Source organism: Sporotomaculum syntrophicum (assembly GCF_009932395.1).
In the GTDB taxonomy this organism is placed as follows: domain Bacteria; phylum Bacillota; class Desulfotomaculia; order Desulfotomaculales; family Desulfallaceae; genus Sporotomaculum; species Sporotomaculum syntrophicum.
Genome location: NZ_LSRS01000007.1, coordinates 21,257 through 78,927, shown reverse-complemented (window position 1 = coordinate 78,927; position 57,671 = coordinate 21,257). Strand labels below are relative to the sequence as shown.

The window sequence follows — 57,671 nt, the reverse complement described above, 5'->3', positions numbered from 1 at the left end:
TTATGTATTTCATGCAATTCTTGCCACCGCTCCTGACTGTTAGTTACAAAAAGGTAACCTCGCTGGCGAAAATAAATTGGGTAATGCATATCAGCGACAAAGCGTAGAAAGTAAGGGTAGCTTATTTGAGTTAATTGAATATTTATCGGGTTAGTAAACTGGTACCGGATACCTCCGGTGCACTGGGCTGTGGAGCCTGCACCGTGAAATTTTTCCTTTTCCAGGATCATGATGCGTAGTTTACTGTGTGCCTTAAGGGTACTATTTTGGCGCGCCAGGTGATAAGCAGTACTTAGGCCAATTACTCCTGCTCCGATAATAATTATATCTGTTTGCATGTTAACTAATCCCCCTGTTTATGCCGCATAAAGGTATAGCGGCTCGGTTTATTGTTTATTGGGCTATATCAAGTCATTAGTTGAATGAAAAAGTAAAAAGGTTTTATCATTAAAAGTGAAGAAGTATTTATTTGCAGGTATTGTACATCTAGTTTTATTGTTATGACAAGGGGGATTTGCCTTGCATATATACTCGACCGATGGAGAACAGATGAAATATATGCTGGTGGGGGCAGTCAACCTGCTGGCTTTAAATAAATCTGCGATTGATGCGCTAAATGTGTTTCCTGTACCTGATGGTGATACTGGCACTAACATGTACCTAACCCTGTTGGCCGGAGTTAAGCAAGCACGGCAGGTGGAGAACGGTAAAATAAGTGATGTTACCGCAGCAGTTGCTCAGGGCTGCTTGATGGGGGCTCGAGGCAATTCCGGGGTAATCTTATCACAGGTTTTCAGTGGTTTTGCTCAGGCACTGGAGGGCTATAGCAGTGCCGGTGCAGCAGATATAGCCAGGGCCTTTGCCTGTGGTGCCGGGAAGGCCTATCGGGCGGTGAGTAAACCAGTGGAAGGGACAATTCTTACGGTATGTCGTGAAACGGCGGTTGGTCTGGAAAAGGCTGCCGTTCGGAGTAAAGACCCGGTTCGGGTGTTCGTGCTGGGTTACCGGGCTGCCAGCCGGGCTCTAGCCCGTACACCTGAGCAGTTGCCGGTGCTGCAGGAGGCCGGGGTGGTTGACGCCGGCGGCAAAGGTTTAGTGGTGATACTGGAGGGTATCATCCAGGCCCTTAAAGATGCGGCATCCCGGCGTAACATTGAACTGTTTGACCTGGCGGCCAGTCAGCAGAAGGAATTTATTGGCAGCCGGGCTTTGGATATCACTGCGGACATTGAATTCACTTACTGCACTGAATTTATCCTGATGGGACATAATATACCGATGGATACCTTGCGTCAGGAACTGACCCCTTATGGTGATTGTCTGCTGGTTGTGGGGGATGACCGGGCTGCTAAAGTTCATATTCACTCTAACCACCCCGGACTGGTGCTGGAATGCGGACTTAAGTACGGTGCAATGCAGTCTGTACAAATCAGTAATATGGAAGAACAAAACCACCATAGCACCGGCATTTCTGAAGTTAAACCGTTGGGAGTAATAGCTGTTGGGGCTGGTGAAGGTATTGCTACAATATTACAAAGCATGGGCGTAGATATAGTTATTGAAGGAGGTCAGACCATGAACCCCTCGGCGGAACAGCTGTTGGCCGGGGTGAATAGTATCGGCGCACAGTCTGTTTTACTGTTGCCGAACAACAAAAACATATTGCTATCTGCCCGGCAGGTAGTGAATTTGACTGATAAAAAAGTACATGTCGTGCCCGCGCTTACTATACCCCAGGCTATTGCGGCGCTGCTTGCTTATAATCCTTATGCATCAGCAGCGGAAAATGTGGCTAAAATGGAGAGTTCTCTGGGAGAAGTTAGGACAGGCGAGGTGACTATGGCTGTGCGGGATGCTGTTATTGAAGGGAAAATTATCACTAAAGGTGATTATATCGGCATGGCGGACGACCGACTGGTAGCGGTTAACCATCGCCTGGATGCTTTGCTGTCTGATTTGTTGCAGGAGATGGTTGATGAAAATACCGGCCTGGTTACCTTTTATTATGGGGCCGGCATGACCGGTGTCGTAGCCCAGGAGGTAACCGGGAGGCTGCAAGAAGAATTTAAAGGGCTTGACTTTGAGCTGCATTATGGTGGTCAGCCCTTATATCAGTTCATTATTTCTGTAGAATAAACTATCAATTAACTATAATATTAAGGAAGGTGTTTTTGTGATGGCTAAAGTCCGCATCGTAACTGACAGTACGGCGGATTTGCCGCAAGAACTGGTTAATAAACATAATATAACGGTAGTGCCTCTGAAGGTATATTTTGGTGTACAGTGTTACATTGATGGTGTTGACCTGTCGGCACCTGAATTTTACAGTCGTTTGGTAGCCAGCAAGGATTTGCCTACCACCTCACAGCCCTCGCCTACTGAATTTGTAACCTATTATCGCCCGTTGGTTGACCAGGGTGAGGATATCGTATCTATTCATATATCCGCAGCGCTGAGCGGTACTCTGCAGTCCGCCCAGCTTGCAAAAACCATGTTAAATTACAGTGGGCTGGAGATTGTTGACTCTCGTGCTGTTAGCGTGGTGTTGGGTATGCTGGTGCTGGCAGCAGCGAGGGCTGCCGAAGCCGGGCGTTCCCGGGCGGAAGTGGTGGCCTTGGTGCAGGATATTATCGCTGCTCACCGGGTATATTTTATGGTGGATACCCTGGAATACCTGCAGCGCGGTGGGCGAATCGGTAAAGCTAAGGCTTTCTTGGGAACGATACTTAATGTCAAGCCGGTATGTACCATTATAGATGGGGTGATCAATCCCTATGAGAAGGTACGGGGCCGCAATAAAGCAGTTAGCCGGTTGGTGCAGTTGCTGGCTGAACAGTACAGAGATACTGGTCCGCTGTTCTGTTTTATGGCCCACGGCAACGATCCCGGGGGGATGCAATTTTTGGATGGCGTAGTGCGGGAAAAGCTTGACTGTCGGGAAATTTTATCCAGTCAGATGGGATCGGTAGTGGGTACTCACGCCGGTCCGGGTATTCTGGGCATAGTGGTTTGCCCATATAAATATATGCATGTGTAAGCAAAGGGGTATGACCAGTGCAAAAAAACCGGTGATTGAGGCGTGTGCATTAGTTAAAAAATATTGAAGCATAACTGCAAGTGACGGGATTAATTTTCAGGTGATCTGAAGAGTACAAAAAAAGCAGGGTCCCTCTTGCTATAAGAGGGACCCTGCTAATCTGGTTGCGGGAGAAGGATTTGAACCTTCGACCTTCGGGTTATGAGCCCGACGAGCTGCCAGCTGCTCCATCCCGCGATAACCTATTAAATATACCACAAATATGAGATTTGTTAAAGGTAAAAGCTAATCACCATTGGTTTTCTTAGTTAACATAAATATTGCTATCTTAAGTTAATTAATTCATTGACCTTGACGCAGCGTTAAGGTGTATGTTTATCTTGTCGGGGGATGATGAATATGGAGTATACCGTGCAAGGATTAGCCAAATTAGCGGGAATTAGCGCCAGGACTTTGAGGTATTATGATGAAATCGGACTTTTAAAACCAGCCAGGATTAATGCATCTGGTTACCGCATTTATGGTCAAAAGGAAATTGAACGTTTACAGCAGATCCTTTTTTATCGAGAGCTTGGCGTTGGTTTGGAGAAAATTAGTAATATTGTTGGCGCTCCAGATTTCAGTCAGGTTAAAGCATTGCGGGAGCATCGTGAACAACTGCTCAAAAAGAGGAAACAATTAAATGTGTTAATTGCTAATGTCGATAAAACACTTGCTTGGGCAGAAGGGAGGATTTCCATGACGGACAAAGAAAAATTCGAGGGCTTTAAACAGCAAATGCTTGATGATAACGAAAAAAAATATGGCCAGGAAATTAGAGCGAAGTATGGTGATGAACAGGTAAATAAATCCTACCAAAAATTAAAAAACATGACTGAGGAGCAGTTTGCTGAGGTGGAAAAACTAGGTTCTAGCGTGCTGGCTGCACTTAAATCAGCATTAGCTACCGGTGACCCGGCTGGTGAGCTTGCCCAGCAAACTGCTGATTTGCATCGGCAGTGGCTGAGTTATTATTGGGATAGTTATACTAAAGAAGCACACGCCGGTGTTGCTCAGATGTATGTGGATGATGAAAGATTTACAGCTTATTATGATAGAATACAGCCAGGTGCAGCAGCATTTTTGAGGGACGCTGTATTTATCTACACCGGGGTGAATAAGTAAAGTGAAAGCCATCAGCGGTGCTAAACTTTTGTGAAAATAGGTAGTCGATTGGCCTGCCTATTTTATATTCATGATGTAACTGGACATCAACCAGAAATGGCTGAAGCTTCCAGCCAAAATAAACACATGAAAAATCTCATGAAAGCCAAACCAGCCTGGGATAATGTTGGGCGGCCACTTGGTACCGTAAAAAATCGCTCCGATAGTGTAAAAAAGTCCACCCAGTGCCAGCCAGGCAATCCCGCCCAGCGAAACAGCTTGAAGTAATGGCCAAAAAGCAAAAACAATGAGCCACCCCATAAAAACGTACAATAATGTTGAGAACCATCGTGGAGCGTCCATCCAGAATATTTTGATTAAAATGCCTGCAACGGCTAGCACCCAAACGCCGGCTAAAAAAGAATAGCCCCAGATCCCCTGCAGGGCGATTAAACAAACAGGTGTATAAGTACCAGCAATTAAAACAAAGATCATCATATGGTCTATGCGCCGCAAAAAGAACACACCCTTTTCAGATAAAGGGAGCAGGTGGTATAAAGCGCTGGTGGTATATAGCAGGACCAAACTGGCACCAAATATAGAAAATGCAACAACATGCGATATATCTCCTTTCAATACCGATTTATAGACTAGTGCCACCAGTGCTACAACTGATAAAATTGCACCTGCTAAATGGGACAAACCACTGAAAGGATCTCTAAATTTAATTATCAACGCCGTCCACCTCGTAGAATATTTTCTAAAGCTTGTTCTTATTGAAGCATAAATATTCTAAAGATTGCCAAGCATATGCCTATTATAGTAAAGATGCCAGCAAGGTGCAATAACAGTAGCTAAGCACACGGAGCATTAGCTAATGATCTGCATGTTTCCTTTAAGCCAAATCATATGGAGTAATTTGACAGGTTGCGTGGTTATTTAAGAAAACGGAAGTTAGATTTAGGCTTTCCGATTTTCAGTACCTGTGATATGCTTTAAGTTGTGCACGGACATGGCAAAGCCCGTAGAGGGATAGACATTTTACTTTCCTGTTATGGTGATGAAACTGATTTGACAGCGGTTTAAAAACCTGATTGGCAGCAAACTGGTGCCAAGACCGCTGTCAATATATAAAGTAGTGTGGCCAATATGATAAATACCTTTGTCGTAAGCAGGCAAAAAGCCCTGGCCTGAAGCAACTATAGCTCCTATGAAGGGTAAGCGTACCTGGCCTCCATGAGTGTGGCCGCATAACACTAGGTCTGCTTTGGAAACGACTGGCGTTTTAATAACAGCCGGTGCATGACTCAGCAGCACAGTAAACTGTTCTGTATCGATATCTTGAGTAGCCCTGTCTAAGTTGGTGTGTTTCTTGCCGGGATAATCGATGCCATAAATATTTATGGCAAGGCGGTCAGTGGACCAGACTACGTGTTCATTTTTTAAAACCCGAACCCCGCGGTTAGTCAGCCCGCTTAATAATTGTGGAGTCCTGCGGTTAGCAATTTCATGGTTGCCAATTACAAAATATGTGTGCGGGTTTATTTGGACAAGTTCCCGGGCTAAGGAAAATACGTTAGCAAAATTAGTGGTTTTTCGGTCGACAAAATCCCCTGTAATAACAATTAGGTCAGGATTTAATTGTTTGATCTGCGCAAGTAATTTTATGTGCTGGTTAGTTGGATGCCAGTTGTGAAAATCCGATATTTGTAAGATGGAGATTTTAGTTTCGGACGGTATTTTTGAGGAGTCTATATCTACCCGTTTAATTTTTGGGCAGTTTACCTGGAAGTAAATGTACGCAAGTAACAAACCGCTGATGATCATGCCGAATGCCGCTAATCTTATTACCCATTCGAACAATGCTTGGACAGACAAAATATTTTCCCTCCAATTTAGTCAACTCTCTATCTGGTGCTGTTTACTACTCAAAGTATATGATAAGTTATGGGAAAAGTTCTTTATCAAGAGGGTAATAATTATGATGGTGCTAATGCAAACTGCGGAATAATTGCCAAATAAAAGCTGGAATAACTTAAAGCTGTCAATGAGTTGTGCATAGATAAATTGTCTGCATCATTTATTAACAAGTTGACTTTGCTAATATTCTGGCTATTTTGCTAGAAGAGTCTTTTCTTCTTGTTTTTAAGTTTAACAAATTATGTAAAGAAATATTTAATATGGCGTGTATTGCAGATTATATTATAATAGATTACGATAAACTATATATATAAGGAATTTATAATGGCATATTTATGTAATTAAATTCTCTTATAAAATCTGGTGGATTATAAGTAGCTTATTCATTGGTGATATAGCTATACATTTTTGTTAGGGCAAAAGAAGGGAGTAGTAGATTTTGCAATTACCAGAGCTAAAAATTGGCCATTTAAGGCCTAAATATCCAATTGTCCAGGGGGGGATGGCGGTACGGGTGTCTACCGCCCCGTTAGCCGCTGCTGTTGCCAACGCCGGCGGTATTGGTGTTATTGCGGCTACCGTAATGAGCACTGATCAGTTGAGGGAGGAAATCAGGCAGGCCCGTCGTTTGTCCTCGGGGATTATAGGAATTAATATCATGTTTGCTGTGCGGGAGTTTGCCACCCAGGTATACACGGCTTTGGAAGAAAAAATAGATGTGGTGTTTACAGGCGCTGGTTTTTCCCGGGATATATTCGGTTGGGGGCGGGAGGCCGGGGTGCCTATAGTTTCTATTGTCTCTTCAGGTAAACTGGCTGCAATTGCCCAAAAGTGCGGCGCAGCAGCGGTGGTAGCTGAAGGCACCGAAGCCGGCGGACACTTGGGCACTCAGCGTTCGATAAGCGATATATTACCGGAGATTAGAAAGGTTGTAAAAATTCCAGTAATTGCCGCGGGCGGTATCGTGGACGGTTTTGGGGCAGCCCGCATGTTTAAGTTGGGTGCCAACGGTGTGCAAATGGCCACCCGGTTTGTGCTCAGTGAGGAATGTACCGTGGCTGATGCCTTTAAGGAAATGTATCTCAAGGCCAGTCCTGAAGATGTAGTGCAAATAGAAAGTCCTGTAGGTATGCCCGGGCGGGCACTGCGTAACAAGTTTGTTGATTTGCTGCTGCAGGATAAACAGCCCAAGCCGGAAAATTGCTACAAATGCCTCAAGGAATGTTCAAAGAAGTACTGCATCATGGATGCTTTGGAGAATTCACGTACAGGGCAGGTAGACAAAGGTGTTGTTTTTTGTGGGAAAAACGTGGCTCAAATCAAAGAAATATTACCGGTACAAGAAATATTTAGGCGCATTTTTGATGAGGTTGCTTCAGTTGATTAAAACTACCATTATATTTGTCTGTAGCGCGTTATATGTGTTGTTTGATCTAGTTTTGTAAAGTAATACTAAAAGGAAACCGCAATAATCTTGGAGGTTATGATATGACTGACATAAATATTATTAGTTATGGGGATAAACTGCCAGTATTGGACCAAACAGTTTTCGTAGCCCCGGGAGCCCGTATTATTGGGCGGGTGGTTATAGGCGCGTATTCTAGTATCTGGTATAATGTGGTAATTCGTGGCGATGCAGATGAGGTGCGCATAGGTAGTGGCACTAATATCCAGGATGGTGCGGTTTTACATGAGGATGGTGGCTCGCCGCTGATTATTGGCGATAATGTTACGGTTGCGCATCACGCTACTTTGCATGGGTGTCACGTTAGGGATGGCGCCATGATTGGTATGGGAGCAATCGTGCTGTCCGGTGCTGTAATCGGTGAACACAGTGTCGTTGGTGCAGGTTCGCTCGTATTAGGGGGCAAAGAGATTCCGCCGCATTCACTGGTGATGGGTTCTCCAGCCAGAGTGGTGCGCGAATTAACTCCGGAAGATATAGATAATTTTGGTAAGATGGCGCGGCGTTATCGTGACCGGGTTAGATATTTCCTGGGAGAAATTGAAAACCCGGATTATTAGCACTGCCCCATGGTTAATTCATAGTTTGAACGTTTACTTGATAACCAGACTATATCTGTAAGGTTTAGCTAACTTTGTAAGGTAAGAAGTCATCAGTTCATTCGGGATCCAGTAAAACGATTGCTCGCCTCCCTCCCTGACCCAGCATCGGTCTTTCTATCAGGCCTATTACCTTCCGCTGTTACATAGTTCGCTCCCAAAGTTGTCACAGAATTTACTTTCTTTTCAGCACGCATTCACCCCCATAAATAACAAAAGTAACGGCTTTAGTATCGGGTCTGATTTTTTCTCAGTTAATCTATCCTATCTTCCACACGGGTAAACAGTATGCCGTTCGTAGCCAGCATACCGTTATAGTTCAGTACAAGGTGTTTAAAGAGGTTCTTGGCCAGGAAAGTCGAGCTTCATCATAAAAACTTTCTTTCTGTAAATACTAGCATAATTAGTATTAACTTTCGCGTATGTTGAAAACGAAAACAGATGTGTCAAATGAAGGAAGGTTTATGATGGCAAGCGACCTACAAAGAGATGAAATAAAATCATGGGTTAATAAAGATTCCCTAGCTCAGGCTTTAGCGATGGGTATGCATGGTGCTCCGGAAATTAAGCGTGATGAAAAGAACCGATATTTAGGCGAATTTAGGGAACGTGTTATACGGTTATTGAGTAAAAAGCAGGTTGCAGAACCGGCAGTATACCCGGAAATATTGGAGTCCTTAAAGGATCCTCGGGCAGCTAAAATGATCATCAGCGGTGATATCAATTACCGCTCAGCGGAAAAGTACCGCGAGTTAGCTGAGCAGGTAGGCAAAATTTGTACTGTTATTCACGACCCGGCTATGACAGGCGATACCGGATTGGTTATAGTAAGTAGCGACACTGTGGATGTAGCCGATATTTTTGTTCCAGACAGAAAAACAAGACTTGAACGGCTGGGAGTACCGGCAGCGTTGGTAAGTGCTGCGGGAAAAAAGGTGTGTGACAAGTGCTATGAAAAGATTACCGGCACAGCTCCCAGCGAAGCCATTAACTACAGTAAGTTGACTTTAGCCGACCGCTTCTGGGGAGACCATTGCGTTGCTTGCGATGGGAAGCACGGGGATGATTAATGCCCCGTGCTTCATTTTTTTATTATACGGATAGGGCTTTGCTCAGTGCGCCAACTAGTAAGGGTTGTTTGGCTGCGTCAGGTAAACATTGTAATATGTAAACGGCGGAACTTGCATCAGCTGGTCATGACTGAACAATATACTATACAATTATAGATAAGCTTGTTTTAGCACTTAAATAATAAGGTTTTATAAAAATAATACCTTATAAATTTATTTAGTTGACCAACGAAATTGGTGCAACTGGAACTGGGGTATTCAGAAGTATGGAATTTATCGAAAAATGAGTGTTGGTGTAAGAAAGTAACTAATAGGAGGATTCTTGCCACGATAGGTGGAAATTTCCTGTTGAAATTTACATGTGGTGGTGGTTTTTATGTTTCAATTGGAGAAGAGGCACCAACTCGCGCTGTTAATTTTGGCATCTGTAATCATGTTTGGCGCGGGGCATAAGTATGCAAGCATGCAAGCTGACGTACCTCTAGTGGCGGATCCGCTGGTGGCCGGCACAACCGAAACTATGAATGACGGTATCATGTCGGGGTCTAAGCAGGGTAATAATCCTACAACTGAGCAAAATATGCAGGTTGTTGTCCATGTGGCCGGAGAGGTGCAGAAACCTGGTGTATATCGCCTGCCAGCAGGTTCTCGGGTGGTGGATGCAGTGAATATGGCTTGCCCTACTGAAAATTCAGCACTGGACTACCTGAATTTAGCGGCTGCGCTGCAGGATGGGACGCAAATTACCATTTACAGCCTGGAACAGATAAGTCGGCAGCAATTGCCCGGCGCGGTACCTGGTGGGATAACTGCCGAAGGGGCTTCAGGGTCTGGTATTAGCGGCGGCGTTTCTGCCGGCGGTATTAATATCAATACCGCATCAATGGCCCAGCTGGAGCAATTGCCTGGGATTGGTCCAGCACTGGCTCAAAGGATTATTGATTACCGCACTCAGAAAGGTCCTTTTTTGCTTATTGAAGACATTCAAAACGTATCCGGCATTGGTGAAAAACGCTTTGAACAACTCAAAAGCTTGATTTGTGTCAATTAAACTATAAGGGCTCTATTCCTCCTATGCTACAATTATTTCCTTGGTATGATCCACAACCAAAATGGGGCGGATTTGAAAGGAAAACGTTATGAATCGACCATTGCTTGTTGTGACGATAAGTTTTACAACCGGAATTCTGTTAAACGCCATCTGGGGCTTTGTTCCCGGGGTACTTATCCTGTCTGCGCTGGCTTGTATTATAGCTGTGCTGACAGGCTATTTTTTTGCACAGTGGGATAACCGCTGGTTTTTTGCAACGCTCTTTATTCTGCTGGGTTGGTTTACCGCCGGTGTTGATGGGATGCAGCACCCGGCTGGACCGGAGCGTTTTGCCGGGCATTTTATCGCTCTTGATGGTCTGGTGACCCGTGAACCCGATGTGCGCAAAGGATATACAGGTTATGTGTTGGCAGCGGAGGCAGTTTGGTTAGGCGATAAGCGAGTGCCCGTCAAGGGGTTGACGCTGGTTAGAGTGTATGAAAGCAAAAGCATTACAGGGTTTAGTTATGGTGACCGCCTGCGGGTAAAGGGTTTGCTTTACCAGCCTGAAGAGCCAGGGAATTTTGGGGCTTTTAATTACCGGGCTTACCTGGCGCGGCGGGGCATTTATTGTTTAATGAAGGTTGCTCAACCGGACCATGTTCAATGTCTTGGGGTAGGAGGTAATGCCGCTGTGCGCCTTGCCCTGGAGAGTAAAGCCAGGCTACTTCAGGTGGCGTCCCAAACATTGGGCGAAAAGCAAACGGAGGTGCTGGCCGGGTTGCTGTTCGGTAATCAAAGCGGTATTGACCAATCGGTTAAAGATGTTTTTGCTCAAACCGGGGTTTCTCATGTGCTTTCCGTTAGCGGCTTGCACATGGCCTATGTGGTTGCCGGGGTATTGCTGCTGGCCGGGTGGCTTGGACTACCGCGCCGGGCTGTGCCTGCACTGACGCTAGTGGTACTGGTGTTTTATACAGTAATGACCGGCATGGGGCCGGCGGTGATACGGTCGGGCATTATGGCTATGCTGGCGCTTATGGCGGTGCAACTAGGTCGGGAAAGGGACTGGCCTAGCGCTCTGGCTCTGGCGGCACTGGTTATTCTGTTGTTTGAGCCTTCCGCTCTGTATGAAATAGGCTTTCAATTGTCCTTTGCCGCCACCTGGGGTATATTGTACCTGATGCCGCTGCTTAATGAGTTGTTGGTGGGGCGCTGGGGATGGCCACGCTGGTTTGGCTTGTCACTCGGAGTGACTATTGCCGCCCAGTTAGCTACTCTGCCCCTGCTGGTTTATTATTTCAACCTGGTTACTCCGATTGCTCCACTGGCTAATTTAGTACTTGTGCCGCTGGTGGGGATGATTATGCTGCTGGGGTTTGTTGGTTCAGTTGCCGGCCTTGTTTTTTTGCCTGCTGCTATGCTCATTAACGCGGGCACGGGGGTATTGATTGACTTATTTATTGGTTTGGCGCACCTGTTAAGTCTTTTGCCCGGTGGGTCGTCTTATATAGCTGCGCCTCCCTGGTATGCAGTGACCATATGGTATGTAGGGCTGGTTGGTCTGGTGGAAATAATTAGCGGTCGGGTAGCCCCGCCACCGGCTATACCCCTGTCTAAATATTTGCTGAACGCTCAAGACCGGTGGAATAGATTGGTTCCTACAGGAATTACAATTTTGTTAATGCTGATTATAATCTGGCCCTGGGGTGGTACGGGCGGTCAATTGCAGGTGCATTTTATTGATGTGGGCCAGGGCGACAGCATACTGGTACGTTTCCCAGGAGGGCGCACCATGCTGGTTGATGCAGGAGGACGCTTGGGGGACCTGGATGAGGGACGGGGAGTAGGAGATGCAATTGTTGTACCTTATTTACATCGTTTAGGTATGGATAAATTGGATGTGCTGGTTGTTACACACCCGCATGGTGACCACGCCGGTGGTGTGCCGCCAGTATTGGAAAAGCTGCGCGTTGGTTCGCTGGTGCTTTCGGGTGTCCCGGGCTATGAAGAACTACTTGAGCTGGTTGAGCCGCTTGATGTACCTGTTTACCGGGTTGGAGCGGGACAGTCTTTGCAAATTGATGAAGCGGTGGAGGTAACCGTGCTGGCCCCCGCTGGAAAAACAGCTGAAAGTGCAGCGGAGAATCTCAATAACGTTTCACTGGTGCTGCGTTTGGATTATGGTCAGGTGTCTTTTTTATTAACCGCAGACATAGAAGAAGAAGCCCAGCAAGCTTTGCTGGGCAGCGGGGCGGAACTGCAGTCTGATATACTTAAAGTGCCGCATCACGGCAGCCGTTTTTTTGAGCCTAAGTTTATTAGTGCGGTAGAGCCGGACTATGCCGTTATTCAGGTGGGTAAAAACAACCGGTTTGGGCACCCGGCCCAGGATACGTTGGAGGCATTATCTAGCACTGATGCTAAAGTTTTGCGCAACGACCGGGACGGGGCGGTGCTGTTTATCACTGATGGCCGGGATATAACGGTACAAACCGCTAGGTAAGCAAGATAATGTTGTCTTATTCAATAACGTGCATAAACACTGTTCGTCGGTGAACAGTGTTTATGGCGGAGTAACAAACGTCTTAATATCCTAATTGCTTAAACTATGGATGGGGGCAGGAATGCGACCGCCCCGCCCTATAAAATTTGCGGAAGAAAAGCGATGCACCGGCATCACCGGAGCCCTGCCCAGTAGACCACCGAATTCAACACTATCGCCTACCTGTTTGCCTGGTGCTGGAATTATGCGCACAGCGGTGGTTTTTTGGTTTATCATGCCAATAGCCATTTCATCTGCGATAATAGCGGAGATGGTTTCTGCTGGCGTATCGCCGGGCACGGCAATCATATCAAGTCCGACAGAGCACACACAGGTCATGGCCTCCAATTTGTCAAGATGTAATGCTCCTTCCTCTACTGCTCGAATCATGCCTGCGTCCTCACTTACCGGTATGAAAGCACCTGATAGCCCGCCCACATACGAAGAGGCCATTGCGCCACCTTTTTTCACTGCATCATTTAAAAGAGCCAGCGCTGCCGTAGTTCCGTGGGTGCCACAGCGCTCCAGTCCCATAGCCTCTAGTATTTCAGCCACGCTGTCGCCAATGGCCGGAGTAGGTGCCAGTGAAATATCTACAATACCAAAGGGCACACCCAAGCGCGCGGCTGCGGTGCGTCCCACCAGCTCGCCCATGCGAGTGATTTTAAAGGCAGATGTTTTCACGGTTGCAGCCAGAGTGCCAAAATCACCGCCCTTAACTCGTTCCACAGCCCGTTTTACCACTCCCGGGCCGCTTACCCCCACATTGATTACTGACTCGGGCTCACCAATGCCGTGAAAGGCCCCGGCCATAAAAGGGTTGTCCTCCGGCACATTAGCGAAAACCACTAGTTTGGCGCAGCCCAGCCCGTCCCGATCGGAAGTACGAAAGGCCACATCTTTGATGACCCTCCCCATCAGAGCTACAGCATCCATATTGATACCCGCCTTGGTGGTAGCCACGTTAACCGAGGCGCATACTCGTTCTGTTATATCCAGGGCGCTTGGGATGGTATCCAGCAGTTTTTGATCACCACTAGTGATGCCCTTATGAACTAAGGCTGAAAAACCGCCGATAAAGTTGACTCCCACCTCTGCCGCAGCCCGGTCCAGGGTTTCGGCATAGAGCAAGTAATCGTCTGTGTGGCTGCTCTCGGCCACCAGTGATATGGGAGTGACCGATATGCGCTTGTTTACTATCGGTATGCCGAATTCCCTGGCGATTTCCTCACCCACTGGTACCAAATTGCCGGCCAGTCGGGTGATTTTATCGTAAATTTTTTGGCAGGAGGCACGGGGGTCGGTATCGGCACAGTCGCGCAGGCTGATGCCCAGAGTGATTGTACGGATGTCCAGGTGTTCCTCTTGGACCATAGTAATGGTTTCAATTATTTCCTGTAAGGTGAGCAACTTAAGACCCCCTTTTTTATAGCCTGTGCATAAATTTAAAAGCGTCCTCATGCTGGACGTCTATCCGTACGCCCAGTTCAGCTCCCTTTGCCGCCAGGCGGTCCTTAAGCATAGACAGGTCGAGGCTGCTGTTTTCACTGTCCACAATTAGCACCATCACTAAAAATTCTTGCATGATGGTCTGGCTGATGTCCAGTATATTAAAGTTATTGGCAGCCAATATGCCAGTAACCCCGGCAATGATGCCTACCCGGTCGGGGCCGATTACGGTAATAATAATGCGCTTGCCCCTGTTTTCATCATTATCTATATATTTCATAGATATCTCTCCTCATCAGTCACAAATTGCTACTGCGCGTATTGGTGCACCATCTGAATCTGCAAATTTTAGTGGCCAACAGCAAAGAGTAAATATTTGTCCCACTAAACCGGCCAGGTTGGTTAAGTTTTCTAAAATTAAAATTTGGTGTTCGAGCAATATCTTATGTATGATAAAGTCGGTGGCACCTGCCGGGTCAATGGATATGGCGTCGGTACCCACTCCCTTAATACCCAAGCCTGCTAAGTAACGGGCTGTTTCCGAAGAAGGTGTCGGGAAGCCGGTAAAAAAAGCGGAAGTTCCCCATTTATGATACCACCCGGTGTAAAAAATAACAAAGTCAATACTGTTCGGCAGAGATAAGTTTATGCAATCTTTGGCTAGATCGGGAATATGAGATACGTCCAGCACTATGGCTTTACCATAAAAATGTTCCGCCGGAAGGGTATCTAGAGTATTGCCATCGGTCAATATATGAGCCGGAGCGTCAATGTGGGTGCCGGTGTGGGAATAAAAGGCCAATGCTTTTTCCCGGTAACCGTCCTTGGCTATGCTGCATGCCTCAGAGAGCTGCGGCGGTGCAGTGCCCGGGTAAACCGGCATATCCGGCTTGATAGTATGAGTTAGGTCGATAAATTGCATTTGTACACCGTCCTAATTTATATTAAAAATAATATATCGATATATTGATCGGGAATTTGTGGTATAATTACCGGAAGTATTTATGGAAGTCTTAATCGCAAAGTAAGAAAACAATGAGATGAGCCATTTAAATATAAATCATGGTGGTTCATCAAGATCGAAAATCCTTGAAGCTGCGACAGTGACTTCAAGGATTTTAGGTACTCCATTATGGTGCAATCTAAACCTTGCTAGATGAGGCAAGCGAGTCATATTGTGAATTTCTTCTATAATGTTAAAAGGCGACAACAGGATTGTCAAGGTTGTAGTTAAAACCGAACACTTGTCTTGGAGGTTATCATGAGAACTGCTTACTTTGATTGTTTTTCCGGGATCAGCGGTGATATGTGTTTGGGCGCACTGGTTGACGCTGGGGTGGATTTCAATCATTTATGCCGGGGTATTGCAGGGCTTGCCATAGATGGTTATGTATTACGAAGGGAGCAGGTGATTCGGGTCGGCATTGCTGCTGAGAATATTGTCGTTGAGGTATCTGCCGCAGAGCAACCAGTCCGCCGTTTGCCTGATATTGAACACATTATAATGACCAGTGATTTGCCAGAAGCAGTGAGGCATAAAAGCCGGCAGGTATTTCAAACACTGGCCCGGGCAGAGTCCAGGGTGCACAGAACCGCTCCTGACCAAGTTCACTTTCATGAAATTGGCGCGGTGGATGCCATAGTCGATGTGGTAGGCACCGTGCTGGGACTACAAATGCTGGGTATCCAAGAAGTATATGTTTCTTCGCTGCCGCTTGGCTCCGGTTTTATTCATTGTCAGCACGGTATCATACCTGCACCTGCCCCGGCTACGCTGGAGATTTTATCGGGGATTAACTTGCCGGTATTTGATGCCGGTGTACAGATGGAAACAGTTACTCCCACAGGGGCTGCACTAATGGCCACGTTATCTGAAGGGCGGGTGGGTTTGCCCAACATGACAATTGAGCGGGTCGGTTATGGCTCGGGTAAACATGAGTATGAACGGCCTAATTTATTAAGGTTAGTGGTCGGGAATATGGTATAGTATAAATGCCCAATGTTAAAATTTGACGAATTAAGTCAATAAGATTACATTTTTCAATGTGCAGCAAGAAACTAGACGAAGCATGGAACTTTTAGTATAATGTATAAAGCAGGTTTTGTGGGAGATGCTCTTTCTGCACAAGCCTATTTTTTTACTTTAATGTGTGCAGGTTACACATCAGGTGTTTGGTTGTTTCAGGCTAATAATTGTTTTGATTAACAGTTTCGAACGTTAGCGGTGCAATTGGACATGCATTGGTTTATGCGTGGTGAATTAATGCACATTTACATTAAGGATATGTTCACAAGCTAGGTATTCCCGAAGAGCAGCATCAAACAATTAATTATACTTCTAGTAACGGAAAGGATTATTTATTTTCCCGCCGGGGGGTGGTTGATACGGCTACCGGACAAGATAACAGTGATAAGGGTGTTCCCTTTAATTTAGGATACAAAATATGGTTGGAAAAAGACGGCGGTATTCAAGGGGATGGATTTTTTCAAATACTTGAGCATATTAAGCAAACCGGCAGCATTGCCGGGGCAGCTACAGCTATGAGTATGTCATACCGTACAGTATGGGGAAAAATTAAAACCGTAGAAAAAAAGTGGGGCATACCGCTGGTAATTACTAAGGTCGGTGGGGAAACAGGCGGTGGTGCAACCCTAACACCGAATGCAGAAAATATGCTGGCAAGTTATTATAACTTTAAGGAACAAGTGGATAAGGAGATACACAGAATTTTTAATAGCGTTTTTAAAGTTTAAATTTTTTATATACGTTATGGTTTATAGAACATATTGGATGTAAACTTCTTAATATAGAGTAGGATTGTTTTTTCAGAAAGGACCGGTAATCCATTATGGAGATGATTTGGGAAGGGTTGACCAAGGCTTTACAGATGCTGTTGTCTGGTGATCCGGTAGTGCTGCAGATAACCTGGTTTACTCTGCGGGTTTCAGGCACGGCAACTTTAATAAGCTTATTAATAGGGATTCCTTTAGGGCTCTTCCTGGCATTCAAAGTCTTTCCCGGCCGCAGCGTCGTAGTAAGTTTTGTGAACATGGGCATGGGACTACCCCCTGTGGTGGTAGGCCTGTGGGTAAGCCTGTTTCTTTGGCGTTCCGGCCCTCTGGGATTTTTGGATCTAATATATACACCTACAGCCATCATAATTGCTCAGGCTGTTATTGCTTCACCTATTGTAACAGGTTTTAGTATGGCAGCCATTGCACAGCTGAATCCTAAAATTAGGTTGCAAATATTAGCTCTGGGGGCATCCCGCTGGCAGCTTTACTGGCTGCTCATCAAGGAGACCCGTTTAGGATTACTGGCGGCAGTTATCGCCGGTTTTGGCGGGGTGGTTTCCGAGGTGGGTGCGGCCATGATGGTGGGCGGCAATATTCTGGGGCAGACCCGAACACTGACTACCGCTACTGTTATGGAGGTCAATAAGGGTAATTTTGATATCGGTATTGCTCTTAGTGTCATCCTCTTAACGCTAGCTTATCTGGTTACGTTTATTTTAACTGTTCTGCAGCAAAGGGGTCGCTATTAGAAGGCGATTTTATAAAATAAAGAAGGTGTAAATATGCAGGATAGATTCCAGCGACATATTAATTATCTAAGGATTTCACTTACCGACCGCTGCAACCTGCGTTGCGCTTATTGTATGCCCCCCGAAGGGATTCAATGGTTACCGCATAATGAGATTTTAACTATAGAAGAAATACTAGCTGTGGTAAAGGCTGGTGTAGAGGTAGGGATTAGAAAAGTACGTCTCACCGGTGGGGAACCGTTGGTTCGTCGTGGTATTGTTGACTTAATCAAAAGATTAAATGATATTCCAGAAATCGACGATATCGCTTTGACTACCAACGGTATGCTGTTAGGCGCTATGGCCAGCGATTTAAAGTCGGCCGGGCTAAAACGGGTGAATGTTAGCCTAGACACTTTAAACCCGATTCGTTTTCAGCGCATTACCCGGTACGGTAATCTGGAAATTGTGATGTGCAGTATAGACACTGCTTTGGAGTATGGTCTTGAGCCAGTCAAAATAAATACCGTGGCGATGCGGGGTTTTAATGATGATGAGTTAGTGGATTTGGCTAGGTTAACCCTGGAAAAACCACTGCACGTCAGGTTTATTGAATTAATGCCAATTGGTACTTCCGATGACTGGTCCCATATAAGGTTTATTTCCTCCCAGGAAATTAGGGAATTAATCAGCAAATCGTTGGGCAATCTGGAGGATGTAAAGAAAGTTACAGGCAGTGGTCCAGCTCGCTATTACCGTATATCTGGTGCCCTGGGTACGATTGGCTTTATTTCTGCAGTGAGCAATCATTTTTGTGCTACTTGTAATCGTATGCGCTTGACGGCCTCAGGCCAATTGCGACCCTGTTTGTTCAGTGGCCGGGAAGTTGACTTGAAACAAGTGCTGAGGTCCGGTGCTGGTCACGACGAACTGGTCTGCATATTCAAAGAGGCGATTATGTCCAAACCGAACAGTCATGATTTGACAGCTAGCTGGGAGAAGGATGACCGGATTATGTCCCAAATCGGAGGTTGATGAATTTATGAGTGATAATGGTTACCAGGGGTTGAATCATTTTGATGCTAGTGGCGCGGCCAGGATGGTGGATATCAGTGATAAAGATGAAACCGTGCGTGTGGCAGTAGCTCAGGGTGAGGTACTTATGCAGCCAGCAACGCTGGATTTAGTGGCCAGGGGCGGGATGGCAAAAGGTGATGTACTGGGTGTGGCCCGGGTGGCCGGTATTATGGCGGCGAAGGAGACGGGGCGATTTATTCCGATGGCTCATCCTATAACCTTGACCGGGGTTAATGTGGATTTTAGAATTGTGCAGCCCGATCGGGTGCTAATTCAGTCCCGGGTACGTACCACCGGTAAGACAGGAGTGGAGATGGAAGCCCTAACAGCAGTAACCGTGGCTGGTTTGACTATTTATGATATGTGTAAAGCGGTTGACCGGGGGATGGTGTTAGGACAGGTAAGATTAGTCCATAAAAGCGGTGGGAAAAGCGGCACATATGAAAGAGATGGTGAACAGATCTGGGGTATTTAGTAACGGTTTGTATCACCCAGAAAGGGGATGTACCAAGAGAATATCGGTAGCTGGTGAGCTACTGGCCGAGTATAGGTTGGCAGGAGCGCTCATGCCAATTGATAGCAACGCCTAAAAAGAAGGTTAGTGGGTTATGTATTTGGGTTATAGAACGGTGGTAATTTTTTATGAAGTATTTTATAGATTTTTTAGCGGAGCTTAAAAAAGGTAATATCTCACCGGTTTACCTGCTTTATGGCCCGGAAAGCTATTTACGGGACCAGGCCATTGAACTTCTTAAGAAATATGTTTTACCTCCGGGAGGAGAACAGATAAATTATGATGTGCTGGACGGCTCGACAATGTCAGGGCTGGAAATCGTTACTATTGCAACCAGCACGTCTTTTTTAGCAGGGCGACGGCTGGTGTTGGTACGCAGCCCGCAAATATTTGAGACGAAAGCAGAAAAAAACGAGCAAGATATTAAGCATATTTTGGGTTATTTAGCTTCTCCTTATGCCGGTACCTGTCTGGTTTTTGAAACCGCTCAAAACGTAGACAAGCGGAAAAAAATTTATAAGGAAATTGCCCGGGTAGGTCGGACTATCGAGTTTACCTTGTTGAAGCCGGCCGATCTTACTAAATGGCTTGCCAAGCGCGCCCGTGAGGAAGGCTGTAATATTGGACGTGAAGCCGTGGGAGAATTGCTAGCACGTTGCGGTCGTGATATGTATACCCTATATCACGAAATGGAGAAACTAGTAAGCTATACGGGGCCAGGGAAAACTATTAGCTTGGAGACCGTACGGCAGATGGTTGCTGCCCGGCTGGAGGATAGTATCTTCGAAGTCGTTGATGCTATTGGGGGAAAAAATTACGTACGGGCGTTGTCCGGTATCCGAAATCTACTAATGCACAAACAGCAACCTCAGCAGATTATTGGTATGGTGGCCAGGCAATTCAGACTGATTTTACAGGTGCAGGGACTAGCCCAGAAAGGTATGTCCCGGGAGCAGATCATTGCCGCCCTTAAATTGCACCCCTTTGTATATACTAAAATTTATGCGCAACGAAAAAACTTTCCGGCGGGGCAGCTGGTTAAGGCCTTAAACCATCTTACCGAGTTGGATTATGCGCTAAAAACCGGCCGGGCTGATTTTTATCCTGCTATTGAAACATTCATTTTGAAAATATGTATTTAAAAATAAATTAACCACCCATGTTTGTTTTAACTGGGTGGTAGTCTTTTAACCAGCGATATTTTTATTGAAAAACTTAGTCAGGCGGGATTTTTGGCGAGCTGCTGTATTTCTGTGCAATACACCTTTGGTAGCCGCCTTGTCTATAATAACGAGTGCCCGGCGTAATTTCATTTGTGCGTCTTCTTTGTTTTCAGAAGCCATTGCCTCATGAAAACGGCGTATCGCAGTGCGAACTGTTGATTTAATATGCCGGTTGCGCTCGGTGCGTTTTTTTGTAATTAGCACTCGCTTGGCAGCAGATTTAATATTAGGCATTTTTTCACCTCCCAACAGCGTCAATTTTACCATGTGCTTAAAAAAAATGCAAGCTCAGCCTGGTATACGGGCGGGTTTTTTGGTTAATCCTAATTATAGTTTTTAAAAAAGGAGGTGAGACATAAATGTCGCAATGGATTGGACTAGCCGTTCGTTTTGTTGTTTCAGCACTTGTATTAATAGTTGTTAGCTGGCTGGCCCCTGGTTTTGTCGTGCGTGGCGGTTTTACGGGTGCTTTAATTGCCGCCGCTGTGATTGCAGTGCTGGGCTATGTTGCTGAAGCACTGCTGGGTGACCGAATTTCACCTCAGAATCGCGGTATCGTGGGATTTCTTACTGCAGCCGTGGTAATCTACCTGGCGCAATTTATTATACCCGATATGCTCAGTGTCAGCCTGGTGGGAGCATTAATTTCAGCTTTCGTGGTTGGGCTGATCGATGCCGTAGTACCTACGGTGTTGCGCTGATTGACCAGGTATTGGTGAAGTATACAGGCTAGAATAATGAACGACCTTACCGGTTTTTCAAGTACACGTTTGTAGCAAGCTAAACCCCGCCGTGAAAAACGGCGGGGTTTAATAGTAAAAGACATGCAACAATAACAAACTAATTTTTTTACATATGTAATAATATCCCCCACTAGGACATAGTTATAGACAAGTCATCAGCTGTATAGTTTTAAGAAGCATGGCTTTTTCCGTATGTTTGAGCTATTGCAGCAATTTTAGTGTAGCAGTCTGCTATGTGAATGGCAGTATGATTGAAGGTATGTCACTGTAAATATCTAGAGCTAAATCATCGCCTAGAAGGATAAGCTGAAGGAGGGGAATAATGTACCCTGTATATAACTATCACTATCGCAGGTATGGGCCACGGGTTAGATTCAAACCAGTTTTATATTTGGTAATATTTGTGATGCTGGCGATAATATTGATTAATTGTTTGGTTGTCTTGTATCCTGTTTTGTCTAAAGTCGGGCATGGATTATTGAATTTATTGCTTGCTTGGAATGATCGCGATCCCCGTGGTGTTATTCGAGTGGCAGTACCGGTGATGGCCTGGTCGGGCAGTAAGGAGGATACCCCTCAGGTGGCCGGGACGGGTGTCTTGACAGCTCAACTAGCGCGGTTATTTAGCCTAGACCAGCAGCGTCAAATGCAAATTTTGGCCTACCAAATGCCTCTGCTGGCTGGGGTTGTGAAGCCTGAAGAACCGACTGCCTTGGTTACGGCACCAAAGCTGGAGCCAGTGCCTGATCCGGAAGCCGCACAGCCTCCACAGTCTCTTTCGGCGCAAAGTCTAGTGGCAATTTATAATACTCATACCGGTGAAACCTATGCCCTTACCGACGGGATGGAGCGGCTTACCGCTAAGCGAGGCGGTGTGGTCAAAGTGGCTGAGGCGCTGGAAGATGAACTAGAAAAAAAATATGGTGTGCGGGTAGCTCGCTCCGATGTTATAAATGATACCAACTATAACAGTGCCTATACAGTTTCCCAGGGAACTTTGCAAAAATTACTTGAAGATAACCCTGCGGTGCAGGTGGTTCTGGATATTCACCGTGACGCGGGTAAACCCAGGAAAGACAGTTTAGTGAGCGTGGATGGACAGCAGGTAGCTCCTGTATTGATCGTTGTTGGTTCCGATGCCCGGTCGCCTTTTCCTACCTGGCGTCAAAACTATAGCTTTGCCCAGGAGTTGGCTGCTGAAATTGATAAACAGTATCCCGGGCTGTGCCTGGGTGTTCGTATTAAAGAGGGACGTTATAACCAGTTTTTGCACCCCCGAGCTGTACTTTTGGAAATGGGCAGCGTTAGTAACTCGACAGAGGAGGCAGTTGCTGCCGCGCGAATGTTGGCCGGGCCTGTGGCGGAGATGGTTAAACGAAATTTAGATAGCTGAATAGCATAGAAAAGCTTTTTTTTGGTAAATATACGTAATAAACTATGTATGCGGTGAAGATATGCAAAAAACAAGCAAATCTATGCTAGTCATGATGGGTATATGCATTGGCATGGTTTTTTTCAACCTTAATATTGCCCTCAATAATTTTAATCGTCTGGTGAGTCCAGAACAACCTTTAACGCTGCTGAATTGGCGTACCGCAGAAGATAAATTGGAAATTAGTTTATTGGGCGAAACCCTGCTCATATCACTGGACAGCAGTACTTGGCTTACTAATGCCTGGTGTCAAAAGGTGGGTGAGCAGGCCGGTGAATTATTTAGTTTTGGCCGGGAGGTAATTACACATCGTCTAGACCCGGTACAGCAAAAAACACGGGAAATTATGGGCTGGCAATAAGTGGGTATAGGTAGGGCGTTGTTCTATTTATTTTTATGGCACCTTTCAAATTTAACAGCTAAATCATAGCGGGTTAGACATGTTATAATAGATTAAAAAACATGCTATTAACTAATTAGAGTAGAATGTAAGAAGGCCTAAATAAACAGTTGGTCTATTTTTGGGCTATAACAATTAGCTATCTCCATTCAAATTGGTTATGATAGAAAGATAATAGAAGCCAAAAGGGGTGTTAATAAAATGTTGGTAATTGATCGATTTGAAGGGGAGTATGCTTTAATCGAGTATAAACGTAGGATATTTCATATACCCAAAGTATTGGTGCCAAAGAGCGCCAGGGTAGGCGATGTAATCAACATTCAAATCACAGTGGACCAGGTAGCGACTCAACAAAGAAAACAACTTATTGTTCAGCTCGCCGAGCAAATTAGGGAAGAAGAATAAAAACACAGTTACTGAAAAACCGAACGATAGGCCTGATTGCTTGGCCGGTATTAATTGAGTCACCAGTTAATAAATACGTTCTTGACTACTCAAACAGAGCAGCTGGGCTATGCCCGGATGGTTTTCTCAGGCCAGCTAACATGCATTAAGGTAGCCAATACCAAACCTGAAGTATAGTTTAAGACTGAGGAAGAAAAAATGCAGTACTTTGATGCCTACTCTATAAGGTTCTTTTAACCTTTACGGGCAAATGCTATAATATTGTGAGCTGACCTTTTAAGGAGAGAGGAATTACCGTTGGATATTAGACAGGATCATATTCGTAATTTTTGTATCATTGCCCATATTGATCATGGCAAATCAACTCTAGCGGACAGGCTGTTGGAATACACTGGTGCTCTGACCCAGCGGGAAATGTCCGAACAGGTACTGGATAACATGGAATTAGAGAGAGAGAGGGGCATAACCATTAAGCTTCGGGCTGTGCGTCTGAATTACCTGGCCAGGGATGGGCAAGAATATGCCCTGAACCTAATTGATACGCCGGGGCATGTTGATTTTACTTATGAAGTGTCCCGTAGCCTGGCTTCCTGTGAGGGGGCTTTGCTGGTGGTGGATGCTGCTCAAGGTATAGAAGCCCAGACGCTGGCTAATGTTTACCTGGCAATTGACCACGATTTGGAAATAATTCCGGTCATTAATAAAATAGATCTGCCGTCGGCTGACCCTGAGAGGGTTAGAAATGAAATTGAAGAGGTTATCGGGCTGAGTGCTCAAGACGCTGTATTAACCTCAGCTAAGACCGGCGAAGGTATCGAGGAGATCTTAGAAGCCATTGTGCAAAGAATTCCCCCACCTCAGGGTGATGAAACAAGCCCGCTGCAGGCATTGATTTTTGATTCCCATTACGACTCCTATAAGGGTGTCATTGCCTATTTCAGGGTGATGGAAGGGCGGCTGGCCAAAGGCATGCCTATTAAAATGATGGCCATCGGCAAGGAGTTTGAGGTTAATGAAGTGGGAGTCTTTAAGCCTGCCCCAACCTTAGTTGATGAATTGCGGGCTGGTGAGGTAGGATTTTTAGCTGCCAGTATTAAAAATGCACGTGATTGTCGGGTAGGGGATACCATCACAAATGCCAACCGGTCCGCTGCTGCCCCGCTGCCGGGCTACCGCCAGGTTAAGCCGATGGTATATTGCGGGCTTTATCCCGTGGAGTCCAACGAATATGGTGCTTTGCGAGATGCGCTGGATAAGCTAAAGCTTAATGATGCTTCCTTGGTTTACGAAGCTGAGACATCTGAAGCGCTGGGTTTTGGTTTCCGCTGTGGCTTTCTGGGGCTTTTACATATGGAGATCATTCAAGAACGGCTGGAGCGGGAATATGGGCTGAGCCTGATTACAACCGCTCCCAGCGTAAGGTACCGGGTAAATACTACAGCCGGAGAAACACAGGAAATTGATAATCCCAGCCTGATGCCTCCCAGCGGCAGTATTGTGTCGGTGGAGGAGCCTTTTGTGGCAGCTACGATTATGGTGCCCCAGGAATTTGTTGGAGCGGTGATGGAGCTTAGTCAGGAACGCCGGGGTGTATACAAGGATATGGTGTACTTGAGCCAGAGCCGGGTGATGATTAAATACGACCTGCCCCTGAGCGAAATTATTTTTGATTTTTTTGACCAGCTAAAATCCCGTACCAAGGGTTACGCCTCTCTGGATTATGAATGGGATGGTTTTCGGCAGTCTAAGCTGGTGAAAATGGATATTTTAGTTAATGAGGAACCACTGGATGCCTTGAGCTTTATTGTGCATCAAGATAAGTCCTACCAGCGGGGCAGAGCTCTGGTAGAAAAGCTGAGGAGTCTGATTCCCCGCCAACTATTTGAAGTGCCAATCCAGGCTGCCATCGGAAGTAAAGTGATTGCCAGGGAAACGGTGCGAGCTCGCCGCAAGGACGTGCTGGCTAAGTGCTACGGGGGCGACATCACACGTAAACGCAAGCTGCTGGAAAAGCAAAAAGAGGGGAAAAAACGGATGAAGCAGGTGGGCAGTGTGGAAATACCCCAGGAAGCGTTTATGGCTGTGCTGAAGATTGGTGAAGATAAGAGATAAGAGGTGGGCAGGATAAGCTGTTAAAATATACGGACAATATCATGGATAAGGCAAGCGACAACATCGCAAGTAAGGAAGTACTTCGTCAAGTGGACCACATAATTCTTGAAATAGTATTTTGGGCAGATAATACCAAGAATCTAAAGGTTTAGCATGTAGTCAAGGAATACTTCAAGCAGGACGTTGTTAAGAAACGGCTTTTCAACTGCTGGCGAAAAATACTGGGGGGCAAGGCGTTGCTTGAAAATGTTGGGCACAGTGCTTTATATATTCACGTCCCCTTTTGTGTGCGCAAGTGCCGGTACTGTGACTTTGTTTCTTATCCGTATAATGAATCTAACGCTCGCCTATATGTAACCGGTTTGCGTCGAGAGATGGAGTTACGGTTAGGGGACAAGCATGAAAAACGGTGGCCTTTGTCCACCGTTTTTATTGGTGGGGGGACTCCTACCTGTTTATCAACAAAGCTGCTTTTGGAAATAATAACTCTCATAAAAGGGTATTATAATTTATCGTCAGATGTTGAATTTACTATTGAAGCTAATCCTGGTACTGTTGATGCCGGTAAGCTGTCCTCTCTGCGCCTGGCCGGGGTCAACCGCCTCAGTTTGGGAGCCCAGGCTTGCAGTGAGGCCACGCTACGCACCCTGGGGCGTATACATACCCATGAGCAAACGGTGTCGGCAGTTTGGCAGGCACGGGAAGCAGGCTTTGATAATATCAACCTGGATCTTATTTTTGAGGTACCCGGGCAAACCCTTACCGAATGGGAGCGCTGCTTGGAACAGGTAATAGATTTAGCGCCGGAACATGTTTCAGCCTATGGCCTTCAGTTGGAAGAGGGCACGCTATTAAAGGAGCAGGTGGATAGCGGACTTTTGCAACCTTGCGAAGAAGAAGATGGTATAAACATGTACCAGGCAGCTATTAATATATTACAGTCTGCTGGCCTGGAGCAATATGAGATATCCAATTTTGCTCGGCTTAATAAACAATGCCGTCATAACCTGGTTTATTGGCAAAATGAAGACTACCTGGGACTGGGACCGGCAGCACACTCTCGCCTAAGGAGAGTTCGCATGTCGAACGAGACTAATTTGACTGACTACACAACCAGGCTAAATGCCGGAATGCTTCCGGTTGCCTGGTCTGAAGACATTACTCAGGAAAATGATATCTTTGAAACTATTTTTTTAGGATTGCGCATGACTGGAGGGCTGGATCTGGAGCGTTTCAAACAACGGTTTGGCCGATCACTTAATGAGATATATCCAGGTCTTGTGGAATCACTGGTAAATAAGGGACAACTAAAGCTTCGGGGTAATCATTTATGCTTAACCCCGGCCGGTATGCTGTTGGCCAATGCGGTGATGTGTGAGTTTGCACCGGTGTGAATATTCTTGACAAATGAAATCACTAGTGCTATGTTTTTATTAGATGTTAGCACTCAATTTGGGAGAGTGCTAACAAGGAGGTGTCGCAAATGACCCTTGACGCCAGGAAAAAGAATGTGCTAATGGCCATAGTGCAGGATTACATTGCCACTGCGGAACCGGTGGGTTCTCGGACCATAGCCAGGAAATATAAATTAGGTGTGAGCTCGGCAACCATCCGCAATGAAATGGCCGACCTGGAGGAGATGGGTTACATTGAACAACCCCACACTTCAGCAGGGCGCGTGCCCTCCGACCAGGGTTACAGGTATTACGTGGATCATCTGATGAAACGTGAGGAGTTTGATTCGAAAGAAGCTAAACTGGTACTTAACAGTTATCTTACCAAGAAGCAGGAAATTGGTCATGTATTGAGAAACGCCGGTCAGCTAATATCGCAGATTACTAACTATACCGGGGTAGTCATGACAACTAGCCTGGGCAGGGGCAGTCTCAAACACATCCAGTTGGTGCATATGGGTATAGGGCAGTCTATGGTTGTAGTGGTAACCGATGCCGGGGCTGTGCACCATCGGATTATTGATATTCCGGAGACCATACAGGCTGCTGATCTGGAAACGATCACTAAAGTTTTAAATCATAAGTTGCAGGGCAAAACAATTGAAAATATTCGCCTGACCTTGATTAAGGAGATTTATTTTGAGTTAGCTAAGCAAAAATATATATTGGATATGGCAATGGATGTTATACAAGAGGGGCTGTCCTTGGAAACCGGGGAAAAAATTTACCTGGGCAGCATCTTTAATATTTTAAATCAGCCTGAATTTCATAACATAGAGAAGGTCAAAGTACTGCTCAGCCTGCTGGAGAATGAACAGGAGTTGGCCAATATCATGTCAGATGTTTTCCAGGAGAGTGGCGTGACGGTGCGTATTGGCGAAGAACTGGAGGACGGTCGCCTAAAAGATTACAGCCTGGTGCTTGGCACGTATCGCATGGAGGGTAAACCGGCAGGGAGTATTGGCCTTCTAGGACCGACCAGGATGGATTACGCCCGGGCATTCGCTGTAGTGGAATATATGACGGACAATATTTCAATGGTGATAGAAAGATTGATGCGCTGGCGTAGTAAATAAACATATTTTATGGTGTAAGTTATTTAACAATTTATATATAAACACGGTGTATTTAATTGTTGGTCAAGGAGTGAAACGCGTGGATAAATTACATGATGCTACGGCCGATGAGCACCTATCGAAGGAAAATTCAAATAAAGCAGAACATCAAGCAATTGACGATGGGGAAGCTATTACCGGTGATGTGGAGGTTCTGCCGGAAGAAGAAGCAATGAACGTGGAGCGGTTACAAGATGAGCTGGCTAAGCAAATAGCTAAAGCCGAAGAATATTATAACCGCCTGCTGCGACTGCAGGCTGATTTTGATAACTACCGCAAGCGTACTGCGAAGGAGAAGGAAGAATTTATAAAATACGCTGCTGCTTCTTTGTGTGAGGAGCTATTGCCTGTTTTGGATAATTTCCAGCTAGCCCTGGCTGCCAAAGAGCAGGACCCCAGCAAAGTAGTTGAGGGGATAACTATGATTATTAGGCAGTTACAGGACATACTGCATAAAGAGGGACTTACACCGGTGACATCCGTGGGTGAACAATTTGACCCCACCCGACACGAAGCAATAATGCAAGAGATAACGGATCAATATCCCGAAAACACTGTCACAGCGGAATTGCGTCAGGGCTATTATCTTAAGGATAAATTACTGCGCCCGGCTTTGGTTAAAGTCGCCAAACCCGGGAATTAACTGCAAAAACTTAGGAGGCGAAAAATATGGCTAAAGTACTGGGTATTGACCTGGGTACCACCAACTCCTGCATGGCCGTTATGGAGGGCGGCGAAGCAGTGGTTATACCTAATGCTGAAGGAGGGCGAACCACCCCTTCAGTAGTGGGATTTTCTAAAACAGGTGAGCGGTTGGTGGGTCAAGTAGCTAAAAACCAGGCGGTTAGCAACCCCGACCGTACGATAAGCTCTATTAAAAGGCATATGGGTTCTGATTATAAAGTAAATATAGATGGTAAGGAGTATACACCCCAGGAAATATCTGCTATGGTTTTGCAAAAAATGAAAACTGATGCGGAAAGCTACCTGGGTGAGAAAGTGACCCAGGCGGTTATTACAGTGCCTGCTTATTTCACCGACGCACAACGCCAGGCAACCAAAGATGCCGGTAAAATAGCAGGCCTGGAGGTATTGCGTATTATTAATGAACCTACCGCAGCAGCGCTGGCTTACGGCCTGGATAAAGGCGATGAACAAACCATTCTGGTGTTTGATCTGGGCGGCGGTACTTTTGATGTGTCCATATTGGAACTCGGTGACGGTGTTTTTGAGGTCAAGGCAACCAGCGGGAATAACCGGCTGGGCGGTGATGATTTTGACCAGCGTGTTGTGGAATACTTGATCAGTGAGTTTAAAAAGGATACCGGTATTGATTTGAAAGGTGACCGGATGGCGCTGCAGAGGCTTAAGGATGCTGCGGAGAAAGCCAAGGTGGAGCTTAGCGGGGTAATGTCGGCTAATATTAACCTGCCCTTTATTACAGCGGACGCCAATGGCCCCAAACACCTGGATATCAACCTTTCCCGGGCTAAGTTTAATGAACTGACGGCAGATTTGGTGGAAAAGACGATGGGTCCCACCAGGCAGGCGATGTCCGATGCTGGATTAAGTCCCCAGGATATTCATAAGGTACTCTTGGTGGGTGGTTCCACCCGTGTCCCGGCGGTGCAGGAAGCCATCAAAAACTTTATTCAAAAAGAGCCTCACAAGGGGATTAATCCGGATGAGTGTGTGGCCATTGGCGCGGCTATACAAGCCGGTGTGCTGGCCGGTGAAGTTAAGGATGTACTGTTGCTTGATGTTACACCGCTTTCTCTGGGTATAGAAACCCTGGGCGGTGTATCCACCAGGTTGATCGAACGTAACACCACCATACCCACCTCGAAGAGCCAGGTTTTCTCTACCGCTGCTGACGGGCAGACTACGGTGGAAATACATGTGCTACAAGGTGAGCGTTCAATGGCGGCCGATAATAAAACGCTAGGGCGGTTCCAATTGTCCGGTATACCGCCGGCACCCCGGGGCGTACCGCAAATTGAAGTAACATTTGATATTGATGCTAACGGTATTGTTAATGTATCGGCAAAGGATAAAGGTACGGGCAAAAGCCAGAGCATTACTATTTCGGGTGGCTCAGGTCTCAGCGATGAGGAAATTGATAAGATGATTAAAGATGCTGAAAAAAATGCTGCAGAGGATGAGCGCCGTAGAGAACTGGTAGAACTGCGTAACCAGGCCGACAGCATGATTTACCAGGCCGAGAAGACAATTAAAGATTTGGCCGATAAAGCCGATAAAGATAAAGTTGATCAGGTCAACCAGGCAGTTGAGAAGCTTAAAGAGGTCGTTAAGGGTGATGATGTGGACAAAATCAAGGCAGCCATTGAAGAATTAACCAAACCGCTGTATGAGCTATCGGCCGTACTGTATCAACAACAGCAGGCTGGAACTGATCAAGGTGGCGGGGCTGAGGCAGGATGCGGCACAGACTGTGCCGGCGGTTGTGGTGCCGCGACCGGAGAAAATAAGGAAAATGTAGTGGATGCCGAGTTTGAAGTTGACGAGGATAAAAAAGATAAGTAAGTATCTTTTCGGGTTTTGTAACAGGAATTTAACTTATTGCGTAGAATGGTATAACGTCTTAGTCTATTAAAATATTTGCCGTTCGGGAGGGCTATTTTAAGCCCTCCCGGTGGTGTTTGAAGTATAAGGTGGTGGATCCCACGTGGCAAAACGGGATTATTATGAGGTGCTGGGTGTTTCCCGGGACGCTTCGCCTGAGGAAATTAAAAAATCTTTTCGCAAACTAGCCCGTCAGTATCACCCTGACGTTAACAAGGAAGATAAAAACGCTGCGGAAAAGTTCAAAGAAGTTAATGAGGCCTATGAGGTATTAAGTAATGCTGAAAAACGGGAGGCTTACGACCGTTTCGGACATGCGGCTACAGATGGCCAGTTTAACGGTGGCTTTGGTGGTTTTGGCGGCGGTGATTTTGGTGGCTTTGGTGACATTTTTGATATGTTTTTCAGTGGCAGCAGCGGGCGGCGGAGGAATGGTCCTGAGCCGGGTGCTGATTTACGGGTGGATATGGAACTGACCTTTGAAGAGTCTGCTTTTGGCCTGGAAAAAGATATTAAGATTCCCCGAACCGAAGAGTGCAGTACATGTGGCGGTAACGGCACGGCACCTGGCACCACAAAGAGGAATTGTGATGTATGTCATGGCACGGGGCAAATTCAATATGCCCAGAACACTCCTTTTGGGCGTATGGTGCAATCACGCACCTGTGACCGCTGTCGCGGCACAGGAGTGATCATTGAAAAACCGTGCCCTACCTGCCGTGGCTCCGGTACGGTGCGGCGCAGCAGGACTTTAAAAGTTAAGATTCCTGCTGGAGTGGATACCGGTTCCCGGTTGCGTTTATCTGGCGAGGGAGAAAAGGGTTTGCGTGGCGGGCCGCCGGGAGATTTGTTCGTGTACATACATGTGAAGCCCCATGCGATCTTTAAACGGGATGGTAACAATGTCCTGGTTGATGCAGACATCAGTTTTGTCCAGGCTGCTTTGGGTGATGAGATCACAGTGCCTACTTTGGATGGTGATGCTAAGCTGAAGGTTCCGGAGGGTATTCAGTCGGGGACAGTATTGCGCATGAAGAGCAAGGGCATTCCTGATGTACGTGGTTATGGTCGTGGAGATCAGCATGTGCGCATCAAAGTAGTTACACCTACCAAGCTGACCGGTAAACAAAGAGATCTACTGCAGGAATTTGCTCGTATTGAAGGTCAAAAGCCCCATAGCGGGGAAAAGGGATTCTTTGGAAAAGTGCGGGATGCATTTTCAGGTTAAATAGCTATCTTGTATTATAATTGGTTTAAGTCAAGTTAGATCCCGGGGGGTATTGTGTTTGGACTGGTTGGAAGTAGCCGTTGCCTCACCTGTGGAGTTGGTTGAAGCGGTGGCTAATGTTTTGAATGAAATTGGTTCGGGCGGGGTTGTTATCGAGGACCCCGCCTTAATTATGAACCTCATTGCTGAAGGTAGTAACGAGACAATTGCCCCTACGCTAAAGCCGCTGCAAGTCGGGCAGGTTGTGGTAAAAGGTTATTTTTGCCATGATATTTCTTTGCAACAGAGATTAGAACACCTGTCTCCCAGACTCTCTGAATTATCTGTGAGCTGGCAAACCAGGGAAGTTAGGGAGCAAGACTGGGCTACCGCCTGGCAGGCATATTACAGACCGACACGGGTAGGTAAGCATATTGTGGTGAAGCCATCCTGGGAGGATTATATTGCCCGGGAAGGTGAAACCGTTATTGAACTGGATCCCGGCATGGCTTTTGGCTGCGGCACGCATGCCACTACGGCCATGTGCCTGGCATTACTTGAAGAGTTAGTTTTGGGCTGCTCAGTGGTTTACGATATAGGTACAGGTTCAGGGATCCTTGCTGTGGCGGCAGCCTTACTGGGGGCCCGGGAAGTAATTGCAGTGGATATAGATGAACTGGCAGTGCGGACAGCCCGGGATAATGCCGAGCGGAACGGCGTTTCGGACCAGGTCTCGGCGGTACAGGGCGACTTGTTGGATAATCTGGCCGGTGGCCAGGCTGATTTAATAGTGGCCAATATTATTGCCGATGTCATTATCCAACTCGCTCCTGATGCAGCGGCGGCGCTGAAGCCCGGCGGTAAGCTAGTTGCCTCGGGGATTATTATTGACCGGGCAGATGAGGTACGTCGGGCACTGGGCGATGCAGGTCTGGCACCAAAGCAAGAAATGACTGAAGGCGAGTGGGTGGCGATGGTTTATCAAAAAGAGTCGTAATGTACAAAGGTAATACTATATAATCTGCAATCGGCCTCAAGTGATTATAGTCATCTAAGGCCGGTATTTTTTTCTCGCATTTGCTAATATGCGCTATAATTATAAAGAGTTTAAACATTTGATTGGTGGTAAACTGGGAGGTAATGAAAGTGTCAAATTACATTAACCGGGGCTTTATTCCCTGTGCGCAGTTAAAAGGTCTCAGTAAGATTACTTTTCTTGACGGCACCCATGTTATGGTACAAGGTCTGGACGAGATACTTGCTGATATTTACGAAGAAGGATGGCAAGTGAATCCAGAAACAGCCGAGGAAATCGTCATCAGGTTGGGGAAAAAGAATTATATCCCATCCTGTGCTAAGCTGGAATACCAGAAGTTGCTTCTCCAAGAGTACAGACAGTATGTTGTCGGCAAGAAAGATGACATCCCGGAATAAACAGCACTCCGGCAGAGTATTGGTTACCCGCAGTCTATTTACCTGCCACGCAATTTATAGCAAACAGATAATTCCATTTTGAGGCGTGCTTTAATTCATCAGTATATATTCGGTAACGATATTTCTGTATGGCAAAAACTCAAAGCCAAACAATATCCTACGGTACCCCTCAACAGCAGCTAGTTCACCAAAAAGTGCTTTGGTAATACATAGCAGTAACTTTGTGGTCTATTAAAAGGCTCATCTGTTGTTAGTGTTAAGACCAGGTACTCTACCCAGGTATAAGAGTGGTAAACTGCCTGAAATCAATGCCAGGATTGTTGGTTCAGTGCCACCGGCTTTAGCTATTTGGTGGTTAAACCTATGATAATTACAAATTTATTAAGGTCGTGGTTAAAATGCCCAGGTTTTTTGTGGCACCTGAGCGAGTGCAGGGTGGTAGTATTACAATTACAGGCCCGGATGTCCATCATATTAAAAGGGTATTACGGCTGGGCACGGGGGATATAATTTCTTTACTGGATGGGTGCGGTAACTATTTTGAATGTCGTATTGAAAATTTGGCTGCTGAGTTTGTTTATTGCCAAGTGCTCCGCCAGGGGTTGGCCGGTGGTGAACCTCCTCTTCGGGTTGTGCTGATACAAGGATTAGCTAAAGGCGATCGCATGGATACCGTTATACAAAAGGGCACTGAGCTGGGCGCGGCAGCCTTTTGGCCCGTGGTTTGTAAACGCAGTGTGGTAAAAGTGGACGTTTCTAAGAAAGCTTCACGAATAGAGCGCTGGCGGCGCATTGCTACCGGGGCTACCAAGCAATGTCGCCGGGCATTGGTACCCGAGGTGGCCGAACCACTGGAGTGGTCTACCGCTATGGACATGATACCACCCGGTGCACTGGTGCTGGTTTTATGGGAGGATGAGACCGGCCATACGCTTAAAGAGGAATTACAACACCGGCCCAGGCCGGATGAAGTATATCTATTGATTGGACCCGAAGGTGGCTTGGAACAACAGGAAGTAGCAGAAGCTTGCCGGCGGGGGGGTATACCCGTCACCTTAGGTCCGCGCATTTTACGCACAGAAACAGCCGGGCCTGCTGCGTTGGCAATGCTATTATATCAGTGGGGTGATTTAGGAGGTTAAGTTTTTACATGACGGAGAAAAAAGTGGCTTTGACCACTTTGGGTTGCAAAGTCAATCAATATGAATCAGCAGCGTTGGAGGAATTATTCCGCCGACGTGGATACCAGGTGGTGGACTTTGACAGCCTAGCGGATGTTTACATTATCAATACATGTACTGTGACCCGTATAGGTGACCGTAAATCCAGGCAGCTCATCCGGCGGGCCAGCCGCATAAACCCTGAAGCTGTAGTAGCAGTAACGGGCTGCTATGCCCAGACCGCCCCTGACGAGGTCCTGGAGGTCGAGGGCGTTGATGTTGTGGTGGGCGCCGGTCACCGGGCAGATATTGTAGAGTTGGTGGAAGGTGTAGTCAAGGGGCACCAAGTAAAAGCTGTTGATGACATAGCCCATTGCAGGCATTTCGAAGAGTTACCTGGAGAATCACACCAGGGACGGGTGCGGGCGTTTCTAAAAATTCAGGAAGGCTGCGAAAACTACTGCGCTTACTGTATTATTCCGTATGCCCGGGGTCCCCTGCGCAGCCGCGCGCCGGAAAACGTGCTGGCTGGTGTGCGCAACTTGGTAGAAAGCGGCTTCAAAGAAATTGTGCTAACTGGAATCCATACCGGCGCTTACGGACGGGAGAAATCAGACGGTGTTGGTTTGGTGCGGTTGCTGGAATCTCTGGCGAATATACCTGACTTGGTCAGGTTGCGGCTCAGTTCCCTGGAACCGAATGATATTACTCCAGAATTACTGGAACTGATGGCTGCAGGGCCGCCGTTTTGCCGCCATTTGCACATTCCCCTGCAAAGTGGGGATAATGATATTTTAAGAATAATGGGGCGTCGCTACGATACTGATTTTTTTCGCAATCTACTTGCCAAGATACGTAATAAAATACCTGAGGTAGGCATAACTACTGACGTGATGGTGGGCTTTCCCGGTGAAGGGGACGAACATTTCCGCCAAACCTGCGCTTTTGTCAAGGAAATGCAGTTTTCGGCACTGCATGTTTTTAAATACTCTCCCCGCCGGGGTACACCGGCTGCTAATTTTCCCGGCCAGGTTGATCCGCGGGTTAAAGAAAAGCGTAGCCGGGAATTAATTGCAATCGGTCATAGACTAGCCCGCTCCTTCGCAGCCCAATACTTGGGCAAAACTGTATCCGTGTTGGTAGAACAGGCTGTAGAATATCCTCCTGCCGGCTTGACAAAGGATGTTTTTGAGGGTCTGACAGACAATTATGTGCGCGTGTTCTTTACCGCACAGGAGAAATGGAAGGGACAGCTGGCTAATGTAAAGATCACTGCACTTAGTGGCACTGGCTTACAGGGAAGAATAATTTGATAATAAGCAGGATTTAATTATAACATGTTGAAATGTTATAGCGGGTTATGAATCACTGTAAGGTTAAGGTTCTTCAGGGAGGAGGTGGAAGAAGGTGCAGGATTGCATATTTTGTAAAATAATCAATAGGGAAATCCCGGCGGATATTGTTTACGAGGATGACCAAGTCTTGGCATTCAAGGATATTCAACCGATTGCCCCGACCCACCTTTTATTTATACCCAAGAAGCATATACCTACATTTTTTGATCTGCAACCGGAGGACAGTCACATTCTCGGTGATTTGCAACTAGCCGTGGTCAATGTGGCTAAGGATATGGGATTGACAGAACGGGGATTTAGGCTCGTTGCCAATTGCAAGAAAGATGCTGGTCAGGTGGTGTGGCATCTCCATTATCATTTTTTAGCTGGTAGACCGTTTCAATGGCCGCCAGGGTAATTGACTACCTGAAAGGCGTATTGTATAATATTTTGGTGTGATAATTTTTATTTAGGAGTTGTTTTTCAGCTTGATTTTAGAACAAGCTTTATGGTTCAAGCGGAGGGGAGGGAAGAGTCAGTGGCAGAAGTTAAAGTAGGCAAGAATGAAACCCTGGACAGTGCCCTCCGGCGTTTTAAACGCACCTGTCAAAAGGCAGGCGTTCTCGCTGAAGCCAGAAAACATGAACATTATGAAAAGCCCAGCGTAAAAAGAAAGAAAAAATCTGAAGCTGCTCGCAAGCGCAAGTCTAAATTTTCGAAATCCTTTAAATAAATATTGTATAAAAGAACTTAAGTCGTTTCTAACAAACAATACCTTTGCCCGGTGCCGGATAGCGCCGGGCATTTGAGTATCCACCTAAACATTTAATGACTATATTTTAACTAAAACCATATAAATATTTGTTGAACTAAAAATTATTGAATGCCAAAAAATGGAGGTGGATTTCGATTGTCACCAGAATTGATTCCGTGGTTGGCAGCATTAGCTCTTTTGCTGGGTATTTTAGGTCTTTTGCTGGAAGTGTTTATGGCGGGTTTCGGCGTTGCTGGGGTAGCGGGTGTTGTATTAATTGCCTGGGGTATTGTGCTGTTGAGTGTAGATATTAGTATAACCTTTAAATCCTTGGTAATTGGCTTAATAGTCAGTATGTTAGTGTTTATATTGGGCATTAAGCTGATGTCAAGGTTTAATTTATGGCAGCGACTTACCCTGAGTAAAAGGCAACTAAATGATGAAGGATACCGATCATCCAGGGATGAATTGGTAGATTTTACTGGCCAGGAGGGCATAACATTGACCCCACTGCGCCCATCTGGGGTTGCTGAAGTGGGTGGGGAGCGCCTGGATGTGGTAAGTGAGGGTGGATTTATCCCTGCCGGGGCTAAGATTAAAGTGGTGCGTGTAGAAAGCATTCGGATCGTAGTCCGAGCGCTGGAATAGATGCAGTTAAATATAAAGGTTTCTGTATAACAGTGGTAGTTATGGGAAAAACCTCATTAGGCAACAATATACAATAATCAATGATAATCTTGTTATTTTTTGTGGAAAAGAATAATTAGAAGGGGGTATTTTATGTTTGCCGGTATATCTTTCTTAATTTCAGTCATTCTGGTTGTGCTTGCCGTGGTGGTTGTATTTAGTTTTATTCCGGTAGGACTTTGGATTTCTGCCCTGGCTGCAGGTGTGCGGGTGGGAATTATTACTCTTATCGGTATGCGTTTGCGCCGGGTACCTCCGGCCAACATTGTTAACCCGCTGGTTAAGGCCTATAAAGCAGGGCTGGATATATCTGTTGATCAATTAGAAGCCCATTACCTGGCAGGCGGGAATGTAGACCGGGTGGTTGATGCGCTGATTGCTTCGGAGCGCGCTAATATTAACTTGCCATTTGAAAGGGCGGCGGCTATTGACCTGGCTGGCCGTAATGTTCTTGAGGCAGTGCAAATGAGCGTTAATCCCAAGGTAATTCAAACACCCTTGGTATCGGCGGTGGCCAAAGACGGTATTGAAGTTAAGGTAATGGCCCGTGTGACGGTGAGAGCTAATATTGACCGGTTGGTGGGTGGCGCCGGCGAAGAAACCGTTTTGGCTCGAGTAGGTGAGGGTGTGGTATCCACCGTGGGTTCTATGGATAACCATAAAGAAGTGCTGGAGAATCCTGATTCCATTTCTCGCACAGTGCTGGAAAAAGGGCTTGATGCAGGTACCGCTTTTGAAATACTGTCCATTGATATCGCCGATGTGGATGTAGGCCGGAATATCGGTGCTAAACTGCAAATAGATCAGGCCGAGGCGGATAAAAACATTGCCCAGGCTAAAGCCGAGGAACGGCGTGCCATGGCGGTAGCCCGGGAGCAGGAAATGAGAGCGGCCGTAGAAGAAATGCGGGCCAAGGTGGTCGAGGCTGAGGCAGAGGTGCCGAGAGCAATGGCCGATGCGCTTCGGCAGGGTAATCTGGGTGTGATGGACTATTACAACATGCAAAATGTACTGGCTGACACCGGTATGCGGCAGAATATAGCTAAAATGGGTGACGATAAAGAAGATAAGGGACGTAACGAACATCATACCAGGTAACTTGTGAAGAACCATAATTAAGACGCCAAAGGTTTTTAGGGGGTCAGTTTATGACGACAACTCTGGTTATCTTGCTTATCGCCTATGTAATGATTAGTCAAATTAAAAGACGGCATAGTTGTAACCTGCTGGAAAATACTATTTTCCGCCCACCGGGGGATATGGATCAGCCACGTGTGAATTATGTATCCTCAAACAGTGAAGATAGGCCGCTGTCCGGCCCATGGAATAGATTGCCTCGGAGTGAAGACAGGCCGTTGTCTGGCCCGTGGGATAGAGTACCGCAGGGTGGAGACAGACCGGTTAAAGGTCCATGGGAAACCTCTTCGCAGGATGAGGACGGCCCGTCTACTGCACCGTGGGAGCATGAGGGTTCTGCCGGTGCTGGGGGTAAGCCACAGCCGCAGTGTGAGTATGAAGAGGAGGTGCGGACCCCGCAACGGCAGTGGGAACAAACTGTCATTGACTTGCCATTAGAATTGAGTGAACAGGATAACAGGCCAACTGCTTTAATAAAAGAGGTGGAGATGAGTGCGCCAAGACAGGGTGCAAAACTTAATGCCAGCAACCCGCTGGCTGCCGCATTACGTAATAAAAATGCCCTGGTGGGAAGCATAATCATTGGTGAAGTATTAAACTCACGTGGTGGTAAAGTTAAAAAAAGACCGGGTTATGCAGCCCGAGTTTATAGCAGTGCCTGTCATACTAGTGAACAGGATGCAAAGCAGTAATCATTGGTGCCGACACTGTTATACATGCCGCATATTTTCTATTGCTCAAACAATAACCAAGTATACGATGAATTATTTTAATGAAAGAGCAGGAGAGAGTTGTCTTCACCTGCTCTTACGGCCAAGCTGAGTTAGGCAATGGTAATAACTTTGTATTGCCCGGACAGCCAGTTATTGATTTCCAGCATGTTGGAGATATTACCCAATAACAGTTTATCCTTTAGATGATAATATTCCAGGCAGGTGCCACAGGTAAGCACGGTGGTACCTGCGGCGTGTAATTTCTCCAGCTGCTCCTGAACAGGAGAACCCTCACAGGTTAAATAAACTCCTGTGTTTAGAAACAATAACGCTACTGGCGGGTCAGCCATGGCTGTCAGTGTAGTGAACAAGCTTTTAATTAATACTTCTCCTAAATCTGGCGAACCCTGACCTAGTTCGTTGGAGGTAATAAAATAAACCGATCCACCAGCGGGTGTGCCAGTAGCCGCAGAAAATTCAGCAGTACATGCACTGGTTCGAGCTACTGGCGAAGTATCATTGCGGGTGATGGTCAAATGGTAAAAACCGTCTTTTTGCTCTTCGTTAACATGGTGACCTGCATTTTGGGCAAATAATGTTACGTTTTGCCGGGCGACATCGTTATCTACAATGACGGTGATGGTGTCGACACCTGCTTCCTCCAATGCTTTTTTAGTGTTGATTACCGGATGTGGGCAGGCCAGCCCGCGGCAGTCAACTAATTTATAACTCACAATTTTACCTCCTTAGTTCTTGAATAACTATTTTATTACCTGAATTAACTCCTGTTGGTTCGGTAATACCCGGCCTATCACAGCCGATGGCACCCCTTGCTCTCTAAGATTAACTACCAGCCTGTCCGCATTTGCCTCGGCTATGACTATCAGTAGTCCCCCTGAAGTCTGGGGGTCATATAGGATCATTTGTTCTTCCAGCCTGAGTGAGTTGTCAAAGGTTACCTTGTCACCCAAGTGCTCTTTATTATTATAAGCGCCAGCCGGTATGAGCCCCATGCGAGCCATCTCCAAAACTTCTGGCAACAGTGGTATAGCGGAAAAACAAATCTCGAGGCTGACTTGACTCGCCTCAGCTATTTCGGCGGCATGCCCCAGCAGGCCAAAGCCGGTGATATCTGTACAGGCACTGGCCTCATAATGTTGCATAGCAGCTGATGCTTTTTTATTTAGTGCAGACATACATTGAACTGCTCGTTCGAAAGCATGAGTGGACAGCAGGTCAGCCTTAATGGCGGTATTAATAATCCCTGTGCCCAGAGGTTTAGTTAACACCATCTTGTCGCCTGGCCGGGCGGTCGCGTTGGAGATAATCCTCCCTGGTGGCACCAAGCCCGCGACCGCCAGCCCGTATTTGGGTTCATCATCTCGTACTGAGTGTCCCCCGGCAATAATACAGCCTGCCTCTGCCACTTTATCGGCTCCACCTCTCAAAATCTCTCCCAATATAGCGATAGGCAGACAATCAGGAAAGCATACTATATTCATGGCCAATAGCGGTTGGCCACCCATAGCATAAACGTCACTCAAGGCATTGGCTGCGGCAATTTGGCCGAACAGGTAAGGATCGTTAACCATTGGAGTAAAAAAATCAACGGTTTGTATTAAAGCCTGGTAGTCATTCAGGCGGTATACTGCAGCATCATCAGAAGTATTTAGCCCTACCAGCAGGTTAGAGTCTTCTGCTACAGGTAAGTGTCGCAGTACCTGCGACAGGGTCTGAGGCCCTATTTTAGCTGCTCACCCTGATGTCTTAGCTAGGCTGGTGAGCTTTATTTTTTGTTCATTCATAATTCAGTCGGCCTCCTTTCCCTATAGCATGTCACTTGCCTCTCATAAAAATAGCAACCAAAATTAGTGTATATCAGTCGATTACTTCTGCTTCTATTTATCAATTCCTTTGTTAGAATCATAAAAAATTTAAATGGATATATCATTCAATAGAAAGATTATTTATTACCTATGACGGTGATTAATGAAAATTCCCGTTTTATGGCGGTATCTCAGCCGAGGTGATAAAGGATGCTCCACTGAATATAAAAGAGCACCAGCTTTTTTTGAGGAAATGAAAATAAATTTATTGGGATATTTAACCATAAGAGCGTTATTTTTCCCCTCCAGGTCGCATAAAATTAGTGGCAAGGAGGGATTTTTATGGCCTGGAAGGATCTAAAAAACAAGGTTAAGCGGCAGCTTTCCGATTATATGGATTTGCCCGGTGATATTATGCTGGATTTGCCTAAAATTGTATTGGTTGGCAACCTACAAGTGTTTATTGAAAATCATCGCGGTATTCAAGAATATAACCCTAATCTGGTGCGAGTGGTAGTCAGCGACAAGATTATTGAGGTGACCGGTGAAAACCTGACCCTGCGTAATATTTTACCTGATGAGATTTGCGTTGAAGGGAAAATCTCCGGTCTTGTTTTTTTAAGTTAAGGGGGCTGAAAAATGTTTTTCAAGCTTTTAAACTTTCTATGTGGTTATGTGACTATTACGCTCCCTGAGGAATGTCTGGAGAAGTTTGTCAACATTGCGACCACCCGGAGGATTTATCTTTGGGAAATCACTAATTCAATTGATAACCAGGTTGCTCTTAAGGTGCGTTTAAGAGATGTGCCTCCTTTACGTCATATAGCCCGCATGACCCGTTGTCGTTTCCACATTATTAAACGCTCTGGAGTGCCTTTCTTTATTAACCAGTTGCTGCACCGGAAGGCACTACTGGGCGGGGCATTATTTTTTATTATTGTGTTATACGCATTATCATCATTTATTTGGTTTATTGATATTCAAGGCAATAAATCAATCAGTGATGATAAGATTATCGCGGTTGTCCGGCAGGTCGGGGTCCACCGTGGTGTACCTAAGTGGTCTGTTGACACAGCTGAGCTGGAAAAAACTATTATACAGCAGTTGAGCGGACTGGCTTGGGTTGGTGTGACTGTAGATGGGACAAGGCTCGAAATCGAGGTGGTGGAAAAGGTGCTGCCGCCCGATAACGGTGCCCAGATAGTGGATTTAGTGGCCAAAAAGGACGGGCTAATTAAAGAGATTCTGGTTTTATCTGGCCATCCTCTGGTTAAGGAAGGAGATACCGTTACTGCCGGGCAAGTTTTAATATCAGCGGCAATACCTCCTCCTGAAGATGAAGAAAATGATAAAAAGATCCCAGATGTCGTTGAAGAGGACGAGTTGCAGCAGCAGGTGCAGTTCGTACACGCTCGCGGCATTGTCCGTGCTCGCATCTGGTATGATGGCTACGAGGAAGTGAAATTACGAGAACAAGAAAAACATCCTACTGGGCAGCAAATTACCAAACTTTGCATGAAAATCGGGAGTAAGGAAATAATTTTAATGGGCCCCCGGCAGGTGCCGTATACAAACTATATTGAGTATGCTGAGGTGAAAAGGTTACCTTCATGGAGGAATATAGTTATACCCGTCGAAGTTATAACGATCAAATATACAGAACAGAGAATTTGTTATCATGAATTTAACCGGACTGAGGCTCTTCGTCTAGCTGGAGAACAGGCGCTGGAAAAATTGCGTTCACAAATGCCTGAGCACGTGAAGATATTGCATACTGACCTGCGGGAAGTTAAAACGGCAAATGAAGAGGATATCGTCAGGGTTCGGCTTACGGTGGAAACGTTGGAGGAAATAGGTGTAGAAAAACCCCATCAATAAGATGGAGGAGGTTATAACATAGTTGACGGAAAAGATGCAAACTCAACTAATAGAGACTAGAATGATTATTGATGATCTTGGCGCTGCTGCAGAAATTTTTGGTAAACATGATGAGAACATGTCCTTGCTGGAGAACTCACTGGGTGTGAAAATGGTGGCTCGGGGTGAGGAGTTGGTCATCATGGGACAGCAGGAACAGGTTCAAAAAACACGGAAAATTGTTGAACAGTTACAAACTTATTATCAAGCCGGCAATAGAATATCTAGGCACGAAATTAATTACGCTTTAAAGTCCGTGAATTCTGGTAATGATGAGGCGCTGGCCGGTCTGGCTAAGGATGTGGTCTTGGTTACAGCCCGAGGCAAAAAAATTAAACCTAAAACGGTAGGACAGCAGCAATACATAGATAAACTGCACAAGCAGGATATAGTATTTGCTTTGGGACCGGCTGGTACGGGAAAGACTTACCTGGCGGTGGTAATGGCCGTGAGATCGCTGCGTAACCGGACGGTGAACAGAATTGTGCTGACCAGACCGGCGGTGGAGGCGGGTGAAAAACTAGGTTTTTTGCCCGGTGATTTACAGGAAAAGGTGGATCCCTACCTGCGGCCCCTTTATGACAGCCTTTATGATGTATTGGGTGTTGATAATACTCAAAAATATTTGGAACGACAGGTAATTGAAATTGCGCCTCTTGCTTATATGCGGGGCAGAACGCTGGATGACTCCTTTGTTATTTTGGACGAAGCGCAAAACACTACCCCCGAGCAAATGAAAATGTTTCTCACCCGGCTGGGTTTCGGCTCCCGGGCGGTGATTACCGGTGACGAGACCCAGGTGGATCTGCCCAGGGGACAGCAATCGGGTTTGGTTCATGCCCGCCGGGTGTTGGATGGTATTGTGGGGATAGGCTTCCATCACTTCACCGGTGAGGATATTGTCAGACACCCCCTGGTACAAAAAATTGTCCGGGCCTATGAGGAAAAAGGTGCTTTGGCGGAAAAGACTGAGGTGTGATGTAAATGCTCCCTCTGGGTACGGTAAAGGAAAAACTTACGGATAGCTTCAGCCGGTTGGCAGGCCAGCGCAAAGTGCGCCGGGGTCTGGCTGCTTGTTTGTTTTTTGTGCTGCTGACGTTAATTTTATCCGTAGAGTTTATGCCCCAGCAGGTTAATCTGGTGGTTGGGCAGGTTTCGCCTACCAACGTTTTTGCCCCGCGAAATGTTACCTTTCAGGATAAGGTAAAAACCGAGGAAGCCAGAAATTTAGCGGCTAATCAGGTGGAACAACAATATATAACCGACCCGCGGGTGAGCGTGGATGTACAGCAAAATATATCAACGCTAATAAGTGTCATAGCTGACATACAAGCTAATCCTGAGCTTAATGATAACGAGAAATTAGCATATTTTAAAGATGAATTACCCTTCACCTTAACATCAGATGTTTTGGATGCACTGGTTAAGCCTGATCCAAACAGCTTGGAGCGGGTAAAAAACAGTTTAACTTCAATGATTAACCGGGCAATGGAAGACATGGATGGAGTAACCCAAGAGAATACAAGAGATGTAACAAACTCGCTGGTTGGTGAAATTAATAATTTACAGCTTAGTAGCGCATATAAAACTCTGGCATCGGAAATGGTGCGCTATTATTTACGACCTAATAAATTTTTAGACATTGAGAAAACCCAACGCTTACAGGAAGCGGCTAGAGAGACTGTACCCCCTATGATGGTAACCATTAAAGAAGGGGAAAAAATTATTGGTGTGGGGGAAATCGTTACCGAGGAACATATTGCTAAGCTAGAGGCGCTGGGACTCTCACGTCCTATTCTGCCGGTTTCTTCAATAGTAGGTTCTGCTTTGCTGGTAATTTTGTTAATGTCGGTGGTGCTTTTTTACCTTTACCAGCAGAATCGGGAAATATATACCCATCCTGGCTATTTATATTTGATGGGTATTATAGTTTTGGGTGTACTGGGTGTATCTAAGGCAATAATTGCCATAAATATCACCCAGTGGCCTGAATTTGGGGCTCTCCTGGCTTATGTTGCCCCCGTAGCAACAGCGGGAATGCTAATTGCTATTTTGCTGGATTCTCGGCTGGCCGTATTGGTAGTGGCCATGATCAGTTTTTTGCTGGGCTTGATGACTGGCGGCCAGATAAGGTTTGCTGTTGTAGGTTTTATCGGCGGTTTTGCCGGGGTTTACGGGGTGAGCAAGCTTAGTCAGCGGGGTGATATGGCCAGGGCGGGCTTTTATTCCGGGGCGGCTAATGTGGCGGCTATATTTGCTGTAGGGTTGGTTGGGGATACGCCTATTGGACTCCTGCTTACCTCAAGTATGGTATTGGGTACGGTCAATGGCCTATTATCATCTATATTAACTAACGGTGCTATCCCCTACCTGGAAAGTGTTTTTGGTATTACGTCATCATTGCGCTTGCTGGAACTGTCCAATCCGGGCAACCCGCTGCTGCGACGCCTGCAAATCGAAGCGCCAGGCACCTATCACCATAGTTTGCTGGTAGGTAACCTGTCGGAAGCAGCTGCCGATGCAGTGGGTGGAGACACACTATTGGTGAGGGTGGCGGCCTACTATCATGATATTGGCAAAGTGAAACGGCCATTCTTCTTTATTGAAAACCAGATTGGGGGGGAAAACCCCCATGAAAAAATTGCGCCTACCCTCAGCACATTGATATTAACTTCGCATGTCAAGGACGGGGTGGAGTTGGCCCGCGAGCATAAATTGCCTCAAGGAATTATTGAAATAATTGAACAGCATCACGGCCAAAGCATGTGCAGTTTCTTTTATCAAAAAGCCATGGAGAATAATAAAAATGAAAGTATTACTGAGGATGATTTTAGGTACGAAGGTCCCAAGCCACAGACTAAAGAAGCAGCCATTGTTATGCTGGCCGATGCTATAGAGGCAGCAACCCGCGCCATGCAAAACCGTACCCCCGGCCGGGTGGAGGGTTTAGTCCATAAAATCATCAAGGACAAGCTCATGGACGGGCAGTTGGCTGAATGTGACCTAACCATGAAGGACTTGAATATTATTGCCAACTCATTTATCCGAGTGCTATCGGGAATTTTTCATAATAGGATAGAGTACCCGGATATGACCAAGGAAATAGAACGCAGAGAGAATAAACGTTTCGGTACACGTAAACAACTTGCCGGAAAAGGTACCGGTTGATACCGTTATAAGGTAACTTCAGGGTTCTTGTCATGACCAGGCAAATAGAAAGGAGCATGAATAACGTGCCGGTACTTGTAAGCAACTTGCAGGAGAAGGTACCAGTTGAAAGCAAACTGGAGGAAATGCTCATCCGGGTGGTAGAGAAAGCACTTGGCGAGCATGATATACCTGAAAATGCTGAAGTAAGCTTGGTGTTTGTGGACGATGCATATATGTCTCTCCTCAACCAGCAGTATCGAGGTATTGACGGACCCACGGATGTGTTAAGCTTTGCTATGCAGGAGGGACCTGACATGCCCGGATTTGAAGAGGAGCAACTGCTGGGTGATGTGGTAGTCTCCATGGAAACTGCCCAGCGGCAGGCAGAAGAATATGGCCACAGCTTTAACAGGGAAGTGGCTTATTTAACGGTACACGGGGTACTTCACTTATTGGGTTATGATCACCAGACCTTGACGGACAAACAAAAGATGCGCGAACAAGAGGAAAACATATTAACCCGGGCGTGCCTCTCTGCTTCCCTGATAAGGGAGAATTAACCACCTGGTAAAGCTGGAGGTGATTAAGGGTGCTACGCCTAATGCGCAGTTTTCAATGGGCTTTAAGTGGTATTGCCTATACGGTAAAAACACAGCTGAACATGAAAATTCACCTGCTGGCGGCGGTTCTGGTGACTGCCGTCAGCCTGTTTTTAAAAATGCCGCCGGCAGAGCTGGCTGTGCTTGCCATCACGATATTTATGGTGTTGGCTGCGGAGATGTTTAACACTGCTTTAGAAGCAGTGGTGGATCTGGTGTCCCCGGAACAGCACCGGCTGGCCAAAATAGCCAAAGACGTGGCTGCGGGTGCCGTGCTGGTTACTGCCTTAAACTCGCTGGCGGTGGCGTATTTACTAATCTGGCCTCGTTTGGAGGGCTTGCTGAGGTGATTTAATGGTACCGGAAGAATTGATTGCGCTGGCCATGAGGGCCAGGCAAAACGCTTATGTTCCCTATTCAGGTTTTGCCGTAGGGGCAGCATTGTTGGCCAATAGTGGCGAAGTATATACTGGGTGTAATGTGGAAAACTCATCCTATGGGCTTACAGTGTGCGCTGAACGAGTTGCGTTGTTTAACGCCGTAGCCCGGGGGGAACGGGAATTCATCGCCCTGGCTGTGGTGTGTGGTACCGAGGAATACTGCAGTCCATGCGGAGCTTGCCGTCAGGTGCTTGCTGAATTTGGCGGTGATACTAAAGTATACCTGGCTAACCGGTATGGTGCTTATCAAGAGACTACCGTTGCTGAACTGTTACCCATAGCTTTTTCGCTTAAAGACCATACTTAAGGATTATGAAAGGAACGGTAAAGATTACATATGCAGGATCAAGTTTTTAAATCAGGTTTCGTTACTATTGTAGGACGAACCAATGTCGGTAAATCCACCTTATTGAATAGCATGCTCGGCCAGAAATTAACCATTATGTCCAATAAACCTCAAACAACTCGGCATAAAATTCAATGCGTGCTTACCGGTTTAGATTATCAGGTTGTGTTCATTGATACCCCGGGTATCCATAAGCCCAAACATAAATTAGGTGAACATATGGTGGGAACAGCGTTAAATACCTTGCGAGAAGTAGACGTGGTGCTGTTGCTGGTGGAAGCAGCTATGCCTGGTCCGGGCGATTTATACATGCTGGAACAGTTACGAAAAGTAAACAGTCCAGTGCTGCTGGCCATTAACAAAATTGACCTGGTTAAGCCGGCTGATTTGATGCCCATTATGGCGACTTTCCAGCAGGCCCGTAATTTTGCTGAGATAGTACCTGTTTCGGCGCTTACCGGGGAAAATATAGAGTATCTCCGTCAGGTAATTATTGGATATTTACCTAAAGGGCCTCAATATTATCCTTGTGATATAGTGGTAGACAGGCCGGAGCGGTTTATTATGGCCGAGCTGATCAGGGAAAAGGTGTTACACCTGACCAGTCAGGAGGTGCCGCATTCCGTGGCGGTGGTTGTGGAAGCGGTTGAACAAAGGTCGGAGGATCTGGTGGCAGTGAGGGCAGTTATTTATACAGAGCGGGAAAGCCAAAAGGGGATATTAATTGGCAAGGACGGTAAGATGCTTAAAGAAGTAGGCCAACAAGCTCGCAAGGAGATCGAAATACTACTTGGCTCACGAATTTTTCTGGATATAAGAGTCAAGGTGAAAAAGGACTGGCGCAACAGAGATATCGATATGCGTAATTTTGGCTTACTGGAGGAATAAATCACTTTGACAATAATAAATGAAAGTAATAATATGTAAGTGGCATAATAACTAAATAACGTTCTTCGTTAGGTGAGGCTACTATACAGACACAGGCCACTGCCCAGAAATGTCGAGAGACAGGAATGGGTTAACAGGTATTACCGAATTAAGGTTTTACTTAATGTGGCTGAGATTACTCTCTAGCTGTATAGAGCTAAAACTTGCACGAGTGGAGAAGGCGGATGCTATTATTGGTCTTCATAATTTTTGAAGACCTTTTAAATTGTTTGACGAAAGGGGGTAACCTGCATGGAAGAATCTCCTCACCGACGAGGTTTGGCTGTTCCAAATGATATAAAATTAAATAACTTCCGTGGAGGTGACCCGCATGATCAAAACGTATTTCTATGATGCCACCCGGAAACAGTTAGTTCATGATGTAGATTTGGCTCAAAAGGATTTAATACAGCATGAAGATGATTTGCTCTGGGTGGATTTATACGACTTTAGTAATGAACGCGAGCTCAACTATTTAGCCCAAGTATTTAATTTTCACTACCTAGCGGTGGAAGACTGCTTGCATATGAGTCCCCGGGCCAAAGTAGACGCTTACGATAAATATTATTTTTTTATGCTGCATGCTTTGCGTTATAAGGAAGATAGTGATGAGGAAATCACGTTGGAGCAGCTCAGTGTTTTTTTGAGCTCCAATTATGTAGTAACTGTGCACCGCAGAACGCTGCCTACCCTTGGCCGTATGGCCAGAGAATGTCTGTCTAACCGGACCAAGTATATGAATCAAGGCTCCGATATGTTTTTGTACCACATCCTGGATGGTATCACCGACGAGTATTTCCCGATTCTGGATCGTATCGACCAGCGTGTGGATGAGCTTGAGGACCAGCTGTACGAGCAGACTAACAAGGAAATTACTGAGGAATTTATGGCCTTGAAAAGGACGATTCTTTCCATGCGCAGGGCTATCTTGCCGCAAAAAAGGATGTTTTCCGGTCTCAACGGACAGTTCGTATTTCAGATTTCCAAAGAAAGTGAACCGTACTACCTGGACCTGGTGGATCATATCGAGCGTATTGTTGACTCCATTGAAGGCTTTCGGGATTTGCTGGATGGCGCCTTGGAGACGTATTATTCCATTATAACTGCCCGAACCAACGAATCCATTCGTGTACTTGCTGTTATATCATTTATTTTTATGCCCCTGACCTTTGTTACCGGATTTTTTGGCATGAACGTGCCGTTACCCGAACAAGAAAGTATCTGGTCCACCGTGGCTATTACTGGTGGACTGATGGGAGTGACGGGTTGGATGTTTCTCGTGTTTAAAATGAAAAAATGGATATAACAATTTAATAGACTCTCTTAGGAGGGTCTTTATTATTTATTTTAAGGCAAGCCTAAACAGTGCATGCTCAAGTGGCATGGTATAATTTTTATGATAAACTCTAAACTAGCGCTATGGTAGTTGGGAGGAAAACATGAAACTCTACAAAGTTCTGGCAGTGGTGCTCAATTCGCGAGAGATGCGGGACGCCCATCGCGTTATAACCCTGTTTTCGAAGGAACGGGGTAAAATCCAGGTGGTGGCCCACGGGGTGACCAAACCAACCAGCCGCAAACGGGGGGCGGTGCAACCCTTTGCTGTTTCGGAATTCATGCTTCGGCAGGGGCGGGATTTGGATAGCGTCAGCCAGTGTGAAGGGATAGAATTTTTTCCCGGGTTATGGACGGATTTGGATAAGCTGCTGTATGCCGGGCATATGGCTGAACTGGTGGATGCTTTGACTGTAGAAGGAGATCCCAATGAAGCAGTTTTTATCCACATTATTAAAACCCTTCGGGAGTTGGATAAAACAGTGGATCCGGAATTGGTAACACGCTGGTTTGAGCTTCGACTAATGGCTCTACTGGGCTATTTACCATACCTTAATGGCTGTGTAGACTGCGGCGGTGAGTTGAACGGTCCCATGGTAAGATTTAGTACCCAGGCCGGTGGCCTTATTTGTTTCAACTGTGCTGCCGGTGAAGAGTATATTACATGCAATAGGGGCACAGTGGCAATAATGCATACCTTATTGAGTTGGGAAATAGATAAAATCGATAGATTACGCGTAGCCCGGTCGTCCCGTGCCCAAATGAGTACCATCATGCATGAATATTTACAATGGCACATGGAAAAAAGATCTCGTTCCCTCCAGTTTATGGACAAACTAAATTGTTTTAATCCGGTAATTAAATAGTATAACTAATAGAAAGGTTACCCCAGCTAGTATCATTTTCCGAGTAATTGGATAAATTAATCTAAGCTTTAAACTAGCAAGATAAGGGGGAACTATTCATGAGCATTGATCTGGAAAAAATCGATTTAATTAGAAACAGAACCGGTGTTAGCTACCGAGAAGCCAAAAAGGCTCTTGATGAAACTGGTGGTGATGTAATTGAAGCATTAATCAAGTTGGAGGAGACGGACCGGTCTTTTATTGGGACCATGGAACAACAAGAATTTACCGAAAAGGTGCAAGGCCGGGCCCAGGATATCATGGAGCAAATTAAGTCGGTGCTGCAGCGGGGGCAGGATACCAGGATCAAGGTTAAGCAAGGTGAACGCACTGTATTTGAAATGCCCGCCACAATGGGGGCGCTAGGTGTGCTGGCTGCGCTTGCCAGCAGTGAACTGGCTATATTGGGGGCGCTTGGTACGGCTACCGCGATGGCTAAGAATTACTCTTTGGAGATAGAACATCGGCCTAAAAAAGAAGTAGATCAGCCCAAACAAGCTGACCCCAATGATGCTTTTTTATATAAAAATCCTCCCATGCAATAAATTCTTATATGCTAATGTAAACTTATTTATTTGACATTGAAGACTAAATTTGATAAATTTATTAAAATAATTCTTTATTGAGGGCAATGAAGGAAAGATTAACCATAATGACGTGTACAGAGAATCGGTGGTTGGTGCAAACCGGTGGCGTGTTTTGGTGAAAGGGGTTCCCGAGCCGCAGGAGGAAAGCCGGTTAATGCAGTCGGTGAGTAAAGCCTGCCCACGAAGAGAGGGCTGCCTGTACGGGTGGTCAATCAGGGTGGAACCGCGGGAAATGCCTCCCGTCCCTGGCTTAATGCCGGGCCGGGGGGTTTTCATATTTTTAAATAGAAATGCCTGATTTATTCAATGGGAGGTTGGTTGCATTTTGAACTTTCAAGAATTAATTTTAGCTTTGAATACGTTCTGGGCCAAGCAAAGATGCATTATTCAGCAGCCTTATGATGTAGAAAAGGGAGCAGGTACGATGAACCCTGCTACATTTTTGCGAGCCCTGGGGCCTGAACCCTGGCGGGTGGCCTATGTAGAACCCTCCCGGCGGCCCACAGACGGCCGGTATGGTGAAAACCCCAACCGGCTACAGCACTATTACCAGTACCAGGTGATTTTAAAACCGTCACCGGATGATGTGGTGGACATTTATCTAAATAGCCTGCAAGCCATCGGGATTGACCCGCGTAAACATGATATCCGGTTTGTTGAGGATAACTGGGAGTCTCCTACTCTAGGTGCCTGGGGATTGGGCTGGGAAGTCTGGCTAGACGGTATGGAGATCACTCAGTTTACCTATTTCCAGCAATGCGGTGGGATCGATTGCCGGCCGGTTAGCGCGGAGATTACTTATGGTTTGGAACGATTGGCCATGTATATACAGGAAAAGGATAGTGTGTATGATATCCAGTGGGTGGAGGGCGTCAACTATGGTGACGTGCATCACCGTGGTGAAGTGGAGCATTCCCACTATAACTTTGAAGAAGCGGACACTGCCATGTTGTTTAAACTATTTGATATGTACGAGCGCGAGTCGATGCGGGTAGCGGCCAAAGGGCTGGTACTGCCGGCTTATGACTATGTTTTAAAATGTTCGCACACCTTTAATTTACTGGATGCCCGCGGTGCCATCAGTGTTACCGAGAGGACTGGCTTTATACACCGGGTGCGGAATCTTGCCCGGACTTGTGCGCAGAAGTATGTGGAACAACGCCAAGAGTTGGGCTATCCCCTGTTAAAGAAAGAAGGTGCTTGATATGCCCAGGGACTTTTTATTGGAAATTGGTGTTGAGGAACTGCCGGCTCGTTTTTTGGACCCGGCACTTGCCCAACTGCATGAACTAACCGGACAAGTTTTACAGGAAAACCGACTGGGCTATGGGGAAATTACCACTTGTGGCACCCCCCGCCGAATTACGGTTTTCGTCAAAGCTGTAGAGGACAGCCAGCAATCTTTAAAACAAGAAGTAAAAGGCCCGGCAGTGAAGGTGGCTTTTAACAGCGCAGGTGAGCCTACCCGGGCAGCTCTGGGTTTTGCCAAGAGCAACAGTGTAGGCGTGGAGGAATTGGTGCGCAAATCGGTAGGTCCGGTGGAATATGTTTTTGCCATCAAACAAGCAGCAGGCCGGCCAGCTGCTAATGTGCTGCAAGAGCTTGTCCCTGCATTGATCGGGGGACTGCATTTCCCTAAGCCTATGCGCTGGGGTGAGCTGGAGATGCGTTTTGCCCGCCCGATTCGCTGGCTGCTATGCCTTTTCGGTAATACTGTACTGCCCTTGAATTTAGCCGGTTTAGAGGCTGATCGCTATACATATGGACATCGTTTTTTGAGCAGTGGCAAACTGACCGTTAACGATGCCAGCGAATACTTTGAGCTGGTGCGCAGGGCACACGTAATTGTCGAGGTAAACGAACGCCGAGAAATTATTCGTCAGCAGATTAGCGAGGCCGCAGCCAGGGAGGGCGGAACGACGGAAATTGACGACGAACTGCTGGATGAAGTCACTAACATAGTGGAATACCCCACTGCATTATGCGGTAGTTTTGATAAAGATTATTTGCAATTACCCGAAGAAGTATTAATTACTCCTATGCGGGAGCACCAGCGTTATTTTCCGGTACGAGGTGCTGACGGTAGGTTGTTGCCTCGATTTGTTGCTGTGAGTAATAGTGGAGCTGATGAGGAAAGCATCAATATCATCCGGGCCGGAAATGAAAAGGTCCTGCGGGCTCGACTTTCAGACGCTGCTTTTTTCTGGCAGGAGGATCTCAAAACAAGCCTGGCAGACCGGGTGGAAGGACTAAAGAAAGTGGTGTTCCAGGAAAGCCTGGGTACGGTATATGAAAAAGTGCAGCGGGTTAGCGCCCTGGCTGATTTATTAGCTGACCGTCTGGGTGCTAGTCTGCAAGAAAAGGAGGAAACTGCCCGCGCTGCTTACCTGGCTAAAGCAGACCTGTTAACTAATATGGTATACGAATTCCCTGAACTGCAGGGGATAATGGGCCGGGAATATGCCTTGCGACAGGGGGAGTCATCATCTGTTGCCCGGGCGGTCTACGAGCATTACCTGCCCCGCTTTGCGGGCGATGACCTACCCATAACGGTACCGGGTAAGGTTTTGAGCATTGCTGATAAAATCGATACTATAGTAGGTTGCTACGGCTTAGGCATTATGCCCACTGGCTCACAGGATCCCTATGCACTGCGGCGCCAGGCCTTGGGTATATGCAACATCATTCTAGATGGTAATTTGGTGCTATCTATGCCAGAAATTATTGAACAGGCTTACAACGGTTACGCTGGCCGGGTGCAAATGATACTGTCGTTGGAACAGGTGACTGTTGAACTTGAGGAATTCTTTCGGCAGCGCCTGCGAGGTTTGTTTATTGACCGGGGATTAGCATACGATACAGTAGAAGCTGTATTAGCCGCCGGTATAGGTGAACTGTCAGGTGCCTGGCTACGAGGGCAAGCACTGGAAAAATTTCGGTATGAACCGGCTTTTGGTGCTTTACTAACTGCCTTTACCCGGGCACATAACCTTGCCAAGAAAGCAGATGACGACAAGGTAGAGCCGGTCTTGTTTGAATCGGCAGCTGAGCGAGAGCTTTATCAAGCCTTCCAAACGGTATCCTTATCCGCTACTGCACTAATCAATGACCGGTCATATGGTGCGGCGCTGTCGCTGATTGCTAAGCTGCAGAAGCCTGTGGACAGCTTTTTCGGTGATGTGATGGTGATGGTGGAAGATGAACGGGTGAGAAACAACCGCTTAGCCTTGTTAAAAAAGATTGCCGATTTCATAGGCAGCATAGCCGATTTGAGTAAAATAGTTGTCCCTAATAAATAGGTATGCCTGCTCCCGCTTATCATTACTTTGATATATCCTATAGCTAAACCTTGTTTGCATCAAGCAGATCTTTGTTGATATAATTTAACAATAAACCCCTTATTAGTAAAAGGATATTTAATCTGCGTATTTAATATATATATTAACAGAGTAAACGAATGGTATGGCGTATTTGCTCTGCGAGGGGCGATGATATGGAACTTAGCAAAAGACAAGAAACTATTCTCGAAATAGTTAAAAAGGAAGGTCCTATCACTGGTGAACAAATAGCCGAACGGCTTAGTCTTACCAGGGCTACTTTGCGCCCCGACATGGCCATTCTAACTATGTCCGGCATGCTGGAAGCCCGCCCCCGGGTAGGTTATTTTTATAGCGGTAAAAAACCAGGCCAGGAGTTAGCTGAAAAACTGCATCGAATAACGATTAACGAAGTAAAATCAGTACCCGTGGTGGTTCCTGAACAGTGTACAGTATATGATGCTGTGGTCACCATGTTCATAGAAGATGTGGGCACCATGTTTGTTGTGCGGGAAGGCGGCTTGCTGGAAGGTGTTATTTCCCGCAAGGATTTACTTAAAAACACTCTTGGCGGGCAGGATATACACAAGCTGCCGGTAGGTGTAATTATGACCAGAATGCCCAACATTATTTATGTGGAACCTGATACTTCAGTTTGGGAAGCTGCTCGCAGGTTGATCGCCCATGAGGTGGATGCTTTACCAGTAGTGCGCCTAGTTAAAGCAAAAGAAGGTCAAACAGATTTGGAAGTTGTGGGTCGATTCAGCAAGACTAACGTTACTAGATTGTTCGTTGAGTTAGGCGAAGGTGGTTATTAAGGAGGCGGTATCCATATCCGCGGATGTAAAACCAAGACCGGTTGTCTATATTATCTCGGACTCCATAGGTGAAACGGCCGAACTGGTGGTTAGGGCGGCGGCCAGCCAGTTTAATGGAGGCAATGTGGAGATCCGCCGGGTACCTTATGTTAATGATACATCTGAAATTCCGGAAATTGTAGAGGAAGCCAGCCATTTCAATAGTTTGATCGCTTATACGCTGGTACTGCCCATACTAAGGGAGACAATAGCTGCAGAGGCGAAAAAGCACGGCGTTATAACAGTGGATATTATGGGTCCAACGCTGGACGCCCTGACCCAGTTGGAGGGTAGACAACCCAAGTTAGAACCGGGGCTGGTGCGTAAGATAGACCAGGAATATTTTCGTAAAGTAGAGGCCATCGAATTTGCCGTTAAATACGACGATGGTAAAGATCCTCGGGGCATAACGCGGGCTGACCTGGTGATTATTGGGGTAAGCCGGACTTCTAAGACACCTTTATGTATGTATTTAGCTCATAAGAGCATTAAGGTGGCTAATGTGCCGCTGGTGCCGGAAGTAGCCCCTCCAGAGGAAATTTTTAGCTTGCCCCACCACAAGGTGATTGGACTAACTATCAGCCCTAGTCAACTTAATGAAATCAGGCAGGAGCGGCTAAAATCGCTGGGTTTAACTTCACATGCTGATTACGCCAGCATGGAACGTATACTGAAAGAACTGGATTACGCAAAAAAGGTAATGGAAAAAGCCGGTTGCCCAATAATAGATGTAACCAATAAAGCTGTGGAAGAAACAGCCAGCCGGGTAATGGAAATATATTATAAGGGAGAGAGGCTGGGTAGATAGAAGGGGTACTCTAAAACTTGATGTGTATATTTATGTGCTCTGTCTGTTCTTCCAGATACACATCTTTCGTTTGACTGCTGTCAGACTATAGTGAAAAAGGGGTAACTTTGCGCAGTATATTAATTCATAATTATGAAGGCCAGCGAGCCTTCTTTTATTTCAAAAGTATATAAAATATGGCGTACTCCCAGTTTTCTGGCTGTCTTATTAAATATTTGTAGACTGACAGGAAATTGAGAAAATAGAAGTTAAGCTAATTAATTTTACAGTTTAAAGTACATCATTGTCTGGGCAGGTGAAAAACGGGTGCAGCTGTTACGTCTTTTTTGGGCTGTAAATTTACCACTCGAGATAATAAGGAAATTGGCAGTTTTACAAGCTTATTTAAAAAGCACACCGGCAAATGTTAAATGGGTTGAGCAGCAAAACCTGCATTTAACTGTAAAATTTTTAGGTGTTGTTGATAAAATGCGGGTTGGTGAAATCATCAGCACTGTTGCTGAAGCAACTGCTGGTACGGGTAGTTTTGAGCTGGCTTTGGGAGGTCTTGGCTTCTTCCCCAATCCGCGTCGTCCTCGGGTTCTCTGGGTAGGGGTACGGGGTGATGTGGATAAGTTCCGGTTATTGCACCAGCAGGTGGAGGAATGCCTGGCTGCGTTTGGTTGGGCATTGGATAAACCTAACTTTGCTCCGCATTTAACCCTTGGCCGTTTGCGCACACCCCAGGGCAGCGAAGGGTTAGTACGCAAGGTTGACGAAATTGGCTCAAATTGGGGTGTTAGCGGTATAACTGTATCGACTATTGATTTAATGAAAAGTGTGTTAACCCCCAAAGGGCCGGTTTATCAGGTACTGAATTCAATAAAATTAGACTCTCATAATAAACCTGCTGGTAAATAACCCGGCTAGTATTAATACGGTATTATAGTCATAAATGCGATTAAACTGCATAAACTTTATAAATTTTTGCAGGCACCTTTGATTGGTTGAGTTTATAATATTAAGTAAGCATTTTGCATAATTTCTGTAGCATAAAATTCAATGCCATAATTTAGAACTGCAATCGCATTAACTTAACACAGTTATGGTAAGTTGCTATGCTAAATGCTATTTTATAACTGTGGATAATCAAAAATGGACAAAAATACCCCTTTGAGCTATAGAGAGTTTTAAAATACCAGTATCGCCTAAGCTACCTGCTTTACAACTTTGGGCTCAAATACTGAAACCATCGCTGTGGATAACATTGCAATACATGATAATAAGACACGCGCTTTTACTTTTTTGAACCCTCGCACATTTAAGTTTTTTAGGCTCAGGTATTCTTTAAGGCGACCAAAGCAGCGCTCGACGGATGTACGTTTATTGTATATTTTGGTCCAGTTCTTACT

The 57,671-nt window shown here is 46.1% G+C and carries 60 protein-coding genes, 1 tRNA gene and 1 riboswitch (1 of these 62 cut by a window edge); of the genes, 50 read left to right on the top strand and 11 right to left on the bottom strand.

The window, feature by feature from the left end; all coding sequences use genetic code 11:
* Nucleotides 1–338: the beginning of an NAD(P)/FAD-dependent oxidoreductase gene (locus tag SPSYN_RS13675; protein ID WP_161823053.1), read on the bottom strand. Its footprint begins 856 nt before the window's first position; only the first 338 of its 1,194 coding nucleotides appear in the window; its start codon is at nucleotides 336–338; the stop codon falls past the left edge of the window.
* A 181-nt stretch (nucleotides 339–519) separates the two neighbouring features.
* Between SPSYN_RS13675 and SPSYN_RS13670 the strand changes: the two genes are divergently transcribed.
* Complete coding sequence (locus SPSYN_RS13670) at nucleotides 520–2,136, top strand: DAK2 domain-containing protein (protein WP_161823052.1); 1,617 nt, start codon at nucleotides 520–522, stop codon at nucleotides 2,134–2,136.
* A 40-nt stretch (nucleotides 2,137–2,176) separates the two neighbouring features.
* Entirely contained in the window at nucleotides 2,177–3,037 is an 861-nt protein-coding gene (locus SPSYN_RS13665; RefSeq protein ID WP_161823051.1) for a DegV family protein, read from the top strand.
* A 161-nt stretch (nucleotides 3,038–3,198) separates the two neighbouring features.
* Here SPSYN_RS13665 and SPSYN_RS13660 read toward each other — a convergent pair.
* Nucleotides 3,199–3,274: transfer RNA gene (locus SPSYN_RS13660), tRNA-Met, on the bottom strand.
* A 162-nt stretch (nucleotides 3,275–3,436) separates the two neighbouring features.
* Between SPSYN_RS13660 and SPSYN_RS13655 the strand changes: the two genes are divergently transcribed.
* On the top strand, nucleotides 3,437–4,201 hold the full coding sequence (locus SPSYN_RS13655; RefSeq protein ID WP_161823050.1) for a MerR family transcriptional regulator: 765 nt from the start codon (nucleotides 3,437–3,439) through the stop codon (nucleotides 4,199–4,201).
* Between the two features lie 57 nt (nucleotides 4,202–4,258).
* On the opposite strand, the gene trhA is transcribed toward SPSYN_RS13655, so the two are convergent.
* Entirely contained in the window at nucleotides 4,259–4,915 is a 657-nt protein-coding gene (gene trhA / locus SPSYN_RS13650) for a PAQR family membrane homeostasis protein TrhA (RefSeq protein ID WP_202623840.1), read from the bottom strand.
* A gap of 306 nt (nucleotides 4,916–5,221) precedes the next feature.
* Nucleotides 5,222–6,058 carry a metallophosphoesterase gene (locus SPSYN_RS13645; RefSeq protein WP_161823049.1) on the bottom strand — a complete coding sequence of 279 codons (837 nt, stop codon included), beginning with the start codon at nucleotides 6,056–6,058 and terminating at the stop codon, nucleotides 5,222–5,224.
* Nucleotides 6,059–6,539: 481 nt separating this feature from the next.
* On the opposite strand from SPSYN_RS13645, the gene SPSYN_RS13640 reads away from it, so the two are divergent.
* The 5 genes from SPSYN_RS13640 (at nucleotide 6,540) to SPSYN_RS13620 (ending at nucleotide 12,770) form a co-directional block, all read left to right on the top strand.
* Nucleotides 6,540–7,487, top strand: coding sequence for an NAD(P)H-dependent flavin oxidoreductase (locus SPSYN_RS13640; protein ID WP_161823048.1), 948 nt, complete (start codon nucleotides 6,540–6,542; stop codon nucleotides 7,485–7,487).
* 101 nt (nucleotides 7,488–7,588) lie between these two features.
* The gene (locus tag SPSYN_RS13635; RefSeq protein ID WP_161823047.1) at nucleotides 7,589–8,125 is read left to right on the top strand and encodes a gamma carbonic anhydrase family protein; all 537 of its coding nucleotides are present in this window, start codon (nucleotides 7,589–7,591) and stop codon (nucleotides 8,123–8,125) included.
* 503 nt (nucleotides 8,126–8,628) lie between these two features.
* A complete protein-coding gene (locus SPSYN_RS13630) occupies nucleotides 8,629–9,234 on the top strand; it encodes a YueI family protein (RefSeq protein ID WP_161823046.1) in 606 nt (201 codons plus the stop codon).
* A gap of 376 nt (nucleotides 9,235–9,610) precedes the next feature.
* Nucleotides 9,611–10,285 (top strand): ComEA family DNA-binding protein, encoded by a 675-nt coding sequence (locus SPSYN_RS13625; RefSeq protein ID WP_161823045.1) that lies wholly within the window; start codon nucleotides 9,611–9,613, stop codon nucleotides 10,283–10,285.
* A gap of 88 nt (nucleotides 10,286–10,373) precedes the next feature.
* A complete protein-coding gene (locus tag SPSYN_RS13620) occupies nucleotides 10,374–12,770 on the top strand; it encodes a DNA internalization-related competence protein ComEC/Rec2 (protein WP_161823044.1) in 2,397 nt (798 codons plus the stop codon).
* A 90-nt stretch (nucleotides 12,771–12,860) separates the two neighbouring features.
* On the opposite strand, the gene SPSYN_RS13615 is transcribed toward SPSYN_RS13620, so the two are convergent.
* Genes SPSYN_RS13615 through SPSYN_RS13605 form a run of 3 tightly spaced genes read right to left on the bottom strand, consistent with a single transcriptional unit; the run spans nucleotide 12,861 to nucleotide 15,180 of the window.
* Nucleotides 12,861–14,219 (bottom strand): PFL family protein, encoded by a 1,359-nt coding sequence (locus SPSYN_RS13615; RefSeq protein ID WP_161823043.1) that lies wholly within the window; start codon nucleotides 14,217–14,219, stop codon nucleotides 12,861–12,863.
* A gap of 16 nt (nucleotides 14,220–14,235) precedes the next feature.
* Complete coding sequence (locus SPSYN_RS13610) at nucleotides 14,236–14,538, bottom strand: ACT domain-containing protein (protein ID WP_161823042.1); 303 nt, start codon at nucleotides 14,536–14,538, stop codon at nucleotides 14,236–14,238.
* Between the two features lie 15 nt (nucleotides 14,539–14,553).
* Entirely contained in the window at nucleotides 14,554–15,180 is a 627-nt protein-coding gene (locus SPSYN_RS13605; protein WP_161823041.1) for a cyclase family protein, read from the bottom strand.
* Nucleotides 15,181–15,519: 339 nt separating this feature from the next.
* Here SPSYN_RS13605 and larC point away from each other — a divergent pair, with 339 nt between their 5' ends.
* The 6 genes from larC to holA all read left to right on the top strand — a co-directional run bounded on the left by larC (nucleotide 15,520) and on the right by holA (nucleotide 20,515).
* Nucleotides 15,520–16,245: a nickel pincer cofactor biosynthesis protein LarC gene (gene larC, locus SPSYN_RS13600; RefSeq protein ID WP_161823040.1), complete on the top strand. Its 726-nt coding sequence runs from the start codon at nucleotides 15,520–15,522 to the stop codon at nucleotides 16,243–16,245.
* 389 nt (nucleotides 16,246–16,634) lie between these two features.
* The gene (locus tag SPSYN_RS13595) at nucleotides 16,635–17,012 is read left to right on the top strand and encodes a winged helix-turn-helix domain-containing protein (RefSeq protein WP_161823039.1); all 378 of its coding nucleotides are present in this window, start codon (nucleotides 16,635–16,637) and stop codon (nucleotides 17,010–17,012) included.
* 95 nt (nucleotides 17,013–17,107) lie between these two features.
* Nucleotides 17,108–17,803, top strand: coding sequence for an ABC transporter permease (locus SPSYN_RS13590; RefSeq protein ID WP_161823038.1), 696 nt, complete (start codon nucleotides 17,108–17,110; stop codon nucleotides 17,801–17,803).
* A gap of 33 nt (nucleotides 17,804–17,836) precedes the next feature.
* Nucleotides 17,837–18,817: a GTP 3',8-cyclase MoaA gene (gene moaA, locus SPSYN_RS13585; protein WP_161823037.1), complete on the top strand. Its 981-nt coding sequence runs from the start codon at nucleotides 17,837–17,839 to the stop codon at nucleotides 18,815–18,817.
* 7 nt (nucleotides 18,818–18,824) lie between these two features.
* Nucleotides 18,825–19,334 carry a cyclic pyranopterin monophosphate synthase MoaC gene (moaC, locus tag SPSYN_RS13580; RefSeq protein ID WP_161823036.1) on the top strand — a complete coding sequence of 170 codons (510 nt, stop codon included), beginning with the start codon at nucleotides 18,825–18,827 and terminating at the stop codon, nucleotides 19,332–19,334.
* A 167-nt stretch (nucleotides 19,335–19,501) separates the two neighbouring features.
* Entirely contained in the window at nucleotides 19,502–20,515 is a 1,014-nt protein-coding gene (gene holA, locus SPSYN_RS13575) for a DNA polymerase III subunit delta (RefSeq protein ID WP_161823035.1), read from the top strand.
* A gap of 45 nt (nucleotides 20,516–20,560) precedes the next feature.
* Here holA and rpsT read toward each other — a convergent pair whose 3' ends face one another.
* Complete coding sequence (gene rpsT / locus SPSYN_RS13570; RefSeq protein WP_161823034.1) at nucleotides 20,561–20,830, bottom strand: 30S ribosomal protein S20; 270 nt, start codon at nucleotides 20,828–20,830, stop codon at nucleotides 20,561–20,563.
* Nucleotides 20,831–20,955: 125 nt separating this feature from the next.
* Here rpsT and SPSYN_RS13565 point away from each other — a divergent pair, with 125 nt between their 5' ends.
* From SPSYN_RS13565 to SPSYN_RS13475, 19 genes are all read left to right on the top strand, one after another.
* Nucleotides 20,956–21,297: a phage holin family protein gene (locus tag SPSYN_RS13565; protein ID WP_161823033.1), complete on the top strand. Its 342-nt coding sequence runs from the start codon at nucleotides 20,956–20,958 to the stop codon at nucleotides 21,295–21,297.
* 364 nt (nucleotides 21,298–21,661) lie between these two features.
* Nucleotides 21,662–22,732 carry a stage II sporulation protein P gene (gene spoIIP / locus SPSYN_RS13560; protein ID WP_161823032.1) on the top strand — a complete coding sequence of 357 codons (1,071 nt, stop codon included), beginning with the start codon at nucleotides 21,662–21,664 and terminating at the stop codon, nucleotides 22,730–22,732.
* A gap of 61 nt (nucleotides 22,733–22,793) precedes the next feature.
* Nucleotides 22,794–23,132 carry a hypothetical protein gene (locus SPSYN_RS13555; RefSeq protein WP_161823031.1) on the top strand — a complete coding sequence of 113 codons (339 nt, stop codon included), beginning with the start codon at nucleotides 22,794–22,796 and terminating at the stop codon, nucleotides 23,130–23,132.
* Between the two features lie 240 nt (nucleotides 23,133–23,372).
* Nucleotides 23,373–23,576, top strand: coding sequence for a DUF3006 domain-containing protein (locus tag SPSYN_RS13550; protein WP_161823030.1), 204 nt, complete (start codon nucleotides 23,373–23,375; stop codon nucleotides 23,574–23,576).
* Nucleotides 23,577–23,873: 297 nt separating this feature from the next.
* Nucleotides 23,874–25,688 (top strand): translation elongation factor 4, encoded by a 1,815-nt coding sequence (gene lepA / locus SPSYN_RS13545; protein WP_161823029.1) that lies wholly within the window; start codon nucleotides 23,874–23,876, stop codon nucleotides 25,686–25,688.
* Nucleotides 25,689–25,924: 236 nt separating this feature from the next.
* Nucleotides 25,925–27,082, top strand: a complete 1,158-nt coding sequence (gene hemW / locus SPSYN_RS13540; protein ID WP_243153061.1) for a radical SAM family heme chaperone HemW — start codon at nucleotides 25,925–25,927, stop codon at nucleotides 27,080–27,082.
* An 89-nt stretch (nucleotides 27,083–27,171) separates the two neighbouring features.
* A complete protein-coding gene (hrcA, locus tag SPSYN_RS13535; RefSeq protein ID WP_161823028.1) occupies nucleotides 27,172–28,218 on the top strand; it encodes a heat-inducible transcriptional repressor HrcA in 1,047 nt (348 codons plus the stop codon).
* Nucleotides 28,219–28,297: 79 nt separating this feature from the next.
* Entirely contained in the window at nucleotides 28,298–28,900 is a 603-nt protein-coding gene (gene grpE / locus SPSYN_RS13530; RefSeq protein ID WP_243153060.1) for a nucleotide exchange factor GrpE, read from the top strand.
* A gap of 26 nt (nucleotides 28,901–28,926) precedes the next feature.
* Nucleotides 28,927–30,801: a molecular chaperone DnaK gene (gene dnaK / locus SPSYN_RS13525; protein ID WP_161823027.1), complete on the top strand. Its 1,875-nt coding sequence runs from the start codon at nucleotides 28,927–28,929 to the stop codon at nucleotides 30,799–30,801.
* A gap of 142 nt (nucleotides 30,802–30,943) precedes the next feature.
* Nucleotides 30,944–32,068 carry a molecular chaperone DnaJ gene (gene dnaJ, locus SPSYN_RS13520; protein WP_161823026.1) on the top strand — a complete coding sequence of 375 codons (1,125 nt, stop codon included), beginning with the start codon at nucleotides 30,944–30,946 and terminating at the stop codon, nucleotides 32,066–32,068.
* Nucleotides 32,069–32,126: 58 nt separating this feature from the next.
* Complete coding sequence (gene prmA, locus SPSYN_RS13515; protein ID WP_161823025.1) at nucleotides 32,127–33,044, top strand: 50S ribosomal protein L11 methyltransferase; 918 nt, start codon at nucleotides 32,127–32,129, stop codon at nucleotides 33,042–33,044.
* Between the two features lie 149 nt (nucleotides 33,045–33,193).
* Nucleotides 33,194–33,481 carry a hypothetical protein gene (locus SPSYN_RS13510; protein ID WP_161823024.1) on the top strand — a complete coding sequence of 96 codons (288 nt, stop codon included), beginning with the start codon at nucleotides 33,194–33,196 and terminating at the stop codon, nucleotides 33,479–33,481.
* Nucleotides 33,482–33,879: 398 nt separating this feature from the next.
* Entirely contained in the window at nucleotides 33,880–34,623 is a 744-nt protein-coding gene (locus SPSYN_RS13505) for a 16S rRNA (uracil(1498)-N(3))-methyltransferase (RefSeq protein ID WP_161823023.1), read from the top strand.
* Nucleotides 34,624–34,631: 8 nt separating this feature from the next.
* Complete coding sequence (gene mtaB, locus SPSYN_RS13500; protein ID WP_161823022.1) at nucleotides 34,632–35,954, top strand: tRNA (N(6)-L-threonylcarbamoyladenosine(37)-C(2))-methylthiotransferase MtaB; 1,323 nt, start codon at nucleotides 34,632–34,634, stop codon at nucleotides 35,952–35,954.
* A 94-nt stretch (nucleotides 35,955–36,048) separates the two neighbouring features.
* Entirely contained in the window at nucleotides 36,049–36,393 is a 345-nt protein-coding gene (locus SPSYN_RS13495) for a histidine triad nucleotide-binding protein (RefSeq protein ID WP_161823021.1), read from the top strand.
* Nucleotides 36,394–36,513: 120 nt separating this feature from the next.
* Nucleotides 36,514–36,708: a 30S ribosomal protein S21 gene (gene rpsU / locus SPSYN_RS13490; protein WP_161823020.1), complete on the top strand. Its 195-nt coding sequence runs from the start codon at nucleotides 36,514–36,516 to the stop codon at nucleotides 36,706–36,708.
* Between the two features lie 177 nt (nucleotides 36,709–36,885).
* Nucleotides 36,886–37,377, top strand: coding sequence for an NfeD family protein (locus SPSYN_RS13485; protein ID WP_161823019.1), 492 nt, complete (start codon nucleotides 36,886–36,888; stop codon nucleotides 37,375–37,377).
* 132 nt (nucleotides 37,378–37,509) lie between these two features.
* Complete coding sequence (gene floA, locus SPSYN_RS13480) at nucleotides 37,510–38,514, top strand: flotillin-like protein FloA (RefSeq protein WP_161823018.1); 1,005 nt, start codon at nucleotides 37,510–37,512, stop codon at nucleotides 38,512–38,514.
* Between the two features lie 50 nt (nucleotides 38,515–38,564).
* Nucleotides 38,565–39,245 carry a hypothetical protein gene (locus SPSYN_RS13475; protein WP_161823017.1) on the top strand — a complete coding sequence of 227 codons (681 nt, stop codon included), beginning with the start codon at nucleotides 38,565–38,567 and terminating at the stop codon, nucleotides 39,243–39,245.
* A gap of 131 nt (nucleotides 39,246–39,376) precedes the next feature.
* On the opposite strand, the gene yedF is transcribed toward SPSYN_RS13475, so the two are convergent.
* Together yedF and selD are read right to left on the bottom strand one after the other, a co-directional pair.
* Nucleotides 39,377–40,000: a sulfurtransferase-like selenium metabolism protein YedF gene (gene yedF, locus SPSYN_RS13470; protein ID WP_161823016.1), complete on the bottom strand. Its 624-nt coding sequence runs from the start codon at nucleotides 39,998–40,000 to the stop codon at nucleotides 39,377–39,379.
* A 27-nt stretch (nucleotides 40,001–40,027) separates the two neighbouring features.
* Nucleotides 40,028–41,071: a selenide, water dikinase SelD gene (selD, locus tag SPSYN_RS13465; RefSeq protein WP_161823015.1), complete on the bottom strand. Its 1,044-nt coding sequence runs from the start codon at nucleotides 41,069–41,071 to the stop codon at nucleotides 40,028–40,030.
* 363 nt (nucleotides 41,072–41,434) lie between these two features.
* Here selD and yqfC point away from each other — a divergent pair, with 363 nt between their 5' ends.
* From yqfC to thpR, 17 genes are all read left to right on the top strand, one after another.
* Nucleotides 41,435–41,719 (top strand): sporulation protein YqfC, encoded by a 285-nt coding sequence (gene yqfC / locus SPSYN_RS13460; protein WP_161823014.1) that lies wholly within the window; start codon nucleotides 41,435–41,437, stop codon nucleotides 41,717–41,719.
* Nucleotides 41,720–41,731: 12 nt separating this feature from the next.
* Nucleotides 41,732–42,970 carry a sporulation protein YqfD gene (gene yqfD, locus SPSYN_RS13455; protein WP_161823013.1) on the top strand — a complete coding sequence of 413 codons (1,239 nt, stop codon included), beginning with the start codon at nucleotides 41,732–41,734 and terminating at the stop codon, nucleotides 42,968–42,970.
* A 34-nt stretch (nucleotides 42,971–43,004) separates the two neighbouring features.
* Nucleotides 43,005–43,988, top strand: a complete 984-nt coding sequence (locus SPSYN_RS13450; protein WP_161823069.1) for a PhoH family protein — start codon at nucleotides 43,005–43,007, stop codon at nucleotides 43,986–43,988.
* A 5-nt stretch (nucleotides 43,989–43,993) separates the two neighbouring features.
* A complete protein-coding gene (locus tag SPSYN_RS13445) occupies nucleotides 43,994–46,177 on the top strand; it encodes an HD family phosphohydrolase (RefSeq protein WP_161823012.1) in 2,184 nt (727 codons plus the stop codon).
* A gap of 65 nt (nucleotides 46,178–46,242) precedes the next feature.
* A complete protein-coding gene (gene ybeY, locus SPSYN_RS13440; RefSeq protein ID WP_161823068.1) occupies nucleotides 46,243–46,719 on the top strand; it encodes an rRNA maturation RNase YbeY in 477 nt (158 codons plus the stop codon).
* A gap of 29 nt (nucleotides 46,720–46,748) precedes the next feature.
* Complete coding sequence (locus tag SPSYN_RS13435) at nucleotides 46,749–47,108, top strand: diacylglycerol kinase family protein (protein WP_161823011.1); 360 nt, start codon at nucleotides 46,749–46,751, stop codon at nucleotides 47,106–47,108.
* 4 nt (nucleotides 47,109–47,112) lie between these two features.
* Nucleotides 47,113–47,505, top strand: a complete 393-nt coding sequence (locus SPSYN_RS13430) for a cytidine deaminase (protein ID WP_161823010.1) — start codon at nucleotides 47,113–47,115, stop codon at nucleotides 47,503–47,505.
* A gap of 30 nt (nucleotides 47,506–47,535) precedes the next feature.
* Nucleotides 47,536–48,432 (top strand): GTPase Era, encoded by an 897-nt coding sequence (gene era, locus SPSYN_RS13425; protein ID WP_161823009.1) that lies wholly within the window; start codon nucleotides 47,536–47,538, stop codon nucleotides 48,430–48,432.
* 57 nt (nucleotides 48,433–48,489) lie between these two features.
* Nucleotides 48,490–48,655: riboswitch (M-box (ykoK) riboswitch) on the top strand.
* 147 nt (nucleotides 48,656–48,802) lie between these two features.
* A complete protein-coding gene (gene corA, locus SPSYN_RS13420; protein ID WP_161823008.1) occupies nucleotides 48,803–49,777 on the top strand; it encodes a magnesium/cobalt transporter CorA in 975 nt (324 codons plus the stop codon).
* Nucleotides 49,778–49,910: 133 nt separating this feature from the next.
* Nucleotides 49,911–50,672, top strand: coding sequence for a DNA repair protein RecO (gene recO / locus SPSYN_RS13415; protein ID WP_161823007.1), 762 nt, complete (start codon nucleotides 49,911–49,913; stop codon nucleotides 50,670–50,672).
* A gap of 98 nt (nucleotides 50,673–50,770) precedes the next feature.
* Nucleotides 50,771–51,256, top strand: coding sequence for a DUF4342 domain-containing protein (locus tag SPSYN_RS13410; protein ID WP_161823006.1), 486 nt, complete (start codon nucleotides 50,771–50,773; stop codon nucleotides 51,254–51,256).
* Nucleotides 51,257–51,413: 157 nt separating this feature from the next.
* A complete protein-coding gene (locus SPSYN_RS13405; RefSeq protein ID WP_161823005.1) occupies nucleotides 51,414–51,596 on the top strand; it encodes a hypothetical protein in 183 nt (60 codons plus the stop codon).
* A 27-nt stretch (nucleotides 51,597–51,623) separates the two neighbouring features.
* The gene (glyQ, locus tag SPSYN_RS13400) at nucleotides 51,624–52,502 is read left to right on the top strand and encodes a glycine--tRNA ligase subunit alpha (RefSeq protein WP_161823004.1); all 879 of its coding nucleotides are present in this window, start codon (nucleotides 51,624–51,626) and stop codon (nucleotides 52,500–52,502) included.
* A gap of 1 nt (nucleotide 52,503) precedes the next feature.
* Entirely contained in the window at nucleotides 52,504–54,597 is a 2,094-nt protein-coding gene (gene glyS, locus SPSYN_RS13395) for a glycine--tRNA ligase subunit beta (protein WP_161823003.1), read from the top strand.
* Nucleotides 54,598–54,791: 194 nt separating this feature from the next.
* The gene (ccpN, locus tag SPSYN_RS13390; protein ID WP_161823002.1) at nucleotides 54,792–55,433 is read left to right on the top strand and encodes a transcriptional regulator CcpN; all 642 of its coding nucleotides are present in this window, start codon (nucleotides 54,792–54,794) and stop codon (nucleotides 55,431–55,433) included.
* The gene (locus tag SPSYN_RS13385; RefSeq protein WP_243153059.1) at nucleotides 55,423–56,280 is read left to right on the top strand and encodes a pyruvate, water dikinase regulatory protein; all 858 of its coding nucleotides are present in this window, start codon (nucleotides 55,423–55,425) and stop codon (nucleotides 56,278–56,280) included. Before ccpN ends, SPSYN_RS13385 begins: the two co-directional genes overlap by 11 nt.
* A 306-nt stretch (nucleotides 56,281–56,586) precedes the next feature.
* A complete protein-coding gene (gene thpR / locus SPSYN_RS13380; protein WP_161823001.1) occupies nucleotides 56,587–57,180 on the top strand; it encodes an RNA 2',3'-cyclic phosphodiesterase in 594 nt (197 codons plus the stop codon).
* 287 nt (nucleotides 57,181–57,467) lie between these two features.
* On the opposite strand, the gene SPSYN_RS13375 is transcribed toward thpR, so the two are convergent.
* Nucleotides 57,468–57,671, bottom strand: a 204-nt coding sequence (locus SPSYN_RS13375) for a transposase (protein WP_161823000.1), incomplete at its 5' end; no start/stop codon positions are given.

Coding starts and splice junctions, on each gene's coding strand:
- SPSYN_RS13620 (WP_161823044.1), top strand. CDS start 10,374: ATGAATCGACCATTGCTTGTTGTGACGATAAGTTTTACAACCGGAATT.
- SPSYN_RS13635 (WP_161823047.1), top strand. CDS start 7,589: ATGACTGACATAAATATTATTAGTTATGGGGATAAACTGCCAGTATTG.
- SPSYN_RS13410 (WP_161823006.1), top strand. CDS start 50,771: ATGAGCATTGATCTGGAAAAAATCGATTTAATTAGAAACAGAACCGGT.
- recO (WP_161823007.1), top strand. CDS start 49,911: ATGAAACTCTACAAAGTTCTGGCAGTGGTGCTCAATTCGCGAGAGATG.
- corA (WP_161823008.1), top strand. CDS start 48,803: ATGATCAAAACGTATTTCTATGATGCCACCCGGAAACAGTTAGTTCAT.
- SPSYN_RS13445 (WP_161823012.1), top strand. CDS start 43,994: ATGCTCCCTCTGGGTACGGTAAAGGAAAAACTTACGGATAGCTTCAGC.
- SPSYN_RS13610 (WP_161823042.1), bottom strand. CDS start 14,538: ATGAAATATATAGATAATGATGAAAACAGGGGCAAGCGCATTATTATT.
- glyS (WP_161823003.1), top strand. CDS start 52,504: ATGCCCAGGGACTTTTTATTGGAAATTGGTGTTGAGGAACTGCCGGCT.
- era (WP_161823009.1), top strand. CDS start 47,536: ATGCAGGATCAAGTTTTTAAATCAGGTTTCGTTACTATTGTAGGACGA.
- SPSYN_RS13590 (WP_161823038.1), top strand. CDS start 17,108: ATGGAGATGATTTGGGAAGGGTTGACCAAGGCTTTACAGATGCTGTTG.
- mtaB (WP_161823022.1), top strand. CDS start 34,632: ATGACGGAGAAAAAAGTGGCTTTGACCACTTTGGGTTGCAAAGTCAAT.
- hrcA (WP_161823028.1), top strand. CDS start 27,172: ATGACCCTTGACGCCAGGAAAAAGAATGTGCTAATGGCCATAGTGCAG.
- dnaK (WP_161823027.1), top strand. CDS start 28,927: ATGGCTAAAGTACTGGGTATTGACCTGGGTACCACCAACTCCTGCATG.
- moaA (WP_161823037.1), top strand. CDS start 17,837: ATGCAGGATAGATTCCAGCGACATATTAATTATCTAAGGATTTCACTT.
- SPSYN_RS13555 (WP_161823031.1), top strand. CDS start 22,794: ATGCAAAAAACAAGCAAATCTATGCTAGTCATGATGGGTATATGCATT.
- rpsT (WP_161823034.1), bottom strand. CDS start 20,830: ATGCCTAATATTAAATCTGCTGCCAAGCGAGTGCTAATTACAAAAAAA.
- larC (WP_161823040.1), top strand. CDS start 15,520: ATGAGAACTGCTTACTTTGATTGTTTTTCCGGGATCAGCGGTGATATG.
- SPSYN_RS13665 (WP_161823051.1), top strand. CDS start 2,177: ATGGCTAAAGTCCGCATCGTAACTGACAGTACGGCGGATTTGCCGCAA.
- SPSYN_RS13565 (WP_161823033.1), top strand. CDS start 20,956: ATGTCGCAATGGATTGGACTAGCCGTTCGTTTTGTTGTTTCAGCACTT.
- SPSYN_RS13655 (WP_161823050.1), top strand. CDS start 3,437: ATGGAGTATACCGTGCAAGGATTAGCCAAATTAGCGGGAATTAGCGCC.
- SPSYN_RS13475 (WP_161823017.1), top strand. CDS start 38,565: ATGACGACAACTCTGGTTATCTTGCTTATCGCCTATGTAATGATTAGT.
- SPSYN_RS13505 (WP_161823023.1), top strand. CDS start 33,880: ATGCCCAGGTTTTTTGTGGCACCTGAGCGAGTGCAGGGTGGTAGTATT.
- yqfD (WP_161823013.1), top strand. CDS start 41,732: ATGTTTTTCAAGCTTTTAAACTTTCTATGTGGTTATGTGACTATTACG.
- SPSYN_RS13630 (WP_161823046.1), top strand. CDS start 8,629: ATGATGGCAAGCGACCTACAAAGAGATGAAATAAAATCATGGGTTAAT.
- ccpN (WP_161823002.1), top strand. CDS start 54,792: ATGGAACTTAGCAAAAGACAAGAAACTATTCTCGAAATAGTTAAAAAG.
- holA (WP_161823035.1), top strand. CDS start 19,502: ATGAAGTATTTTATAGATTTTTTAGCGGAGCTTAAAAAAGGTAATATC.
- SPSYN_RS13450 (WP_161823069.1), top strand. CDS start 43,005: ATGCAAACTCAACTAATAGAGACTAGAATGATTATTGATGATCTTGGC.
- SPSYN_RS13625 (WP_161823045.1), top strand. CDS start 9,611: ATGTTTCAATTGGAGAAGAGGCACCAACTCGCGCTGTTAATTTTGGCA.
- moaC (WP_161823036.1), top strand. CDS start 18,825: ATGAGTGATAATGGTTACCAGGGGTTGAATCATTTTGATGCTAGTGGC.
- SPSYN_RS13430 (WP_161823010.1), top strand. CDS start 47,113: ATGGTACCGGAAGAATTGATTGCGCTGGCCATGAGGGCCAGGCAAAAC.
- floA (WP_161823018.1), top strand. CDS start 37,510: ATGTTTGCCGGTATATCTTTCTTAATTTCAGTCATTCTGGTTGTGCTT.
- SPSYN_RS13550 (WP_161823030.1), top strand. CDS start 23,373: ATGTTGGTAATTGATCGATTTGAAGGGGAGTATGCTTTAATCGAGTAT.
- yqfC (WP_161823014.1), top strand. CDS start 41,435: ATGGCCTGGAAGGATCTAAAAAACAAGGTTAAGCGGCAGCTTTCCGAT.
- spoIIP (WP_161823032.1), top strand. CDS start 21,662: ATGTACCCTGTATATAACTATCACTATCGCAGGTATGGGCCACGGGTT.
- SPSYN_RS13605 (WP_161823041.1), bottom strand. CDS start 15,180: ATGCAATTTATCGACCTAACTCATACTATCAAGCCGGATATGCCGGTT.